This is a genomic window from Pseudomonas sp. GW822-FHT03F04 (assembly GCF_058801405.1).
The window spans coordinates 172582-229369 of sequence record NZ_JBXANF010000001.1 but is presented as its reverse complement, the minus strand read 5'-3'; the positions used below and the strand labels follow the sequence as shown (position 1 = coordinate 229369).

The following is a 56788-nucleotide window of genomic DNA, read 5'->3' as shown; positions in this document are numbered from 1 at the left end:
TGGATAACCTCGCCGATGTCATCACCAGCCTTGAGTATTACCTCGAACGCCTGACCGATGACCCGCAGGCGCCGAGCGAGCAACTGCTGGACGTGGCGCAGAAAAGCCTGGCCAGCCTCGGCTACTTTCCTGACGAGCCGCCCAGCGAACAACGGGTGCCGCTGCTCGACGATGTGCTCAGCCCCAGCGAAGCGCTGGTGATGCAGGACCTTCAGGAACTCGATGACCCGGACATCGTGCAGTCGCTGGCCGACGTACTGGCCAGCCCGGTGTCGGCGGTCAACCCGCCAGCGCTGACCACGCCCGGCAGTCTGCTGCCGCCACCGGCCGATGAAGAGCCGGTGGACGACGAGTTGCGTGAGGTGTTCCTCGAAGAGACCGAGGAAGTGCTCGATGTGCTGCGCGAATACCTGCCGCGCTGGACCGCCGATCCGCAGGATCGCACAGCCCTGAGCGAACTGCGCCGGGCCTTTCACACCTTGAAAGGCAGCGGTCGAATGGTCCGTGCACTGGTTCTCGGCGAACTGGCCTGGGCGGTGGAAAACCTGCTCAATCGCGTGCTGGAGCACAGCGTCGAGCCGGGCCCGGCGGTGCAACAATTGCTCGCCGATACGTTGCTGTTGCTGCCGGACCTGATTGCCGAATTCGCCATCAACCACCAGCGTCAGCGCCAGGATGTCGATCAGCTGGCGGCTCGCGCCCACGCCTTGGCCAAGGGCGACACGCCGTTGCCGGCCGAAGACGTGGAAGACGTCGCGGCGCTCGACCCATTGTTGCTGGAGATTTTCCGCAACGAAGCCGAAACCCACCTCGCCAGCCTCAACCGCTTCCTCGATCAGGCCGCCGAACACGTGCCGTTGCAGGCCAGCGATGAATTGCAGCGAGCGCTGCACACCCTCAAGGGCAGCGCGTCGATGGCCGGCGTATTGCCGATCGCCGAACTGGCGGCGCCGCTGGACAAACTGGCCCGGGAATTCAAGGCCCACCAACTGGCGCTGGATCTGGACGAAGTGGAATTGCTGCTGGAAGCCGAGGGCCTGTTCCGCGTCGGTCTGCGTCAGCTCAAGCACGATCCGCTGGCGCCGATTGTCGGTGCCCAGTCGTTGATCAAACGCACCGAAACCCTGCTGAGTGAGCGGCTGGAATCGATCCTCAATGCGCCGAGCAGCAGCTTGCGGGTCAAGCGTGATCCGCAACTGATCAACAACTTCCTGGCCCAGGGCATGGACATCCTGCTCGACGCCGAAAACCTCTTGCAACGCTGGCAGCAGCACCCCGGCGAACGCCAGGAACTCAGCGCGTTGCTGGATGAGCTGACGACCCTCGGCGAGGGCGCGCACCTGGCGGATCTGCTGCCGGTGGATGTGTTGTGCGAAGCCTTGCTCGACCTGTATGGCGCGGTGGAAGAAAGCAGCCTGGCGGTCAGCGAGCGGTTCTTCCTTGAGGCGCAACACGCTCACGAAGCGCTGATCAACATGCTCGACGAACTGGCCGCCGGCCAGGAAATCACCCCGCAACCGCAGCGTATTCGAGCGCTGCACGAACTGCTCGACGAAAGCCTCGACCCGTCGGCCATGGGCCTGATTCGCAGCGACGGCAGTCGTACCCTGAGCATTTCGGAGCTGGGCAGCGCCACTGCCGAACTGCAAAAAAGCACCACCGGGATCGCCCCGGATGACGAGATCGTCGAGATCTTCCTCGAAGAGGCGGTGGACATCCTCGACAGCGCCGGGCAAGCCTTGCAGCGCTGGTTGAACGACCCGGAAAACGGCGCGCCGCTGTCGTCGCTGCAACGGGATCTGCACACTCTCAAGGGCGGTGCGCGAATGGCCGAGGTCGAGGCCGTCGGTGATCTTGCCCAGGAACTGGAGAGCCTTTACGAAGGCCTGGTGGATCGCCGCTACAACCATAGCGATGCCTTGGGCCGGCTGTTGCTGCAAAGCCATGACCGCCTGGCGTTGTACCTCGATCAACTGCATGACCATCAGCCGTTGAAACCGGCGCAGGAGCTGATCGACGCGATTCGCCAGTTCCGTCAGGGGCAGGCCGGCAGTCCCGAGACACCGCCCGCCGTCGCCAGCCATGACGGCCCGGGGCACGATCCGGAATTGCTGGAAATCTTCCTCGAAGAAGGTTTCGACATCATCGAAAACTCCGGCGCCGCGCTGCTGCGCTGGCAGGCCGAGCCCGGCAATCGCCAGGAAGTGGAAACCCTGCTGCGCGATCTGCACACCCTCAAGGGCGGCGCGCGGATGGTGGAAATCGGCCCCATCGGCGACCTCGCCCATGAGCTGGAATACCTTTACGAAAGCCTGTCCTCCGGCACCCTGCAGGGCAGCGCCGAACTGTTTGCCCTGTTGCAGCGCGGCCATGACCGGTTGGCACAGATGCTCGACGCGGTGCGCGCCGGCCAGCCGTGCCCGCCAGCGGATCGACTGATCAGCGCGATCCAGAATTTCAGCCACCCGGTGGCCGCACCAACGCCACCGCTGTTGTTGCCGGCGCCGGTTAAAACCGAAGCCACCGCGCCCGTCCCCGAGGCCGGCGCGGACATGGTCAAGGTCTCCGCCGAACTGCTCGATGACCTGGTTAACCTCGCGGGCGAAACCTCGATTTTCCGTGGGCGTATCGAGCAGCAGGTCAGCGATGCACAGACAGCCCTGAACGAGATGGAAACCACCATCGAGCGCATGCGCGATCAGTTGCGCCGGCTCGACACCGAAACCCAGGGGCGGATTCTCAGCCGTCAGCAAGTGGATGCCGAACGTCTGGGCTACGAAGAATTCGACCCGCTGGAAATGGATCGCCATTCGCAGTTGCAGCAGTTGTCCCGGGCGCTGTTCGAATCCGCCTCCGACCTGCTCGACCTCAAGGAAACCCTCGACCGGCGCACCCACGACGCCGAGAACCTGCTGCAACAGCAAGGCCGGATCAACACCGAATTGCAGGAAGGCCTGATGCGCACGCGCATGGTGCCGTTCGAGCGCATGTTGCCGCGACTCAAACGCATCGTCCGTCAGGTCGCCGAAGAGCTGAACAAGGACGTGGCGTTCACCGTCGGCAACGCCGAAGGCGAGATGGATCGCAACGTCCTCGAACGCATGGCCGCACCGCTGGAGCACATGTTGCGCAACGCCGTCGACCATGGTCTGGAGCCGGCCGACGTGCGACTGGCAGCGGGTAAACCGGCCCAAGGACAGATCAGCCTCGACCTGTCCCGTGAGGGCGGCGACATCGTTTTCGACATCCGCGATGACGGCGCCGGCGTGCCGCTGGACGCGGTGCGACGCAAGGCGATCAAGCGTGGCTTGCTGGCGCCGAACGCGGAAATCAGCGACCGCGAAGTGTTGCAGTTCATCCTTCAGCCGGGCTTCTCCACCGCCGAAAAAATCACCCAGATTTCCGGGCGCGGCGTGGGCATGGACGTGGTGCACGAAGAAGTACGGCAACTGGGCGGCACCATGAGCATCGACTCGGTGCCGGGGCAGGGCGTGCACTTTCGCATTCGCCTGCCGTTCACCGTGTCGGTCAACCGTGCGCTGATGGTGCAGTGCGGTGAGGATCAATATGCGATTCCGCTGAACACCATCGACGGCATCGTTCGCGTGTTGCCGAATGAACTGGATGGGCACTTCCGCCACGATCCGCCGCGCTACGAGTACGGCGGCCAGCGTTATGAACTGTGCTACCTGGGCGAGCTGCTGAAAACCGCGCCACGGCCGAAACTGCTCGGCCAGAGCCTGCCGCTGCCAGTGCTGCTGGTGCAATGCAACGAGCGGCACATCGCGGTGCAGGTCGACGCCATGGCCGGCACCCGCGAGATCGTGGTCAAGAGCCTCGGCCCGCAATTCGCGGCGGTGCAGGGCGTGTCCGGGGCGACGATTCTCGGCGATGGCCGGGTGGTGCTGATCCTCGATCTGCTGGCGCCGATCCGCGCGATGCAGGCGCGGTTGCCGCAGCGTCCGACCGGTCACGAGATTGAAAGCGAGCCGCAGAAGCCGCTGCTGGTGATGGTGGTCGACGACTCGGTCACCGTGCGCAAGGTCACCAGCCGTCTGCTCGAACGCCACGGCATGAACGTGCTGACCGCCAAGGACGGGGTCGACGCAATGTTGCTGCTGGAAGAGCACATGCCGGACCTGATGCTGCTCGACATCGAAATGCCGCGCATGGACGGCTTCGAAGTGGCGACCCAGGTGCGCCACGATGAGCGCCTGCAACACCTGCCGATCATCATGATCACTTCGCGCACCGGGCAGAAACACCGCGACCGCGCCATGGCCATCGGCGTCAACGACTACCTCGGCAAGCCGTACCAGGAATCGGTGCTGCTCGAAAGCATTGCCCTGTGGAGCAAAAAACATGCATGAGCGGCGTCATAACCAGCGCAGCAGCCAGCTCACCGGGCTGCTGCTGCCGCTGGCCGATCGCAACCTGATCCTGCCCAACGTCGCTGTGGCCGAGCTGATCGACTACCAGTCCAGCGCCTTCGACCTCGATACACCGCCGTGGTATCTGGGCCGGGTGACCTGGCGCGAACGGCAGATTCCGCTGCTGAGTTTCGAGTCGGCGTGCGGCAACAAGATCGTCATCGGCGAACGGGCACGGATTGTCATCCTCAACGCCCTGGGCGGATTGCCGACGCTGCGCTTCATTGCCTTGCTGGTGCAGGGGATTCCGCGCTCCTACAAGCTCGACAGCCAGTTGAGCTATGTCGACGTGCCGCTGTGTGCTCTGGAGCAGGCGGCGGTGCAGGTTGGGGAGCAGGTGGCGAAGGTGCCGGATCTGTTGGCGCTGGAGAAGCTGTTGGTAGATGCCGGCTTGGCGTAATCGTTACTCCAGGCGTAACGATCACGCGCCGCGCTTGATTGATGCCCCTCGAACACACTCCTAAGGTAGCTCCACGACAGCGAACCCCGTGGAGTGAGCATGACAACAACAATTTCCCCCGACTCGCGCTGGACGCGGCGGCGCGACGAGAAGCAGCGTCGCCTCGACAAGGTGCGCGGGCTGGCCGACGGTGTGGTGTTGCCCACCGACAGGATCGTCGCGGCGCTTGAGGCGCTGATCCTGCCCGGCGACCGTGTGGTGCTGGAGGGCAACAACCAGAAGCAGGCGGATTTTCTTTCCCGTGCGCTGGCCAAGGCCGATCCCGAGAAGCTGCACGACCTGCACATGATCATGCCCAGCGTTGGCCGCTCCGAGCACCTCGACCTGTTCGAACGCGGCATCGCCCGCAAACTCGATTTCTCCTTTGCCGGTACCCAGAGCCTGCGCATCAGCCAGTTGCTCGAAGACGGCTTGCTGGAAATCGGTGCGATTCACACCTACATCGAACTCTACGCCCGGCTGGTGGTGGACCTGATCCCCAACGTCGTGCTCTCGGCCGGGTTTATGGCCGACCGTGCCGGCAACATCTACACCGGCCCGAGCACCGAAGACACCCCGGCGCTGATCGAACCGGCCGCGTTCAGTGACGGCATCGTCATCGTCCAGGTCAATCAACTGGTGGACGACGTCAGCGAACTGCCTCGCGTTGACATTCCTGCGTCGTGGGTGGATTTCGTGGTGGTGGCGGACAAGCCGTTCTACATCGAGCCGCTGTTCACCCGCGACCCTCGGCACATCAAACCTGTGCATGTACTGATGGCGATGATGGCGATCCGCGGGATCTACGAAAAACACAATGTGCAGTCGCTGAACCACGGCATCGGTTTCAACACCGCGGCCATCGAACTGATCCTGCCGACCTACGGCGAATCCCTCGGCCTCAAGGGCAAGATCTGCCGCAACTGGACGCTCAACCCGCACCCGACGCTGATCCCGGCCATCGAAAGCGGCTGGGTCGAAAGCGTGCATTGTTTCGGCACCGAACTGGGGATGGAAAACTACATCGCCGCGCGGCCGGACGTGTTCTTCACCGGGCGTGACGGTTCGCTGCGTTCCAACCGAATGTTCTGCCAACTGGCCGGGCAATACGCGGTGGACCTGTTCATCGGCGCAACCCTGCAAGTCGATGGCGATGGCCATTCCTCCACCGTGACCCGTGGTCGCCTCGCCGGTTTCGGCGGCGCACCGAACATGGGGCACGACCCACGCGGTCGCCGTCACGGCACTCCAGCCTGGCTCGACATGCGTCATGACGATTCGCAGCAACCGATGCTCGAGCGCGGCAAGAAACTCGTGGTGCAAATGGTCGAGACCTTCCAGGAGGGCGGCAAACCGACCTTCGTCGAAACCCTCGATGCGGTGGAGGTGGCGAAGAAAAGCGGCATGCCGCTGGCGCCGATCATGATCTACGGCGACGACGTCACTCACTTGCTCACCGAAGAGGGCATCGCCTACCTGTACAAGGCGCGCTCGCTGGAAGAGCGTCAGGCGATGATCGCTGCGGTGGCCGGCGTTACCGCCATCGGCCTGCGGCACAACCCGAAAGACACCGAACGCATGCGCCGCGAAGGCCTGATCGCCTTGCCCGAAGACCTTGGCATCCGCCGCACCGACGCCACCCGCGAATTGCTCGCGGCGAAGAGCGTGGCCGATCTGGTCGAGTGGTCCGGCGGCCTCTACAACCCGCCCGCCAAGTTCAGGAGCTGGTAATGCACGCACTCAACCTGCAACCCAAAACCATCACCCTCGCGGAACGGCTGGCGGACCTGGCAGTGGACGCGCTGATCGACGAAGCCGATCTGTCGCCGAAACCGGCGCTGGTCGACCGTCGCGGCAATGGTGCGCATACCGATCTGCACCTGGGATTGATGCACGCTTCGGCGCTGGCGCTGTGGCCGGCGTTCAAGGAAATGGCCGAGGCCTCGCTTGAGTTCGGCGAGATCGGCTTGCCGCTGCGTGAAGCCATCGGCCGTATCGGACGGGAAGGGGAGCAAGCGATGCTCGCCACCACCCACGGCGTGAACACCCATCGCGGGGCGATCTGGGCGTTGGGCCTGCTGGTCACGGCCGCTGCGCTGGATACCAAATCCACCAGCGCCAGCGCCGTCACCCTGCGCGCCGCACGTCTGGCGTTGCTCGATGACCGTTATGCGCCGCGCCCGCTGAGCCACGGCGCCCAAGTCGCCCAACGCTACGGCGCTCGCGGTGCCCGGGAAGAAGCGCAGCTCGGCTTCCCGTCCGTAGTGCAGCGCGGCTTGCCGCAGCTCAAACGCAGCCGCGTCGCCGGCCATGGCGAACAGAACGCCCGGCTTGATGCCTTGCTCGCGATCATGACCGACCTCGCCGACACCTGCGTGCTGTATCGCGCCGGTGAACCGGGCCTGCAGGCCATGCAGCACGGAGCCCAGGCAGTGCTCGACGCCGGTGGCAGCGCCAGCCTCACCGGTCGCCGCCGCCTGCACGAACTGGATCAACAACTCATCGCATTGAATGCCTCGCCCGGTGGCGCCGCCGACTTGTTCGCCGCCACGTTGTTGCTCGACCGGATCGAGTGCGACGGCATCCTTCAGGGAGCGTTTTGATGGAAACCTTATCTTTTGAATTCCCCGCCGGGCAGCCTCCACGTGGTCGGGCGCTGGTCGGATGTGTCGGTTCCGGCGATCTGGAAGTGCTGATCGAACCGGGACTGGCCGGCAAGTTGACGATCAACGTGCAGACCTCGGTCAACGGCGCGCAGCAGCGCTGGCAGCATCTGTTTGCGCGGATGTTCGACGGCACCACACCGCCGGCGATGGCCATCGATATCCACGATTTCGGCGCGACCCCGGGCGTGGTGCGCCTGCGTCTGGAACAAGGCTTCGAGGAGATCGGCCATGACTGATACCTCAGCGCTTCTGCATAAGCATTCATTCGTCGAACTCGGCGCCCGGCAGCGGGCGAAAGCCTTGCTCGACGCCGGTACTTTCCGCGAACTGCTCGACCCGTTTCAACGCGTCATGTCGCCATGGCTGGAACGTCAGGGCGTGGTACCGCAGGCCGATGACGGTGTGGTGATCGCCAAGGGCAGCCTCGACGGTTTGCCGGTGGTGATCGCGGCGATTGAAGGCGCGTTTCAGGGCGGCAGCCTCGGTGAAGTCGGCGGCGCCAAAATCGCCGGCGCACTGGAACTGGCTGCCGAGGACAACCGCAAAGGGATCCCGACCCGCGCCATTCTGCTGCTGGAGACCGGTGGCGTGCGCTTGCAGGAAGCCAACCTCGGCCTGGCCGCGATTGCCGATATCCACGCGGCGATTGTCGATCTGCAGCAGTACCAACCCGTGGTCGGCGTGGTGGCCGGCAGCGTCGGTTGCTTTGGCGGGATGTCGATTGCCGCCGCGCTGTGCAGCTATTTGCTGGTGACCCAGGAAGCACGCCTCGGCCTGAACGGTCCGCAGGTGATCGAGCAGGAAGCCGGGATCGAGGAATACGACTCCCGCGACCGGCCCTTCATCTGGAGCCTGACCGGTGGCGAGCAACGTTTCGCCAGTGGCCTGGTGGATCGCTACGTCGCCGATGACGTGGCGCAGATCCGCCAGCAGGTCGGCGAGTTGCTGCAACAAGGCCTGCCGGCGCAACCGCGCAGCCAGCAGGCCGAATGGTTCCTGCAACGTCTGGCGAGCCTGGACACTGACAAGCAAATCGAGCCTTCGGTGGTTCGCGATCTGTATCAAGGAGAGCGCTCATGAGTGGCTATTCCGTGCGCGGTTTGAACTGGTTCAACGCCTTGAGCGCTGGCGCGAATGTGGTTGAAGGTTTGCCGCCATCGTTGAAGGTCGCCGACGGCCCACTTGGGCGCTTTATCGCGGTGGTCGCCGATCCGGAAAACCGTTTCCCTCGCGCTCGCAACGGTGAAGTCGGGTTGCTCGAAGGTTGGGGCCTTGCCAAAGCAGTGGATGACGCGATCACCGCTGACCGCGACAAAGCGCAAAAGCGTCCCTTGATCGCCATCGTCGATGTGCCGAGCCAGGCCTACGGTCGTCGCGAAGAAGCTCTCGGCATTCATCAGGCTCTGGCCGGTGCGGCGGACGCTTACGCCCGCGCTCGTCTGGCCGGGCATCCGGTGATTGCATTGTTGGTAGGCAAGGCCATGTCGGGGGCATTTCTGGCTCACGGTTATCAGGCCAATCGCTTGATCGCCCTGCGTGATCCGGGGGTGATGGTGCATGCGATGGGCAAGGCTTCGGCGGCGCGGGTGACCTTGCGCAGCGTCGAAGAACTGGAAGCTCTGGCCTCCAGCGTGCCGCCGATGGCCTATGACATCGACAGCTACGCCAGCCTCGGCTTGCTCTGGGAAACCCTGTCGGTGCAGCAGATCGAACAGCCGACGGCGGAGGATCTGGCGCGGGTCGGCGAATGCCTGAAGCAAGCCATCGGCGATGTTGCCGCGACTGACTTGAGCAATCGTCTCGGCGCGAAAAATCGCGAAGCCTCCAGCCGCGTACGTGAATTGCTGAGGGCGCAGTGGTGAACAGCGTTCTCGCCCACGACCTGCTGTGGGGCATGACGCCGGCGCAGTTGCCGGCGGATGCGCCGCAGTGGGCGATTGATTCGCTGGCTGCCGGGCAACCGGTGGTGGTGCGGCGGGCGTTGAGTGCTGAGGGATTCGTGGCGGTGGGTGTACGCGGTGTGTTGCGCGAGCAGCGGTTGGCGGCGTTCATGGCCATCGATGCGATTGCTTGTCGGGTCAGCCCGGAAGCCCTTTGTCATGTCGAGAGCGAGCGTGATCTACCGGTCATGCAAGCGCTCCGGCAACTGCGGCCGGTGCTTGATGATTGCGGTTGGATCTGGGGCGTCAGTGGCAGTGCCGGGTTTGAGCTTGCGAGCGGCTTTGCGGCAATGCACGAGGCCAGCGATCTCGACTTGATCCTGCGAGCGCCGCAACTGATGACCCGTAATCAGGCGCGCAAACTGGTGGCGCTTTTCGATCAGGCAGCCTGCCGGGTCGACCTGCAATTGCAGACACCATTCGGTGCCGTCGCGCTGCGCGAGTGGGCCGGGAATGCTGCGCGGGTGCTGCTGAAAAATGCCCATGAAGCCTGTCTGGTCAGCGACCCATGGAACCCGCAGGAGCAGGCAGCGTGAGCAGTCTGCTGGTGTTTCCCGGTCAGGGCGCGCAGCAGCCCGGCATGCTCCAGCGTTTGCCTCGGGAAACACTGATCGAGGCCAGTGATGGGCTCGGTGAAGATGTCTTGCGGCTGGATTCCAGCGAAGCGTTGCGCAGCACCCGGGCGGTTCAGCTCTGTCTGCTGATCGCCGGAGTCGCAGCCTCGCGGCAGCTATTACAGGACGGACTCACCGCAGATTACGTGGCCGGCCTGTCCATCGGTGCCTACCCGGCAGCCGTGGTTGCCGGAGCGTTGAGCTTCAGCGATGCGTTGCATCTGGTCAGCCTGCGGGGTGAGTTGATGCAGCAGGCTTATCCACAGGGCTTCGGCATGACCGCGATCATCGGTCTGCAATTGTCCACAGTCGAAATGTTGCTCTCGCAGGTGCACAGCGCAGAAACACCGGTGTACCTGGCCAACATCAACGCCGATAACCAGGTGGTGATTGCCGGCAGTGACAAGGCGATGCAAGTGGTCGCCGAGTTGGCGCGCAGTCGTGGTGCCGGGCTGGCAAAACGTCTGGCGGTCAGCGTGCCGTCGCACTGCCCGTTGCTGGATGAGCCTGCGCAAACCCTCGCCGAGGCGTTCGCCAGGGTTGAACTGAAAACACCGAAAATCGCTTACCTGAGCGGCAGTCGCGCAAGGCCTGTGACCAAGGTAGAAGCGCTGCGCGACGACCTCGCCTTCAACATGTGCCGCGTGGTGGACTGGCGCGGCACCGTGCAAAGCGCTTACGAGCGCGGCGTACGTTTACAGATCCAACTGCCGCCCGGTGCGGTGCTGACCGGGCTGGCGCGCCGGGTGTTCGAACAGGGGACTGTCACTGCCTTCGACAGTGCCCGGCTCGACACCTTGCAGGCGCTGTTGCGAGAGGAGGAGGGCCGCCGACTCTAGACCGCCGCGACTCAGGCTTCGAACAACAAAAACAACATTCGACGATGCACTTTGAGGACTACAACAATGATTATTTACGGTGTGGCGCTGCTGGCGATCTGTACGCTGGCAGGGGTGATCATGGGTGACCTGCTTGGCGTGCTGCTGGGGGTCAAATCCAACGTCGGCGGGGTCGGCATCGCCATGATCCTGTTGATCTGCGCGCGGTTGTGGATGCAGAAACGCGGCGGCATGACCAAGGATTGCGAGATGGGCGTCGGCTTCTGGGGCGCCATGTACATTCCTGTGGTGGTGGCGATGGCCGCGCAACAGAACGTCGTCACCGCCCTGCACGGCGGCCCGGTGGCGGTGCTGGCGGCAATCGGTTCGGTGGTGGTCTGTGGCTGCACGATTGCGCTGATCAGCCGTACCCACAAGGGCGAACCGTTGCCCGACGAGCCGGCGGAAGTCTCCCCGGTCGGCACGCCCGTAGGAGGTCGCTGATATGTGGGATCTCATTGAAAAAGGTCTGGAGCACAACGGTCTGGTCACCGCGTTCGCCTTCGTCGGCGTGATCATGTGGATCTCGGTGATTCTCTCCAAACGCCTGACGTTCGGGCGGATTCACGGCTCGGCGATTGCCATCGTCATCGGCCTGGTGCTGGCCTGGGTTGGCGGCACCATGACCGGTGGGCAGAAAGGACTGGCGGATCTTTCGCTGTTCTCCGGCATTGGCTTGATGGGCGGCGCGATGCTGCGGGATTTCGCCATCGTTGCCACGGCTTTCGAGGTGCAGGCGACTGAGGCGAAGAAGGCCGGGTTGATTGGTGTGATCGCGCTGCTGCTGGGCACGATCCTGCCGTTCATAGTCGGCGCGTGCATGGCCTGGGCGTTCGGTTACCGCGATGCGGTAAGCATGACCACCATCGGCGCGGGTGCGGTGACTTATATCGTCGGGCCTGTGACCGGCGCAGCGATTGGCGCGACCTCGGATGTGATGGCGTTGTCGATTGCCACCGGGTTGATCAAGGCGATTCTGGTGATGGTCGGCACGCCGGTGGCGGCGCGCTGGATGGGCCTGGATAACCCGCGTTCGGCGATGGTGTTCGGCGGGTTGGCCGGGACCGTGAGTGGCGTGACGGCCGGGTTGGCGGCGACGGATCGGCGGCTGGTGCCTTATGGGGCGTTGACGGCTACGTTTCACACCGGGCTTGGGTGCCTGCTTGGGCCATCGCTGTTGTTCTTCATCGTGCGTGGAATTGTTGGCTAGGTTCTGAAGATTGCTCCCACGCAGAGCGTGGGAGCAATCATTGGGTGGTCTGGCGATTGGCATACATCCGACACTCCGCCAGCAACGCCAGCAGATTCGGATCCCGCTCCTTGGCCTTCAGGAACACCACGCCAATGTGCTGTTGCAACCGATACTTTTCCTGCAACGGAATCAGCTTCACCCGGTTCTCGTACACCGCCGCAATCCTCCCCGGCAGCAATGCATAACCGACCCCGGAGCTGACCATGCTCAGCAGGGTGAAGATGTCATTGACCTGCATCGCCACCTTCGGCTCGAACCCCGCCTGGCGGAACACCCGAATACCGTCCTGATGGGTGGCAAAGCCTTGGGTGAGGGTGATAAAGGTTTCGTCGCGCACCTCCGCCAGATCCACTTCGCTGCGTTGGGCGAAGCGGGAATCGGCCGGCGTGGCGAGAAAGATGTCGTCGGAAAACAGTGGAATCTGCTCGCAGTCCGGGTCGTTGACGCTGTCGTCCAGCGACACCAGGATCGCATCGACTTCCATGTTTTTCAGCTTGTAGAGCAGGTCGATGTTCGAGCCGAGGATCAGGTCGATGTTGAGTTCGCTGCGGCGGATCTTCAGGCCCATGATCAGCTGCGGCACGGTCTTCACCGTCAGCGAATACAGCGAGCCGAGCTTGAAGCGTTCAGCCGAGAACCCGGCGGCTTCGCGGGTCAGGCGCACGCTTTCGACCACGTCCTGAATCAGCTTCTGCGCCCGCTCTTCGAGTACATAGGCGCTCTCCAGCGGCGTCAGGTTGCGTCCTTCGTGCTTGAACAACGGGCAGCGCAGGGCGCTTTCCAGCGAATGGATCGCGCGGTGCACGCTGACGTTGCTGGTCTGCAACTCGGCGGCGGCGCGGGCGAGGTTGCCGGTGCGCATGAAGGCGAGGAACACCTCGAGTTTCTTCAGGGTCAATTCTTCGTCGATCAGCATGGCGCGGACTCTTCTTGGTATCGGTCGATTGTGCCCAAATATCAGGACAGGCGCAGGCCCGCGTTGAACGGAAACATTGCGCTTTTACGCTCAAGGCCCGAGCCTTGCGCGCTGCGGTAATGAAATCGAGGTGTGCGACACATGTATCACGGAGAAAAACTGAACGCCTGGACGCATCTGGTCGGGGCGATAGCGGCGTTTATCGGGGGCGTCTGGATGCTGGTGATTGCCAGCCTCGACGGCAGCCCGTGGAAGATCGTCAGCGTGGCGATTTACGCTTTCACTTTGCTGGTGCTCTACAGCGCATCCACCGTGTACCACAGCGTGCGCGGGCGCAAGAAAGCGATCATGAAGAAGGTCGATCACTTTTCGATCTACCTGCTGATCGCCGGCAGTTACACGCCGTTCTGCCTGGTGACCCTGCGCGGGCCGTGGGGCTGGACGCTGTTCGGGATTGTCTGGGGACTGGCGCTGATCGGCATCCTGCAAGAGATCAAGCCGCGCTCGGAGGCGCGGATCCTGTCGATCGTGATCTACGCGGTGATGGGCTGGATCGTGCTGGTGGCGGTCAAGCCGCTGATCGCGGCGCTGGGGACGGCGGGGTTTGCCTGGCTGGCGTCGGGCGGCGTGTTGTACACCGTCGGGATCATCTTCTTTGCCCTTGATCACCGGTTGCGGCATGCCCACGGGATCTGGCATCTGTTTGTGATCGCCGGGAGCCTGCTGCATTTTGTGGCGATTCTGTTTTACGTTCTGTAATCGCTCCCACAGGTTTAGAAATCACCCCACAGTTGCTGCGCCACCGCCAGCGCCACAACCGGCGCGGTCTCGGTGCGCAGCACGCGCGGGCCGAGGCGGGCGGCGTGGAAGCCGTTGCCTTTGGCCTGCTCGACTTCGGCGTCGGACAAGCCGCCTTCAGGGCCGATCAGGAACGCCAGGGTCGATGGCTTGGCGTGGCTGACCAAGGGTTCGGCCACCGGGTGCAGAACCAGTTTCAGTTCGGCTTCGGTCTGTTTCAACCAGTCGGCCAGCAACACCGGCGGATGAATCACCGGCACCCGCGAACGACCGCATTGCTCGCAAGCGCTGATCGCTACCTGACGCCAGTGCAGCAGGCGTTTGTCGGCGCGTTCATCCTTGAGGCGGACTTCGCAGCGTTCGCTGAAAATCGGGGTGATTTCGTTGACGCCCAGTTCGGTGGCTTTCTGGATCGCCCAGTCCATCCGCTCGCCTCGGGACAGGCCCTGGCCGAGGTGGATTTGCAACGGCGACTCGACCTGGCCGGCGAACTGCTCGTCGATCCTGACCGTCACGCGCTTCTTGCCGACTTCCAGCAGTGCACCGCGAAACTCGTGGCCGGAACCGTCGAACATCTGCACCGCATCGCCCTCGGCCATGCGCAGCACGCGGCTGATGTAATGCGCCTGGGCTTCCGGCAGTTCGTGGTCGCCAATGCTGAGCGGGGCGTCGATAAAGAAGCGGGACAGTCTCATGGTGGTTCTCTAGAAAATTGGATCAGGATCGCTGTTGTGGCGAGTGACGCTTAGCCCGGATCGCGGAAACCGGGATGGAAATCCTTCGGCACCGCCACGCTGACACTGTCACGGGTGGCGATGTCGATGCCTTCGCTGGCGACTTCGGCGAGGAAGTCGATCTGCTCCGGGGTGATCACGTACGGCGGCAGGAAATACACCACGCTGCCCAGCGGACGCAGCAACGCGCCACGCTCCAGCGCATGCTGGAACACCTTCAGGCCGCGACGTTCCTGCCACGGATAGGCTTCTTTCGTGGCCTTGTCCTTGACCATCTCGATGGCCAGCACCATGCCGGTCTGGCGGACTTCGGAAACGTTCGGGTGATCCACCAGATGCGCCGTGGACGACGCCATCCGTTGAGCCAGCGCCCGATTGTTCTCGATCACGTTGTCCTGTTCAAAGATATCCAGCGTCGCCAGCGCCGCCGCACAGGCCAGCGGGTTGCCGGTGTAGCTGTGCGAATGCAGGAAGGCGCGCAGGCTCGGGTAATCGTCGTAGAACGCGCTGTACACCTCGTTGGTGGTCAGGCACGCCGCCAATGGCAGATAACCGCCGGTCAGGGCTTTCGACAGGCACAGGAAGTCCGGGCGGATGCCGGCCTGTTCGCAGGCGAACATCGTTCCGGTACGGCCGAAACCGACAGCGATTTCATCGTGGATCAGGTGCACACCGTAACGGTCGCAGGCCTCGCGCAGCAGCTTGAGATAGACCGGGTGATACATGCGCATGCCGCCGGCGCCCTGGATCAGCGGCTCGACGATCACCGCAGCGACGCTGTCATGATTTTCCGCCAGGGTCTGTTCCATGGCCGCGAACATGTTGCGCGAATGCTCTTCCCAGCTCATGCCCTGGGGGCGCAGGTAGCAATCGGGGCTCGGCACCTTGATGGTGTCCATCAGCAGCGCTTTGTAGGTTTCGGTGAACAGCGGCACGTCGCCGACCGCCATCGCCGCCATGGTTTCGCCGTGGTAGCTGTTGGTCAGGGTGACGAAGCGCTTCTTGTTCGACTGGCCGCGGTTGAGCCAGTAGTGAAAGCTCATTTTCAGTGCGACTTCGATGCAGGACGAGCCGTTATCGGCGTAGAACACCCGGTTCAGGCCCTCTGGCGTCATTTTCACCAGGCGCTCGGACAGCTCGATCACCGGCTGATGGCTGAAACCGGCCAGAATCACGTGTTCCAGCTGATCGACCTGATCCTTGATGCGCTGGTTGATGCGCGGGTTGGCGTGACCGAACACGTTGACCCACCAGGAACTGACGGCATCCAGATAGCGCTTGCCTTCGAAATCTTCCAGCCAGACGCCTTCACCGCGCTTGATCGGGATCAGCGGCAGCTGTTCGTGGTCTTTCATCTGGGTGCAGGGATGCCACAACACCGCGAGATCGCGTTGCATCCACTGGTTGTTCAGGCCCATGTTCAGTCTCCTCGAGGCGGCTCGCGTCAGGCGCGGGCAAACAATCGCGCAAGCCTATGCAATGCGTCGCGTCGGGACAACCCATTGTGTCGATTGAGCTACTTTGTATGGGCCGATAGACGTTGCTGGCGGCGTTTTGATGGCTGACGTATTCTTCGCGGTTCTTTGGGTCGTCTGACCCGCAAAACTGCTTTTTCCTACGTGTTTTTCCGGAGTTCGCTGAATGTCTGTCGGTTGGCTGCGCGCCTGTGCGCTTGTGGTGTTGGGGCTGTTTAGCGTTACGGCGCTGGCCAAGGATAAAACCGCGATCGTGATCGGCGGCGGCCTGTCGGGCCTGACTGCGGCTTACGAACTGCAGAACAAGGGCTGGCAGGTGACGCTGCTGGAAGCCAAGCCGAGCCTGGGCGGTCGCTCGGGCATGGCCACCAGCGAGTGGATCGGCAACGACAAGGCTCAGCCGGTGCTTAACAAATACGTGTCGACCTTCAAGCTGAGCACCACGCCGGCCCCTGAATTCGTGCGGACCCCGGGTTACCTGATCGACGGCGAGTATTTCTCCGCCGCCGACCTGGCCACCAAGCAACCGGCCACCGCCCAGGCGCTGAAGGCCTACGAGAAGACCCGCGACGATCTGGCGCGTTCGATTGACGATCCGCAGAACCCGGCCGCGACCAACACCCTGCACGCCCTGGACCAGATCAACGTGTCGAGCTGGCTCGACAAGCAGAACCTGCCAGCCACCGCGCGTCAGCTGATCAACCAGGATATCCGCACCCACTACGACGAACCTTCGCGCCTGTCGCTGCTGTATTTCGCGCAGCAGAGCCGGGTTTATCGCGGCGTGTCCGACCGTGACCTGCGCGCTTCGCGTCTGGTCGGTGGCAGCCCGGTGCTGGCCCAGGCCTTCGTCAAGCAGCTGAAAACCATCAAGACCGATTCGCCGGTGTCCGCCATCACCCAGGACAAGGACGGCGTGACCGTCAAGGTCGGCAGCGTTGGCTATTCGGCGGATTACGTCGTATTGGCCGTGCCACTGCGCGCGCTTAACAAGATCCAGCTGACCCCGGCGCTGGACGCCCAGCACCTGGCTGCGATCAAGGGCACCAACTACGGCTGGCGCGACCAGATCATGCTGAAATTCAAGACGCCAGTGTGGGAAAGCAAGGCGCGGATGTCCGGCGAGATCTACAGCAACACCGGTCTGGGCATGTTGTGGATCGAGCCGGCCCTGAAGGGCGGCGCGAACGTGGTGATCAACCTGTCCGGCGACAACGCCCGTGTGATGCAGGCCTTCGGCGACAAGCAGATGGTCGATCAGGTGCTGATCCGTCTGCACACGTTTTATCCACAGGCCCGTGGCTCGTTCACCGGTTATGAAATCCGTCGCTACAGCACCGACCCGTCGACTGGCGGCTCCTACCTGGCCTTCGGTCCAGGCCAGATCAGCAAATTCTGGCGCCTGTGGGAACGTCCGCTGCAACGCGTAGCGTTTGCCGGCGAACACACCGACACCTTGTACCCGGGCACCCTGGAAGGCGCACTGCGCACCGGTCAGCGTGCGGCCAGTCAGGTTGAAGACCTGGCGGCGGGCAAATCCTTCGAACCGATCAAGGTCGGCCCGGCAGCGGCCACCGCAGCAGCGGCGGCAGGCGCAGCGGGTGCGGCCACGGCGGCGAAGAAAGGCAACTTCTTCACCAACCTGTTCGGCGGTTCGGACGACGACAAGAAACCGGAGCCAGTGAAAGCGCCAGAGCCGGCACCTGCTCCAGCCGCTCCAGCGCCTGCACCGACCCCGGCTCCTGCGCCAGCTCCGGTGGAAGCACCGAAGCCAGCAGCCCCGGCGAAAGCCGAGCCGGCCAAGAAAGCGGCAGCCAAGCCAGCAGCGAAGAAACCTGCGGCGAAGGCCGAGGCGAAAAAAGCCCCGGCCAAACCTGCAGCGAAAAAGGCTGAGCCGGCGAAGAAGCCAGCCGCCAAACCGGCTCCGGCGGCAGCGACCGATACCAAGGCGCAGTAACCGTCAGGCATAAAAAAACGCGGCTCAAGGGCCGCGTTTTTTATATCTGAATCTTGGGCAGGTTTTTTACAGAGCATCACAGTCCTACATGCATCGGCGATGTATCGGATGCTTCCCACAGAAATACAGGAAAGAAGCGATTGAGGGCGCCTCAGCTTGATTCTATGTTCTTCAATAAATTTGGAGGGCGATATGCAAGCAGTAGTTCTGATTGTTATGTTGGTCGCACTGTCCGGCTGTGTGGATGGTCGATTGGTACTTAAAGGTCATGATTCCGAGTTGGCCCATAAGTGTCGGATAGATCCCTATAAGCCTGATTGTCTCGATCCGCCGCCGTTGTTCAAAAGCTCTTGAAGTCGGGAATTTGGCTGTGATTAGAGACACCTCTCAGGAAAACGTCCACTCATAAACGTCTATCCCGTCCGGCAGCTTTCTCAGCTACCTTGGTTTTGGCTTCTGGATACGGCCGGGGATGAAGCCAAAGCGCGCCCAGCGCAGGCTTCCTGTGCGCTGGTCGTATATCACCAGATTCCCATCGTTCTGTATCACCAGGCAGGTGTTGTACCAAAGTGATTTGTTAGTGCTGTGGGTACTTTCAGCAATCCATATTCGCTTTCTGGAAGCGTCATAAAGGAAACCGTTATTACTGATTACAAACTGTAGGGGCTGATGCATTCTTTTCTGATGCAAGGTCAAACTGTGGGGTTGATGTGCATCTGCAATCCAGACTACAGCCTCTCCATCCTGAATTATCAAATTCCCATCTGCCTGCAATATCAGTCGGAATCGCCCGTTCTCGGATATCAGGAATTGCCCCGCTGACATCGTTTGGTTCGGCGGCAATACTGATGAGCCACTTGCTTGGAATGGGGTGTAACGAATAGCCATGTGTTTCACCTTTTATGTGAGATGTTGAACACTCATTCAATCAAGTTGAAATACACAATTGGCTATACATATTGCTTGGCTGAAACATTTTTTTCCTTGTAATCGATCCCTCAAGGAGAGCGTCTTCCTGCTGAAGAAACCCCCTATGCTCCTGACAGGATTTGCGCAACCTGCGCCTGACATCACGACACAAAATCGTCTTTAATCCTTCCTTAACCCACGACTTTCAGACTCTTGATCGTATTTCTCGATATTTCAAAGCGAAATTTTCCGCTTTAATTCGATAGATAACTCGCTAGTCTTGGTTCGCAGTTCTCACAGGATTTGGGCAATGCAGCTACGTAACTCTTCTTCGCGCTACGGTTGGGTCAGCATCTTCATGCACTGGGGTGTGGCGCTGGCGGTCTTCGGGCTGTTTGCGCTCGGTCTGTGGATGGTGGGGCTGGATTACTACAGCACCTGGCGCAAAGACGCGCCGGATCTGCACAAGAGCATCGGTCTGGTGCTGCTGGCTGTGATGGTGTTGCGGGTGCTGTGGCGTTTTGTCAGCCCTCCGCCGCCAACGCTGCAGAGCTACAGCCGCATGACCCGCATCGGCGCCAAGTTCGGCCATGGGTTCCTCTACCTTGCGCTGTTCGCCGTGATGCTTGCCGGTTACCTGATTTCCACCGCAGACGGTGTCGGGATCCCGGTGTTTGGCCTGTTTGAAGTTCCTGCACTGGTTTCCGGACTACCGGACCAGGCAGATACCGCTGGGGTGATTCATCTGTACCTGGCGTGGGCGCTGGTAATTTTTTCCGGCCTTCATGCGTTGGCAGCATTGAAGCACCACTTTATCGATCGTGATGCGACCCTTACCCGAATGCTCGGTCGCAAAGCCTGACGTTCAACCTCGACTCAAAGGAAAAGAAAGCATGTTGAAAAAGACTCTGGCCGCTCTGGCAATCGGTTCTGCCGTGCTGTCCGCCAACGTAATGGCCGCTGACTACACCGTCGACAAAGAAGGTCAGCACGCCTTCGTCGACTTCAAGATCAGCCACCTGGGCTACAGTTTCATCACCGGTACCTTCAAGGACATCAGCGGCAAGTTCAGCTTCGATGCTGCCAAGCCTGAAGACAGCAAGATCGAGTTCGACGTGAAGACCGCCAGCGTGTTCACCAACCACGCCGAGCGCGACAAGCACATCGCCAGCAAAGACTTCCTGGACGTGGGCAAATTTGCTGACGCCAAGTTCGTCTCCACCAGCGTCAAATCCACCGGCAAGAACGCCGCAGGCAAAGACACTGCTGACGTGACCGGCGACCTGACCCTGCACGGCGTGACCAAGCCGATCGTGGTCAAGGCCACGTTCCTGGGTGAAGGCAAGGATCCATGGGGCGGCTACCGTGCCGGCTTTGAAGGTACCACCAGCATCAAGCGCTCTGATTTCGGCAAGATGATGGATCTGGGTCCACAGTCCGACAACGTCGACCTGTACATCTCGTTCGAAGGTGTCAAAGCGAAGTAATTTTCGCCAGACATACAAAAACGCCCCCGGTCTTGCGACCGGGGGCGTTTTTTATTGCCTTGTTGAAACTCAGCGATTGCGAGTCAGCAAGGCCGGTTTTTCACCGCGTGGACGGCTTGGCAGTTGATCGAGCTGTTCCGGAGTCGGGAAGCGGTCGGCTTTCGATTCCTTGTGCATGATCTTCGGGCCGCTGCTGCGCGGGTTCTGCACGGCCGGCTCGGCACGTTGCTGATCGTCACGGGCCGGGCGGCGGTTGCGCGGGTTTTCGTCGCGACGACCCTGGCCGTCACGCGGCGCACCGTTACGCGGGCCGCTGCGTTTGGCCGGTGGGGTGCCGGTGCTCGAACCGTTGCTGTTGCGCGGACCGTTCTGGCGACCTTGTGGCTGGCCACCGGTGCGCGGCGCGCCCGAACCTGCGCCTTGCGCCGGAGCGCCTGGACGACGACCACGGCCGCCGGCCGGAGCCTGCTTCGGCACGTAGTCAACGCGGTTACCGAAGTTATCCACATCGTCGTCGAGGAATTCGTCCGGAGCACGGTCAGCAGCGGCGCGTGGCGGTTGGCTCGGCTGACGCTGTTCGCGGGCCGGGGTGCCTTCGCGCGGCTTCTGTTGACGGGCTGGACGCTCGCCACGCTCACCGCGTTCGCCGGCAGGTTTTTCCTTGCCCTTGTCTTTGCCTTTGTCTTTACGACCGCCACCACCACCGCCGCCATTCGGGCCGTCGCCGCGTGGGCCACGGGCATTGCGCGGGTTGCGCATGTCCGGACGCTCGCGCACTTCAGGCTTCTCGGCCTCGATGGTGCTGGCATCGAAGCCCATCAGGTCGCCGTCGGCGATTTTCTGCTTGGTCATGCGTTCGATGCTTTTCAGCAGTTTTTCTTCGTCCGGCGCAACCAGCGAGATCGCCTCGCCCGAACGACCGGCACGGCCGGTACGGCCGATGCGGTGCACGTAGTCTTCATCGACGTTCGGCAGTTCGAAGTTGACCACGTGCGGCAACTGGTCGATGTCCAGGCCACGGGCGGCGATATCGGTCGCTACCAGGATGCGCACTTCGCCGGCCTTGAAGTCGGCCAGGGCTTTGGTGCGGGCGTTCTGGCTCTTGTTACCGTGGATCGCCACAGCCGGCAGGCCGTGTTTGTCCAGGTACTCGGCCAGACGGTTGGCGCCGTGCTTGGTACGGGTGAACACCAGCACCTGTTCCCAGGCGCCAGCGGTGATCAGGTGAGCCAGCAGCGCACGCTTGTGGCTGGCTGGCAGACGGAATACGCGTTGTTCGATGCGCTCGACCGTGGTGTTCGGCGGCGTCACTTCGATGCGTTCCGGGTTGTGCAGCAGCTTGCCGGCGAGATCAGTGATGTCTTTGGAGAAGGTCGCCGAGAACAGCAGGTTCTGGCGCTTGGCCGGCAGACGCGCGAGGACTTTCTTCACGTCATGGACGAAGCCCATGTCGAGCATGCGGTCGGCTTCGTCCAGCACGAGGATTTCAACGTGGGACAGATCGACGCTGCCCTGGCCGCACAGGTCGAGCAGACGACCTGGGCAGGCAACCAGTACGTCCACACCACGGGACATGGCCTGAACCTGCGGGTTCATGCCGACGCCGCCGAAGATGCAGGCGCTGACGAATTTCAGGTCACGGGCGTAGATCTTGAAGCTGTCGTGAACCTGGGCCGCGAGTTCGCGGGTCGGGGTCAGCACCAGGACGCGCGGTTGGCGCGGGCCGTGACGCTGGGATTTGTCCGGGTGACCGTTAGGGAACAGCCGCTCCAGGATCGGAAGGGCGAAGCCGCCGGTTTTACCGGTACCTGTCTGTGCCGCAACCATCAGGTCGCGACCTTGCAACACGGCGGGAATGGCCCGCTGTTGCACCGGAGTAGGCTCGGTATAGCCCGCGTCTTCGATAGCGCGGACCAAAGCCTCGGAGAGACCGAGGGAAGCAAAGGACATGAGTAATCCTGTTTTAGTTAGGGCTTGGCCCAATGGGAGTCTTGCCTGGCGCGAATGGCGTTTAAGAGGACGCAATCCCGTCCGGTCCTGCTGCGGTTCCGAAGGCACGTCCGGAGCGCTCGCGCGGGCTGAAAAGCTGCGCTGTAGCGGGTCGGGAGGCCTGTTACGGTTCCGGGCGTCCGGGCGTGAGCCTGGCGGGAACGCCGGAGTATAACAGAGCAATCACTGCGCGCCGCTTTCCTGCTGCTCAACGGTTTTGCCGCTGGCGGTGGCGCTGCCCAGTGGCGCTGTCATGGCCGGGGTCGCGCCGTAGCGTGCGCTGAGCTCGGCATAGGCCGGTTCACGCTTGAAACGCTTGAGTTCGGCGCCGAAGCGCTGCACCAGCAAATCCATCCCTGCGTTGCGCCGAACGGCCAGGAACTGGCTCTGACGGCTGATGACCGTGGGGTTTTCAGTGATCTGGTTGCGGATATTCAGTTCATCGAGCAAGTGTTGGCCCACGCGTCGGTCGGTGATCAGCAGGTCGATCCGCCCGCGCACCAGTTTGCCGAAGTTGGCTTCGTGGGTCGGGGCCGGTTCCCGGGTGAACAGGGTCGACTCGCTGAAGTCCGGGCTGTACAGATAACCCGGCGAGGTGCCGATGGTCAGGCCCTTGAGGTCTTCAAGGCTGCGAAAGGGATGCGGTCGTTCGTTGGCGTAGAACATCACGAATTCGACGTCCGACAGCGGTTCGCTCGGGTAGAGCAGGGTGGCGTCGCGTTCGGCGCTGTGAAAAATGTCCAGTGCGCCGTCGGCCTGGCCGGTTTCGAGCATCGACAGGCAGCGTTTCCACGGCAGGAACTGCCATTCGACTTCGATGCCCAGGCGTTTGAACACGATGGCGGTGGTTTCGTAGTCCAGCCCGAGGTTCTTGCCGTTCTCTTCGTAAACGTACGGGGCCCACGGTTCGGTGACGATACGCAGCTTCTCGCCCCGAGCTGCAAAGCTCAGGCAAGCAAAAACCAGCACGGCGAATAACTGCGTGATCAAAGGCATGACTTGAGATTACGACGAGAAACGCCAAAGAGCCAGAAACTGGCAGCAGAAGCTCTGTTTCGGGCCTTAAAAGCAAAAGATCGCAGTTGCGACAGCGCTATAAAAGCTGTCGAAAGTTGCGATCTTTTGTTGTGGCATGAAGCGTTCAGCTTGCGGCGTACAGCGGTCTCAGCGTGGCAACTTCAGGTTGTTCCAGATCGCCAGGCTAGGTTCGGCCTGGTTCATGGAATAGAAGTGCAGACCAGGTGCGCCGCCCTGCAGCAGGCGTTCGCACATTTCGGTGACGACCTGTTCGCCGAAGCGCTGAATGCTTTGGCTGTCATCGCCATAGGCTTCCAGTTGCTTGCGGATCCAGCGCGGGATTTCCGCACCGCAGGCATCGGAGAAACGCGCGAGCTTGCTGTAGTTGGTGATCGGCATGATCCCCGGTACGACTGGAATGTCTACGCCCAGCGCCTGCAAACGATCGACGAAGTAGAAGTAGCTGTCGGCGTTGAAGAAGTACTGGGTGATCGCGCTGTCGGCGCCGGCACGGGCCTTGCGCACGAAATTGGCGAGATCGTCTTCGTAATTGCGCGCTTGCGGATGCATCTCCGGGTAAGCGGCAACTTCGATGTGGAAATGATTGCCGGTTTCTTCACGAATGAATTCAACCAGTTCATTGGCGTGACGCAGCTCGCCGCTGGTCATGCCCATGCCGGACGGCAGGTCACCGCGCAGGGCGACGATGCGCTTGATGCCAGCAGCCTTGTACTCGTTCAGCAGGCCGCGCAGGTCGTCCTTGCTGTCGCCGACGCACGACAGGTGCGGGGCGGCGGGGATTTTGACTTCGCTTTCCAGCTGCAACACGGTGTTCAGCGTGCGGTCACGGGTCGAGCCGCCCGCGCCGTAGGTGCAGGAAAAGAAGTCAGGGTTGTAGGTGGCCAGCTGACGGGCAGTGGCGAGCAGTTTTTCATGCCCAGCATCGGTCTTGGTCGGGAAGAACTCGAAGCTGTAGCGACGGTCTTGGGACATGGAGGGGACCTCCAGCTACAAGCTGCAAGCTTCAAGCTGCAAGAGCAGCGGAGGTGCGCTGGTCTCTTGTGCCTGAAGCTTGCGGCCTGACACTGTTTTGACAAATAGGGGCAGAGCTTTCGGGCTTCGCGCGGCAAGCTCGGCTTGTGGCCTTGCTTGCCGCTTGAAGCTTGAAGCTCCAGCTGCTCTTACTTAGTAGCGGTAAGCGTGCGGCTTGAACGGGCCTTCGACGGTCACGCCGATGTAGTCAGCCTGTTGCTTGGTCAGTTGGGTGACCACGCCGCCGAAGCCGCGAACCATTTCCAGGGCCACTTCTTCGTCGAGTTTCTTCGGCAGTACTTCAACGGTCAGGCGCTCGGCTTTCTGGGCTGGCGACAGGTCGGCGTACTTCTGGCCGAACAGGAAGATCTGGGCCAGAACCTGGTTGGCGAACGAACCGTCCATGATGCGGCTCGGGTGACCGGTGGCGTTGCCCAGGTTCACCAGACGGCCTTCGGCCAGCAGGATCAGGTAGTCGTCGTTCTGAGCGTCGAAAGCGCCCGGGCCGGTACGGTGGATCTTGTGTACCTGTGGCTTCACTTCTTCCCATGCCCAGTTCTTGCGCATGAAAGCGGTGTCGATTTCGTTGTCGAAGTGACCGATGTTGCAGACAACGGCGCGCTTCTTCAGGGCTTTGAGCATGTTTGCGTCGCAAACGTTGACGTTACCGGTGGTGGTCACGATCAGGTCGATCTTGCCCAGCAGCGCTTTGTCGATGCTGGCTTCGGTGCCGTCGTTGATACCGTCGATGAACGGCGAAACCAGTTCGAAACCGTCCATGCAGGCTTGCATGGCGCAGATCGGGTCGACTTCGGATACTTTGACGATCATGCCTTCCTGACGCAGGGACTGGGCCGAGCCCTTGCCCACGTCACCGTAGCCGATGACCAGCGCTTGCTTGCCGGACAGCAGGTGGTCAGTACCACGCTTGATGGCGTCGTTCAGGCTGTGACGGCAGCCGTACTTGTTGTCGTTCTTGGACTTGGTCACCGAGTCGTTGACGTTGATGGCCGGGATGCGCAGTTCGCCCTTGGCCAGCATGTCCAGCAGACGGTGTACGCCGGTGGTGGTTTCTTCGGTCACGCCGTGAACGCGGTCCAGAACCTGTGGGTACTTGTCGTGCAGCAGCTGAGTCAGGTCGCCGCCGTCGTCGAGGATCATGTTGGCGTCCCATGGCTGGCCATCTTTCAGGATGGTCTGCTCCAGGCACCACTCGTACTCTTCTTCAGTCTCGCCTTTCCAGGCGAAAACCGGGATGCCGGCAGCGGCGATGGAAGCAGCGGCCTGATCCTGAGTCGAGAAGATGTTGCAGGACGACCAGCGCACTTCGGCACCCAGGGCAACCAGGGTTTCGATCAGCACGGCGGTCTGAATGGTCATGTGGATGCAGCCGAGGATTTTTGCGCCCTTGAGCGGCTGCTCGGAAGCGTACTTGCGGCGCAGACCCATCAGGGCCGGCATTTCCGACTCGGCGATGATGGTTTCGCGACGGCCCCAGGCAGCCAGGGACATGTCGGCAACTTTGTAATCGTTAAAATCTGCAGGCGTGATAACAGCGCTCATGAGAGCCTCCATTCGTAATGTATGCGAATGGGCGCCGTTGTGCGTTTAGTGTCCGGCCTGAGCCAGTCAACGCCCCATCCGAGCCTGACAGGTTGAACCTGCTGCAGCGCCCCTCGGACAGGTGGCGGGAAAACGGTATCAAGTGAACGTTACCGTTTTGAAACGGGGGCGATTATAGCCGTCTAGACTGATCTTCCAAAGGGTTTCTGTCGGCCAAATGAAGATCGCCAATCGCGACCATAGTAGAAGCCTCATGGAGCATGACCGATCAGTCTGCCAAGATGGCGCCCATCTTTCGGCAAACGCTCAGGAGTGAACATGAATTTCCACACCCGCAAATGGGTAAAACCCGAAGACCTCAACCCCAACGGCACCCTGTTCGGCGGCAGCCTGCTGCGCTGGATCGACGAAGAAGCCGCGATCTACGCCATCGTTCAACTGGGCAACCAGCGTGTGGTGACCAAGTACATTTCCGAGATCAACTTCGTCAGCGCCTCGCGCCAGGGCGACATCATCGAGCTGGGCATCACCGCCACCGAGTTCGGCCGCACCTCGATCACCCTGACCTGTGAAGTGCGCAACAAGATCACCCGCAAGAGCATCCTGACGGTCGAGAAGATGGTCTTCGTCAACCTCGGTGAAGACGGCCTGCCAGCTCCGCACGGGCGGACCGAAATCAAATACGTCAAAGACCAGTTCAAGGATGAAACGCCTGTTACCGAGTAATCGGCGCGTTCTGTAGAACGGAAGCCGAATGGCGCGTGTCGTAGTTTTATGACCCCGCCACCGGTTTCCCGCCATGACCACGCCAACAGACGGCAAGACCCCCGACCTCTCGGCCAAGGAACAGCACGAAGTCGAGAAAAACCAGCCGCCCCGGGCGGCGGTCCTGCATGAAATCATCCGTACACAGGGCGACCAGGAACTGGAGCGCAGCATTGCCGCGCTGTGGTGGTCGGCGCTGGCGGCGGGGCTGACCATGGGCCTGTCGCTGATGGGCATGGGCCTGCTCAATTCCCGGTTGCCCGAGGGTGACGAATTCAAGGTGATCGCCAGCTTCGGCTACTGCGCAGGTTTTCTGGCGGTGATCCTGGCTCGCCAGCAACTGTTCACCGAAAACACCCTGACCGCTGTGCTGCCGGTCATGACCAAACCGACGATCCGAAACTTCGGCCGACTGATCCGACTCTGGACAGTCGTACTGTTCGGCAATCTGTGCGGCACGATTCTGGTGGCGTACGTGATGCTCGAACTGCCGATCTTCGACAGCAAGACCGACGCAGCCTTCCTCGAAATCGGCCGCAAGGTCATGGAAAACCACGCCAGCCAGATGTTCGCCAAGGGCATTGTTTCCGGCTGGATGATCGCCACCATGGTCTGGATGATCCCGTCCATGGAGAGCGCGAAGATGTGGATCATCATCCTCATCACCTACCTGATGGCGCTGGGCGACTTCACCCACATCGTGGTCGGTTCGGCGGAAGTGTCGTATCTGGTGTTTGCCGGCGAGTTGCCGTGGAGTGATTTCTGGGCGGTATTTGCCGGACCGACATTGGCGGGGAATATCATCGGCGGCAGTTTCATCTTCGCCCTGATCAGCCATGCGCAGATCCGCAGCGAAAGTGGAAAACCGAAGGAGTCTGCGGACCAGGCCGAAAAGCCCGATCCGCAGCCGATCAAGAAATGATCAGTGGTGAGCGGGCTCGGCAGCCGTTACCGGCTCGTCGCGAGTCGCGTGCTTGACCAGTTTGCCGATGGTCAGGCCCTGCAACAGAATCGACGACAGCACCACGATGTAGGTGATGCTCAGCAGCAGATCGCGTTCCGGGCCCAGCGGCAGGGCCAAGGCCAACGCCACCGAAACACCGCCGCGCAAACCGCCCCAGGTCAGGATCCGGATGGTGCCGCGCGGCACTGTGCGCCAGCGGCGCAACAGGACAATGGCCGGGGCCACGGTGAGCAGGCGCGACAGCAGAATTGCCAGTGCCAGCAGGCTCGCCGCCGCCACGTGCAGCCAGTTGAACGGCAGCAGCAACAGTTCCATGCCGATCAGCGCGAACAGCAGGGCGTTGAGCATGTCGTCGAGCAACTCCCAGAAACCGTCCAGGTATTTGCGCGTCATGTCGTTCATCGCCAGATTGCGACCGAGGTTGCCGATGATCAGACCGGCGACCACCATCGCAATCGGCGCCGAGACGTGCAGCTCGGTGGCCATCGCCGAACCGCCGATCACCAGTGCCAGGGTCAGCATGACTTCGATCTGGTGCTGCTCGATGCTCTTGATCATCAGGTACACCAGATAACCGATCAGCCCGCCGAACAGCACGCCACCAACGGCTTCATGGACGAACAGCATGGCCGTGGCGCCGACGGTCGGGGTTTCGCCCAGTTGCGCGATGCCCAGCAGCACGGTGAACACCACCACGGCGGTGCCGTCGTTGAACAGGGATTCGCCGACGATGGTGGTCTTCAACGGTTTCGAGGCATTGGCGGTACGCAACACGCCGAGCACCGCGATCGGGTCGGTCGGGGAAATCAGTGCGCCGAACAACAGGCAGTAGAGGAAGCTCACGTGCCAGCCGAACAGGGCAAAAATGTAGTAGGCGAGGCTGCCGATCACGGCGGTGGCGATCAGTACACCGAAGGTCGCCAGCAGGCCGATGGGCCAGCGGTAGCTGCGCAGGTCGTTCAGGTTGACGTGCAAGGCGCCGGCGAACAGCAGGAACGACAGCATCCAGTTCATCAGCAGATCACCGAAGTCGATCTGGCCGATCAGTTGCTGTACGCGCTCTTCGAGGCCGGGGTAGCCGAGCAGGCTCAGGCCTTGCAGCAACAGGGAAAACATCAGTGCGGTAACCATCACGCCGATGGTCGGAGGCAAACCGATGAAGCGGAAATTCACAAAAGTGAGGAGGGTGGTGAGGCAGATGAAAGCGGCGACGAGTTCAAGCATCCGGGGTCCTTTGGATGGGGGTGAAAAGACAGCGCGCCCGTTCGTGGACGCAAGGGTTGGATGGGCAGATGCCGGGTGGGGGCACAATTGTGTCGCCCAGACAGGATTTTTTGAGATTTGTCTGTGCGCAACCGGTGGCGACGGGGGCGCTTGACGTATAAACAGCGCCTGACACATCGCGAATCAAAGACCTGATCAAATGGCTCAGGTTCAAAAACAAGAATGAAGGAGTGACACGTGCTGGCGACAGCTCTGGTGTTGGTGGCGGCGCTGTTGCACGCAGCGTGGAATACCCTGATCAAATTCAGCGCCGAACGGCTGCTGGTGGTGGCCTGCATGGACACCGTGGCGCTGTTGTTCGTCGCGCTGGCATTTCCTTTCATCAGCCTGCCGCCGCAGGAAATCTGGCCGTGGATTCTGGCGTCGGCGGCGTTCGAGCTGCTTTATCGCTACCTGTTGATCCAGGCCTATCGTGTCGGCGACCTGGGGCTGGTCTATCCGTTAATGCGTGGACTGTCGCCGCTGGTGGTACTGGCGCTGACCCTGATCTTCGCCAGCGAAGTGCTGACCACGCAGCAGATCTTCGGGATCATGCTGATCCCGCTGGGCATGGCCTGCCTGCTCTGGCAGGGCGGCGGCGGGAAACACTTGCCATGGTCGATGTTGCCGGTGGTGGCGCTGATCGGGTTGTGCATCGGCTGCTACACCTACATCGATGGTCAGGCCTTGCGGCGCTGGTCGCATCCACTGGATTACCTGGTCTGGGTCACGCTGCTCAGCGCGTGGCCGTTCCCGCTGCTGGCTTGGGTGGCCAAGCGGCCGGCGTTCATGCTGTTCTGGCGCGAACAATGGAAGCTGGGACTGGCGGTCGGGTTCTGCGTGTTGTTCAGCTACGCTCTGGTGCTGTGGGCGATGCAACTGGGGTCGATTGCCGAAGCGGCTGCGTTGCGTGAAATCAGCGTGATTCTGGTGGTGCTGTTCGGCATGCGCTACCTGAAAGAACCTTTCGGTCGGCCACGGCTCTTAGCCTGTGGGCTGGTGCTGATCGGCATGCTGGTGATGAAGTTCTGACCCGCCAACTCTAAAAACTGAAGAAGGACGGCGTTATGACGGTGGCTCTGTGGTGCGTTTTGATTGCGATCTTTCTGCCCTATGTGTGCACGGGCGTGGCCAAAGCTGTCGGTGGTTATCGGCTCAGCGACAATCACGATCCTCGGGATTTTCTCGAAAGCCTGAACGGTCTGGCCCGACGGGCCCATGCAGCGCAACTGAACAGTTTTGAAGTGACGCCGGCCTTTGCGGCGGCGGTGATCGTCGCGCATCTGGTGGGCACGGCGGAACTGGTGACGGTGAATGTACTGGCGGTGCTGTTCATCACCAGTCGTCTGCTCTACATCATTTGCTATCTGGCGGACTGGGCGATTCTGCGGTCGCTGGTGTGGTTTGTCGGGATGGGGCTGATCGCCAGTTTCTTCTTCGTTTCGGTCTGACGCTGAACAGATCGCAGGCTGACGAGGCCTGCGATCTTTTGCGTTGCGCTTACAGTTTGTCGGCCACCTGCGGCACTTGCGGCAGCGCCGCGCCTTTTGGCCAGAGCATCCAGATCTGCCCCTGCTGCTTCATGTCACCGGCCAGTTGCCCGGCGGCATCACCGGTGCCCCAAAACAGGTCTGCACGAACTTCGCCGGCAATCGCGCCGCCGGTGTCCTGCGCGGCTACCGGGCGTACCAGTGCCGTGCCGTCAGGGCGAGTGGTCGACAGCCACAGCAGGCTGCCCAGCGGGATCACCTTGCGATCCACCGCCGCGCTGTAACCGGCGGTCAGCGGCACATTCAACGAGCCGCGCGGGCCTTCGTTGCTGTCCGGGTTGCGGGTGAAGAACACATAACTCGGGTTGCTGCCGAGCAATTCCGGAATACGCGACGGATTGGCCTTGGCCCAGTTGCTGATCGCGCCCATGGTCACGTCTTCTTTCTTCAGCTCACCCTGTTCCACCAGCCAGCGGCCGATTGGTCGATACGGATGACCGTTCTGGTCGGCGTAGGCGATGCGCAGTTGCCGGCCGTCATCGGTCTGAATCCGCCCCGAACCCTGGATCTGCAGGAATTGCAGGTTCATCGGATCGGTCAGCCACGCCACCACCGGTGCCTTGACGCCTTTGGTCTCGATGGTCGCGGCGTCGTCGTAAGGCTTGAGCACGCGACCTTCGAGGCGTCCGCGCAGACGTTTGCCTTTCAGCTCAGGGTAAATGCTGTCCAGGGACACGATGATCATGTCTTCAGGCACGCCGTACACCGGCACGTTGGCGGTTGCGGTTTGCGTCAGGCTGCCGGGGTAGACCGGTTCGTAATAACCGGTGATCAGGCCGTTGGGATTGTCGTGCTCGGCGCGCAGCCCGAAGACGTCGAGGTGCTGCTTGAGGAAGCTGCGGATGTCGCCGGCGCTTTGCGGCACATTGGCGGCCGCCGCGCAGGTGGCGCCCCAGATCGGGTCAGCCTTGAGCCGGGTGCAGGCGCTGCGCCACGAACCGAAACCGGCCACCAGATCGTTGTCGGACACTGCGGGCAGCGCTTCCCAGGTGGCGCTGGAGTAAGTGGCCAGTGCGTGGGTTTTCGGCTTGGCACTGTCGCCCCCGGTGCAGCCGGCGAGGATGGCCAGCAGCGGCAGGGTTGCGATGAGTGGGTGACGCCAGGCCTTGAAACGGCTGTTCATGGAGAATTTCCTGTGTCGGTTGCAGGCGTGCTCCATGCGCGCCAGCAACCCGTATTATTAATAGGGCTATTGGTGTTTGGCGGTGACGCGAGGATACTGGCCGCCGAATTCCGTGACCTGAAGCCACCATGACTCTTAAAAGACTTTCTGTTGTATTGCTGGCCTGTCTGACCTTGTCCGCCTGCGGCGGTGTCGATCCGAATTCCCCGCTGGGCCAGCGCAAGGCGATCTTCAAGCAGATGCTCAAGACCGGCGAAGACCTGGGCGGCATGCTGCGCGGGCGCATTGCCTTCGACGGGCCGAAATTCACGGAAGGCGCGGTCAAGCTCGATGCGCTGTCCCATGAGCCGTGGAAACACTTTCCGCAGGTGCGCGAAGAAGATCACACCAGCGCCAAGGACGATGTCTGGCTGAGACAGGCACGTTTCCAGGACATGGCCCGCACCCTTGAGGCGGCCACCGGTGAACTGGTGATCGCCAGCCAGGTTCAACCGTACAAGGCCAGCAATTTGGGGCCGGCGGTGCAGAAGGTTGAAGATGCCTGCAGTGCCTGCCATAAAGAGTTTCGCGACCATTGATGTTCAAGGGATCACAGCCTCTGGCTGTGATCCCTGGCTTTGTTACTTGTCGAGCTCGTCCAGCGCGTCCTGCAATTCCTTGCGCGACTCGGCGAGCTTGTTCTTGCGCTTGTCGATCTTCTCCGGATCGCCTTTCTTCATGGCCTTGTCGAGGTCAGCCTGACGCTTGCTGACTTCGTGCTTGGCGTCGAGCACCTTGTTTTCACGTTCCTTTTTCAGGCCGGCGTCGGTGCAGTGTTCGGTGACTTCGCGCAGGGCGGTTTCGAGGCCGGCCTGCTGGTCGGCGTTGCCGCGGGATTTGGCCTGTTCGATCTGATTGATGATGCCTTGCTTCTTGGCAGCACAACCGGTCAGGCCCGGGGCGTCTTCGCCAGCCATCGCGGGGGCGGCCATTACGCCGCAAAGAGTCAGCAGGGCGAGCGGTGCGAGAAATTTCATAAAAGCTCCATGTGCAAAGGCAATCGGGTCGTGAAAGCACTGCGCTCTTGGAGCGCCTCGGCGACCGTTGGGTTCCCGGCGTACCGGGATGCATGTTCAGAAACCGTCGATTCCGGCGGCACGTAAGGTTTCACTCAGGACCAGCACCTGCGGGTCGCGGAAAAAAGCGCTCAATTGCGCTGCGCGACCGGGGCCGATTCCGGGCTCTGCCTGCCATTGTTCGGTATTTCGTTGTGCCAGCGCTTGCCATGAGTCAGCCAAAGAAGCCTGGCCGGTCGGCGGCAGCCCGAGGGCTTTGAGCCATTGGGTGAACGGCCGTTGGCGAGCGCTGTGAAAACTGTGCGACAGGCGAGCGCTGCTGCGTTCGCCGAGGCCGGCAATCTTAGCAAGCTCTGGCCCGTCGAGGGTCAACCAATCCAGCAGGCTGTTCAGGCGGCCTGTTTCCAGAAGTTTCTCCCACGTACCGCGCCCGACATGGGGCAGTGCCAGCCCTTGCTTGCCGCCAAGCCAGGTCAGGCGCGCGAGGAACTGACTCTCGCATCCGGGCGTTGGTTGCCAGCAGCTTAGCGCGTGAAAGTCGCTGGCGAGTGGAGCGTTCAGCTCGACGCGCTCTGTGCTGCGCAGCACAACGCTGTCGAGTCGCGGAATCGTCAGCCCGGCCAGGCTGATCGCCACTTGATCGCCGGGACGAATGTCCAGTTCCTGCCAGCGCTTGAGTGAACTGACGCTGACGCGTCTGATCTGGCGGTCATCGAGCATGACCGGCGCCAGTTCCAGCACGGGGGTGATGCGCCCGGTACGGCCGATCTTGAAATCGACCTTGCGTACATTGGCCAGTGCCTGGGCGAACGGGTACTTCCAGGCCACGGCCCAGAAAGGCGAGCGCGCCTGCCAACGTTCGGCTGCAGGGCGCAGACTTTGGCGCAAGACGATGCCATCACTGGCGAAGGGCAGCGGTGAGCGATACCAGTGATCACGCCACTTTTGCGCCTCGGCAAGATCACCAACGGGATGGCTGTAAGGTTCAGTCGTGGCGAAGCCCAGTGATGCCAGTCCCGTGATTCGCTCTGTGAGGCTGCTTGGGCCCAGCGGCCAGTCCCAGACAAAAAGCCCGATGCCTGCTGCCTGTTCGGCACTCAAGTCCTTGCGTCCCATCAGGCCGGCGACTGTCGCGCGGGCGTTGGCGCTGCCGGCTCGGGCCTGGATATGGTCGTTCAGTCGCCAATAGAGTTCACCCTGCACTGACAGATCTCGCGGTTGTGTCAGTTGCCGGGGAATGGCGTTGATCTTGTGCGCCGATGCAGTCCAGTCCTGCCCGCGAATTCCGTCGCCGCGACTGATCGCCTGCTGCAAACGCCCGGCGCGATAGACCAGCGTGACGGCTACGCCGTCGATCTTGGGTTGTGCCCAGACGTCCTTGCGGTCGCGCAGCCAGGCTTCGATGTCCGCTGCGTCGTGAAGTTTGTCGAGGCCGGTATGGACGATCGGGTGCGCGACCGGCCCAGACGCCGTCCTTAACGGCTTGGGCGGTGGAGGAAGTTTGAAACACTGACGCCATTCGCCTAGTCGGGTGTGGGACTGGTCGTAGAGTTCGTCGGTGATCAGTGATCGGCCTTCCCGATGATAGGCGTCGTCCCACTGATCGACCTGCTGTTGCAGGGCGGCGATTTCGGTTTGTGCCCGGCCTGCTGGCCAGGCGGGGCAATCGTCAGCGACAGCATTGAGGTGGAGGGAAAACAGCAGGAAAAAGAAAAACAGGCGCAGTGTGGCAAGCATCGTGAGCGTCCTTGCTCAGAGAGATACCTAAAGGCTAGCCGGGATTTTCAAGCGGGTCGGTCGGCTGTTTTGCCGGTTGTTTCGCGGCCATGAAAAAGCCCCGCACGGCGCGAACCGTGCGGGGCTTCTTGTACCGCCAGGGAAGTCTTACAGACCGGCAGCAGAACGCAGAGCGTCGGCGCGGTCGGTTTTTTCCCAGGTGAACGTGGTGAAGGTGTCTTCGCCAACGGTCTTGGTCTGCGGAGCGCGGCCGAAGTGGCCGTAGGCTGCGGTTTCCTGGTACATCGGGTGCAGCAGGTCGAGCATGGTGGTGATTGCGTATGGACGCAGGTCGAACACTTCGCGGACCAGTTTGATGATCTTGTCATCGCTGATCTTGCCGGTACCGAAGGTGTTCAGCGAGATCGAAGTAGGCTGGGCCACACCGATCGCGTAGGAAACCTGAATCTCGCAACGCTCGGCCAGGCCGGCGGCCACGATGTTCTTGGCAACATAACGGCCAGCGTAGGCGGCCGAACGGTCAACCTTCGATGGATCCTTGCCGGAGAATGCGCCGCCGCCGTGACGGGCCATGCCGCCGTAGCTGTCGACGATGATCTTGCGACCGGTCAGACCGCAGTCACCTACCGGGCCGCCAATGATGAACTGGCCGGTCGGGTTGATGTGGAACTGGGTGTCCTTGCTCAGCAGTTCGGCAGGCAGCACGTGCTTGACGATCAGCTCCATCACGCCTTCGCGCAGGTCTTTGTACGACACTTCAGGGTTGTGCTGGGTCGACAGAACAACAGCGTCGATACCCACAACCTTGCCGCCTTCGTAACGGCAAGTCACTTGCGACTTGGCGTCCGGGCGCAGCCACGGCAGCAGACCCGATTTGCGGGCTTCGGCCTGGCGCTGAACCAACTGGTGCGAGAAGGTGATCGGTGCTGGCATCAGCACGTCGGTTTCGTTGCTGGCGTAGCCGAACATCAGGCCCTGGTCGCCGGCGCCCTGATCTTCAGGCTTGGCACGGTCAACACCCTGGTTGATGTCAGGGGACTGCTTGCCGATGATGTTCATCACGCCGCAGGTCGCGCCGTCGAAGCCGACGTCGGAGCTGTTGTAGCCGATGTCGAGAATCACGTTACGCACGATCTCTTCCAGATCGACCCAGGCGCTGGTGGTCACTTCACCGGCAACGATGGCCACGCCAGTCTTGACCAGGGTTTCCACGGCAACGCGTGCGTGTTTGTCCTGGGTGATGATGGCGTCCAGCACCGCATCGGAAATCTGGTCGGCGATTTTGTCCGGATGCCCTTCGGACACGGACTCGGAGGTGAAGAGGGAGTATTCGCTCATCTCGATGTTTTCCTGAATTTACCGATGGTGAGTGTCGCCAGCCGGTCGCTGAAAATGGCGGACCTGAATCTGGAAACCATTACGTAAGCCTACATAGAGGCTGTCCCCGGGAACGAGTCCCGCAGCGGTGGCCCAACGGGCCAGATCGTCCTGTTCAAACCCCAACCACAGATCACCGCAGGCCTCCCTGGCCCAACTCTGGTTGTGGCTACATAACTCTGTCACGAGCAGGCTACCGCCCGGTTGCAGCAGGCTGGCCATGTGCTTGAGCGCTTCGGCCGGCGCGGCGAAATGGTGCAACACCATGTTCAACACCACGCAATCGGCCTGAAGGCTCACGCCATTCAATGCATCGGCCAATTGCAGGCTGACGTTAGCCAGCTTTTCACGTTCACATACCTGGCGGGCCAGTTCGAGCATCGCCGCGCTGTTGTCCAGTGCGGTTACGGTGCCGAAACGACGGGCCAGTTCCGGCAGGAAAGCACCATCACCGGGGCCGACTTCGATGGCCGAGGCTGCACCATCGAAATTCAGTTTGTCGAGCAGGGCCAGCACGCTTTCACGGTACTGCGGCAGGCCGGCAATCAAATCCTGCTGGGCGCGGAATTTCTCTGCGACCCGTGCGAAAAAATCCTGGCTGTTGGCAGCACGCTGCCCGTGTACCTGTGCGATCCGCGTTTCCACGTCGGCCGGCAGCGCCAGATTGTCGACTTCTTCTAACAACGCCGCGTGCAACTTGCCGCCCAGCAACTCGGTGTGGGGCAGGGCGCGGCGATAGAAAACCGCATTGCCTTCACGGCGAGTCGCCACCAGATCCGCCTGTGCCAACACTTTAAGGTGATGGCTCATGCCGGACTGGCCGATATCGAAGATCTGCGCCAGTTCCAGAACGCCGAACGAATCGTTGGCCAGGGCGCGCAATACATTCAGCCGCAGCGGATCGCCGCCGGCCTTGCACAGGGCCGCCAGCTCGTCGCAATCGTCATGGCGAATGGAAGGCACGCGTAAGTTCATAGGGCCAGCAGTCTAGAGACGGCCGGAAAACACCGCAAGGTCAATATCAAAAAGTTTTGATATTGCTCGATGGATGGCGCTTTTAATTGCACTTCTCACTGACCGGTTAACTCTACAGACGAACAGCGGAAAGGTTTCACCAGCCGAAACCGATGTTATCCATGGGAAAAACGCTTCCGGATGACTATCTGTCATTGCCCCGAGGCGCTCGGGTGAGGGAAAATGCCCTCCTTTTTTCCGTTTCAATCTATTCAAACCCAGGAGATCAGCGATGCCTAGCCGTCGTGAGCGTGCCAACGCCATTCGTGCCCTCAGCATGGATGCCGTGCAAAAAGCCAACAGCGGCCATCCCGGTGCCCCTATGGGTATGGCAGATATCGCCGAAGTGCTTTGGCGCGACTACCTCAAGCACAACCCGAGCAATCCATCGTTCGCTGACCGTGACCGCTTCGTGCTGTCCAACGGCCACGGCTCGATGTTGATCTACTCGCTGCTGCACCTGACCGGTTACGACCTGTCGATCGACGACCTGAAACAGTTCCGTCAATTGCACAGCCGCACCCCGGGCCACCCGGAATTCGGTTACACCCCGGGCGTTGAAACCACCACCGGCCCGCTGGGTCAGGGTCTGGCCAACGCCGTGGGCTTCGCCCTGGCTGAAAAGGTACTGGGCGCGCAATTCAACCGTCCTGGCCACAACATCGTCGACCACCACACCTACGTGTTCCTGGGTGATGGCTGCATGATGGAAGGCATTTCCCACGAAGTCGCTTCCCTGGCCGGTACGCTGGGCCTGGGCAAGCTGATCGCCTTCTACGATGACAACGGCATCTCCATCGACGGCGAAGTCGAAGGCTGGTTCACCGATGACACGCCGAAGCGTTTCGAAGCCTACAACTGGCAGGTGATCCGCAACGTCGACGGTCACGATCCGGAAGAGATCAAGACCGCCATCGACACCGCGCGCAAGAGCCCGCTGCCGACCCTGATCTGCTGCAAGACCACCATCGGTTTCGGTTCGCCGAACAAGCAGGGCAAGGAAGATTGCCACGGCGCCCCGCTGGGTGACGCGGAAATCGCCCTGACCCGTCAGGCGCTGAACTGGAACCACGGTCCGTTCGAAATCCCGGCCGACATCTACGCCGAGTGGGATGCCAAGGAAAAGGGCCGCGCCGTCGAGTCCGAGTGGGACCAGCGTTTCGCTGCCTACTCCGCCGCGTTCCCGACCGAAGCCAACGAACTGATCCGTCGTCTGAGCGGCGAGCTGCCGGCTGATTTCTCCGAGAAGGCTTCGGCCTACATCGCTGAAGTCGCGGCCAAGGGCGAAACCATCGCCAGCCGTAAAGCCAGCCAGAATGCCCTGAACGCGTTCGGCCCGCTGCTGCCGGAAGTGCTGGGCGGTTCGGCTGACCTGGCCGGTTCCAACCTGACTCTGTGGAAAGGCTGCAAAGGCGTCAGCGCCGAAGACGCCAGCGGCAACTACATGTACTACGGCGTGCGCGAATTCGGCATGACCGCGATCATGAACGGCGTTGCCCTGCACGGCGGCCTGGTGCCTTACGGCGCGACCTTCCTGATGTTCATGGAATACGCCCGCAACGCGGTGCGCATGTCCGCACTGATGAAGCAGCGTGTGATCCACGTCTACACCCACGACTCCATCGGTCTGGGCGAAGACGGCCCGACGCACCAGCCGATCGAGCAACTGACCAGCCTGCGCAGCACGCCGAACCTCGACACCTGGCGTCCAGCCGATGCCGTTGAATCGGCCGTGGCCTGGAAAAACGCCCTGGAGCGCAAGGACGGCCCGTCGGCGCTGATCTTCTCGCGCCAGAACCTGCAGCACCAAACCCGTGATGCCGGCCAGATCGCCGACATCAGCCGTGGTGGCTACGTGCTGAAGGACTGCGCAGGCGAGCCTGAGCTGATCCTGATCGCCACCGGTTCGGAAGTCGGCCTGGCCGTTCAGGCCTTCGACAAACTGACCGAGCAGGGCCGCAAGGTGCGTGTTGTTTCGATGCCTTGCACCAGCCTGTTCGACGCTCAGGACGCCAGCTACAAGCAATCGGTCCTGCCGTTGCAGGTTGGCGCGCGTATCGCGATCGAAGCGGCCCACGCCGACTTCTGGTTCAAGTACGTGGGTCTGGAAGGTCGCGTGATCGGCATGACCACCTACGGCGAATCGGCTCCGGCTCCGGCCCTGTTCGAAGAGTTCGGCTTCACCCTGGAAAACATCCTGGGTCAGGCTGAAGAGCTGCTGGAAGACTAAGCAGTACGAATGCGGTGGCCCTGGCCATCGCGTTCCCCTGTAGGCGCTGCCGAAGGCTGCGTTCTTTTGATCTTGATCTTAAAAACAGGATCAAAAGAACGCAGCCTTCGGCAGCTCCTGCATAGGGTTGTGTTGTTAGCGAATACTATCGAGAACCCCATGCCTCAACCGCGTCCCTACAAAGTTGCACTCAACGGCTACGGCCGGATTGGTCGTTGCGTCTTGCGTGCGTTGTTCGAGCGAGGCGAGAAGGCCGGGTTTGAAATTGTCGCGATCAACGATCTGGCCGACATGGCCAGCATCGAATACCTGACACGCTTCGACTCCACCCACGGCCGGTTTCCCGGTGAAGTGAAGGTCGACGGCGATTGTCTGCATATCAATGGCAACTGCGTGAAGGTCCTGCGCAGTGCCACCCCCGAAGGCATCGATTGGGCGTCGCTTGGCGTCGATCTGGTGCTCGAATGCTCCGGCGCCTACCACACCCGCGAAGACGGCCAGCGTTTCCTCGACGCCGGCGCGCCACGGGTGCTGTTTTCGCAGCCGATGGCCAGCGAGGCGGATGTCGACGCCACCATCGTCTACGGCGTCAATCAGGATTGTCTGACCGGTGACGAGCTGCTGGTGTCCAACGCCTCCTGCACCACCAACTGCGGCGTGCCGCTGTTGCGTCTGCTGGATCAGGCGGTCGGCCTGGATTACGTGTCGATCACCACGATTCACTCGGCGATGAACGATCAGCCGGTGATCGACGCCTATCACCACGAAGACCTGCGCCGCACCCGTTCGGCGTTCCAGTCGGTGATCCCGGTGTCCACTGGTCTGGCGCGCGGTATCGAGCGTCTGCTGCCGGAACTTGCCGGGCGAATTCAGGCCAAAGCCGTACGCGTGCCGACGGTCAACGTGTCCTGCCTCGACATCACGATGCAGACCGCGAGCGACACCGACGCCGGCGAGGTCAACCGGATCCTGCGCGACGCCGCCACCAGCGGCCCGCTCAAAGGTCTGCTGGCCTACACCGAGCTTCCCCATGCTAGCTGTGATTTCAACCATGACCCACATTCGGCCATCGTCGATGCCAGTCAGACCCGCGTTTCCGGCCCACGGCTGGTGAACATCCTGGCCTGGTTCGACAACGAATGGGGTTTTGCCAACCGAATGCTGGATGTTGCAGAACACTATCTGCAAACAGCGACTTCAAAAAAACCGTAGGAAGTGCGACCCATGACCGTGTTGAAGATGTCCGACCTCGATCTGCAAGGTAAGCGCGTATTGATCCGCGAAGACCTCAACGTCCCAGTCAAGGACGGTGTTGTCACCAGCGATGCGCGTATCCTGGCTTCGCTGCCGACCATCAAGCTGGCCCTGGAAAAAGGCGCGGCCGTGATGGTCTGCTCGCACCTGGGTCGTCCGACCGAAGGCGAGTTCTCCGCCGAGAACAGCCTCAAGCCCGTCGCCGACTACCTGAGCAAGGCCCTGGGCCGCGAAGTGCCGCTGGTGGCCGACTACCTGGGCGGCGTTGACGTCAAGGCCGGCGACATCGTGCTGTTCGAAAACGTGCGCTTCAACAAGGGCGAGAAAAAGAACGCCGACGAACTGGCCCAGCAATACGCCGCCCTGTGCGACGTGTTCGTGATGGACGCTTTCGGCACCGCTCACCGCGCCGAAGGCTCGACCCACGGCGTTGCCAAGTTCGCCAAAGTCGCCGCTGCCGGCCCGCTGCTGGCCGCTGAACTCGACGCACTGGGCAAAGCCCTGGGCGCCCCGGCCAAACCAATGGCGGCCATCGTTGCCGGTTCCAAGGTGTCGACCAAACTCGACGTGCTGAACAGCCTGAGCCAGATCTGCGATCAACTGATCGTCGGCGGCGGCATCGCCAACACCTTCCTCGCTGCGGCCGGTCACCCGGTCGGCAAGTCGCTGTACGAGCCGGACTTGCTGGACACCGCTCGCGCCATCGCCGCCAAGGTCAGTGTGCCGCTGCCGGTTGACGTTGTGGTTGCCAAGGAATTCGCTGAAAGCGCCGAAGCGACTGTGAAGCTGATCGCTGACGTTGCTGCCGACGACATGATCCTCGACATCGGTCCGCAGACCGCCGCCAACTTCGCCGAACTGCTGAAGTCGTCGAAAACCATCCTGTGGAACGGCCCGGTCGGCGTGTTCGAATTCGACCAGTTCGGCAACGGCACCAAAGTGCTGGCCCAGGCCATCGCCGACAGCGCGGCGTTCTCGATTGCCGGTGGTGGCGACACCCTGGCGGCCATCGATAAATATGGCGTGGCGGAAAAGATCTCCTACATTTCCACCGGCGGTGGCGCGTTCCTCGAATTCGTCGAAGGCAAGGTGCTGCCGGCCGTTGAAGTCCTGGAAAGCCGGGCCAAGGCCTGAGGCCGCCCGTTTGGCCAGGCAAAGGAGTGTTCAGATGGTCAAGTCGTTAGCGCTGTTGTTGCTGACCGGTACATTGGCAGCCTGCGGGAGTAACCCGAAGGCTGCGCCGGAACCGGCACCCGGCGAGGCACAGAAAGGCTGCTACCAGGCCGACTGGCAGGCCGAAACCAACCCGGTGCTGAACAAGCGCTCGGGTCCGGAAGGCCTGGACAAATACGAGACGCAAACCCCGGCCAAGGAACATGGTTGTCCTTGACCGGTCTGACTCTTTAACTCAGGGCCGGCGGCGTGTGCTGCCGGTCGAGGAACACGGATGAAAGGCTTGATCGCCGTTGCGGCATTGGGATTGTTGGGTGGTTGCGCGCAGTGGAACCCGTTCCAGTCATCCGCCCCTGTGGATAACTGGACCACCTGGACCTGCGACAGCCAGGCCAAGGTGCTGTGGCGCTACACCGACGCCGGCCAGAAGGCAGTCGATGTGCGACTGGGCGGCGGCGATCAGGTCTATCGCCTGAAAGAAGAGCCGGGCGCCTCGGGCGCGCTGTACAGCGACGACATGCTGGCGTTTCACATCAAAGGTAATGAAGGCCTGGTCTACTGGGTCGCTACCAATGATCTGATCGGCCGGGGCTGCAAAGCCGAATAAAACAGAATTTGCTGCACCGAATCACCGGGCCGGGGCCGACCCCCGATCCGCAATCACTTGAATAGCCGCCGCCGCTCCGGCAGGCTGGCACGATTAACGACCCAAACCGGGAGAGACACACACAATGGCACTTATCAGCATGCGCCAGATGCTGGACCACGCAGCCGAATTCGGCTACGGCGTTCCAGCCTTCAACGTCAACAACCTTGAGCAGATGCGCGCCATCATGGAAGCCGCTGACAAGACTGACTCCCCGGTGATCGTTCAGGCTTCGGCCGGCGCTCGCAAATACGCTGGCGCGCCGTTCCTGCGTCACCTGATCCTGGCCGCGATCGAAGAATTTCCGCACATCCCGGTCTGCATGCACCAGGACCACGGCACCAGCCCTGACGTCTGCCAGCGCTCCATTCAACTGGGCTTCAGCTCGGTAATGATGGATGGCTCCCTCGGCGAAGACGGCAAGACCCCGACCGACTACGAATACAACGTCCGCGTTACTCAACAAACCGTCGCCATGGCTCACGCCTGCGGCGTTTCGGTTGAAGGCGAGCTGGGCTGCCTGGGTTCGCTGGAAACCGGCATGGCCGGTGAAGAAGACGGCATCGGCGCCGAAGGCGTTCTGGATCACAGCCAGATGCTGACTGACCCGGAAGAAGCCGCTGACTTCGTCAAGAAGACTCAGGTCGACGCCCTGGCTATCGCCATCGGCACCAGCCACGGCGCCTACAAGTTCACCAAGCCACCTACCGGTGACGTGCTGGCGATCGACCGCATCAAGGAAATCCACAAACGCATCCCGAACACCCACCTGGTGATGCACGGTTCCTCGTCGGTGCCACAAGAGTGGCTGGCGATCATCAACCAGTACGGCGGCGACATCAAAGAAACCTACGGCGTACCGGTTGAAGAAATCGTCGAAGGCATCAAGCACGGCGTGCGCAAGGTCAACATCGACACCGACCTGCGTCTGGCATCCACCGGCGCCATGCGTCGCCTGATGGCCACCAACCCGAGCGAGTTCGACCCGCGTAAATTCTTCGGCGAAACCGTGAAGGCAATGCGCGATGTATGTATCGCTCGTTACGAAGCTTTTGGCACTGCCGGCAACGCTTCGAAGATCAAGCCGATCTCGCTGGAAAGCATGTATCAGCGTTATCTGAAGGGTGAGTTGAACGCCAAGGTCAATTGAGACTGGGTGTTTAGCTGATTGAATGAAAAATCCGCCGAGAGGCGGATTTTTTTTGAGCCGGAATTTTGCAGTGCTATTTGATACAAGCTTGGAGCTGAAATTTTTATCTGAATTTGCAAAGTTTGAGTAACGAACAATTGCGAATAGTTATAAAGGACTGTGAAATCTTACAGGTGTATATCCTGCGCGTGCTCGATAGATTGTAGGAGTGGCTGAGAGCCAAAATAAAATTAAGTAGGGGGGCTGAAATTGATCATTACTCAAATTTCACCGAATACACCATTGTCGCCTCCCGGCGTATTGATGATGGTCGCTTTCGACTTTAGTGCTTATCCCTTGCCAAGGATGAGAAGTGTAGCGCCTAAAATAACTCAGAATGCGGGGCCTGTTGGTCAGCAATACTTTCAAGTCGAGTATCTCTTGCCAGATTGCACTAGGGTTGGTGATGTGTTGGAGTTCTATTTGGTGGATGTCAACATTCCTTTTCCTGTCCTTGTTCTGACATATACACTCGATGATTATTCTATCTTCTGGTCTTTGCGGCGGCAGCAAGGAGTATTCATTAGAGGTGAAATAAGTGTGAATGTATTGCTCGCTCGTGGTATCACGCCGGGGACGTATGATTTAGAAGCCGTTCAATATGGTGGAGCAACTCCAACGCCACCTTCTCCGTTTCCACAGATTACGGTGCTTCCAATTCGAAATACTGCCGTGAGTTTTCTCAATACTTATGTGATCACCTGAGTGTACGAGAGCGGTAAAAATTGTACTTCGGGATTATGTATTCTAGGGCTCGCAGGAGACCCGTCGGAAGACGGGTCTATTTAGAGTTCCTTTGGTCGGGCAGTCGCGCCTAGCTCGGTTCGACGTGATCTAGCGCCTGGTTAACCGCCAGCTCCGCAACCATCACTACTTGAGCAATGCCCAGCGCGGTTTTGCGGTGGGATGGCGACAGGATCGCGGCGAAGTTGTGGAGCATTTCTGTGGCGGAGCCGAGGGTTTCGCTGGCGTTGGCCAGCAGGGACTCGGTGTTGTAGGCGGGGTTGGCGAAGTACATGCGGTCGGGTTCGTTGACCGTGGCCATGATGCGGGCGCCGGGGCAGAGGTAGTGGTCGAGGGCGCGTTCGGCGGCTTCGTTGAGTTTTTTGGGGTCGAGGGAATCGTAGGGGGAGGCCAGATCTGTTTCTGGCGGATGAGGCGTTGATTTAATCATTTGCTCGAAACCTGATTTGGAGTGCCCCCGCTCTGGCTACTAATCAAAGTGGAGGCAACTGTACGCAGGTTAGTAGACCGGGGTTTCGAGCAAGCCGGCGCACCCGAGGGTGCCCTGCGCACAGTCGCCATCGAGCACAGGTATTGAAATACCTGACTGACAGATGCTTGTGCACCAAGCTTGAAACCACAGGCTACTAAACCCGATCACTGCGAATCAGTGACCCGAATCAAGTTACCGACGGCCCTCCAGGCGCACAAGCCGGCGGATTCTGGCGTACCGGTAGGCAGCGACGCAAGCCGTTGTAGGCTTCGGGACGTTACGCGGACTGCCTTTAAACAGAAGCCTTAAACGGTCACGCGGCTGCTATTTATCGTGATCGATATCCAGCTTGCTGAACGTGACCTGCCCACCCTCGCTGGTGTAACCGGTGTTGTCCTGCACATACACACCCGCCTTGAAATACAGCGGCTTGTTGCGCCACGTGGCGCTGATCTGCGAGTCCCACTGATACCCGGCCGCACTCACGCCCAGCGCGCCACCTGGACTCAGGTGAATCAGGTAATTGAACTCGCGATCCAGTTTGATTCCGGTCGCCAGGGTAATCACCCGGCCTTCGTCATCATCAGGGTGCATCCGCACTTTGATCACCAGGTTGCCGGACTCAAGCTTGGTCTTGTACTGATACTCAAGCTTCACCAGCGGTTTCTGACTTTCATACGCATGAATCTGGCCGATGACGATCTTGCCCGAGCTGGGCACCTTGTTGACCGAGAGGGTCGCGCGCAGCAGGTTGTCGGCGTCCGGGTAGTACCAGTTGCGCAATGTTCCGTTGCTGTAGGTTTCGCGCAGTTCGGTGCGCGGGTAGATGGCGTTTTCGGTTTTCGAGCCGGTCACCGGGGACCAGAAGAACAGGGTGCCGGTGTCGGAATGGAAGTACTGATCCTTGAAGCCGTTCACCAGTTTGGAGGTTTCGACGGTGTAGGGCGGGCTGCCAACGGGAACGCTGAGGTTCCAGGTTGCGAGGTCGATCATGTCGGTTCTTCCACTCTATTTTTCCTGCACGCGCGTGCCAGAAGCTCTAGCTCGCGGTTCTTGGGGGCGGCCTTTATAAGCGTAGAGGGATTTTTTGTTAACGGCCGTCTGGCGGATGATTGGCGTCAACATCCTGTCGAAATGCCATCTTTCCCGGTTTTCGGGGGCTCCAGCGATGACCGTTAGTCGGCTTCTTACCGGTTTGGTTAAATGATGGCCTGATGACAGCTACTGCTTTTTCGGATCCAGGACTAGAGTGAAGGCTCAGTAACTGTACGGTTTTCACGAGAAACCGGCCGCGTCCCGATTGGATGTCCCGACAAGAGAAGCAGCATGGAATGCGCGCAACCCACGCCAGGTGAAGGCAGCTCAGTCCTTTTGATCGTTGATGACTACCCTGAAAATCTGATCAGCATGCGCGCGTTGTTGCAGCGCCAGGACTGGCAGGTGATGACCGCGGCTTCCGGTTTCGAAGCCCTCAGCCTGTTGCTTGAACACGACATCGACCTGGTGCTGCTGGATGTGCAGATGCCGGGCATGGACGGTTTCGAGGTCGCGCGTCTGATGCGTGGCAGCCAGCGAACGCGGCTGACGCCAATCATTTTCCTCACCGCCAACGAGCAGTCCCAGGACGCCGTGATCAAGGGCTATGCCAGTGGCGCGGTGGATTACTTGTTCAAACCCTTCGATCCACAGATTCTCAAACCGAAAGTCCAGGCGTTGCTGGAGCACCAGCGCAATCGCCGGGCGTTGCAGCGCTTGAGTCAGGATCTGGAGTCGGCGCGGGCCTTCAATGCGTCGGTGCTGGATAACGCGGCCGAAGGGATTTTGGTGCTGGCCGAGGATGGTTTGATCCGCTTCGCCAACCCGGCGATTTCGCGGTTGCTGAATGCCCCGGTGAAGGAGTTGGAGGGGCAGGAGTTTCTCGATTACTTGCAGAAACCGCACATTCCGCTGTGGGCCGATTCCGAGTTTTATGCCAGTTACAAACGTGGCGAGACGCTGCGATTACACGATGCGTTGCTGCGTACCGCACCGGGTCAGCAGGTGCCGGTGGCACTCTCCTGCGCGCCGTTGCCGAGCGAGCAACACGCGATGGTGGTGACGGTGCTGGACATGTCGGTGGTGCGCCATCTGCATCAGCAGTTGGAATTTCAGGCAGTCACCGATCCGTTGACCGGACTGCTTAATCGTCGCGGTTTCTACCAGACGGTTGAGAACCTGCTGCTGCGCGGCGAGCGCACGGACAGCAGTTGGGTGTTGATGTACCTCGATCTCGACGGCTTCAAACGGGTCAATGACTCCCTCGGCCATGATGCCGGGGATCGGGTGCTGCGCTGGGTCTCCGAGCAACTGAAAGCCTGCCTGCGACCGTTCGACATTCTGGCGCGGATGGGCGGTGACGAGTTCACCGCGCTGCTGGATCTGGAATTCCCCGAACAGGCAGCAAAGATCGCCGAGAAGCTCATCGAACGAGTGTCGATCTGTCAGCAGATCGAAGGCATGGACATCGCCCTCGGCGCCAGCATCGGCATCGCGACGTACCCGGATTGCGGCAACAACCTCGACGGTTTGATGCGCGCCTCGGACATTGCCATGTACGAAGCCAAGCGCGCCGGGCGTCAGCAATATCGCTTCTACGATCATGAAATGAACGGCCGCGCGCGCTCACGGCTGATGCTGGAAGAGAGCGTGCGCAACGCCATCGAGAACCGTGATTTCAATCTGGTGTATCAGCCGCAGGTGGCGATCGGTGACGGCAGGATTCGCGGTTTCGAGGCGTTGCTGCGCTGGCAGCATCCGAGCGTCGGCGACGTGCCGCCGGGGTTGTTCCTGCCGTTGCTGGAGGAGGCGACGCTGATCAGCCGGCTCGGCAGTTGGATCTATCATCGCGGCGCCGGGCAGCGTAAGGCCTGGGAGTCCGAGTTTTCCAAGGATCTGGTGCTCGGCGTGAGTCTGAGCAATACCCAGTTCGGTTTGCCGAATCTGGTAACCGAATTGCGCCAGGTGCTGGAGCGCCATGGTTTGCAGCCGCATCAGATGGAAGTGGAAGTCACCGAGGAGGCGCTGACGGTCAATCCCGATGAAACGCGCAAACAGCTGCGGTTGCTGCGCAATCTCGGGGTGCGGGTGGCGCTGGATGATTTCGGTTCCGGGTCCTGTTCGTTGTCGCATCTGCGCGACCTGGAACTGGATACCCTCAAACTCGATCGCCACCTGATCGCCCGATTGCCGGACTCATCGCGGGACGCTTCGCTGGTGCGCAGCGTCATCGAGCTGTGCAAGGAATACGGCTTGCTGGTGATTGCCGAAGGCGTGGAAACCGTCGAGCAATACCAATGGCTGCAAGCCCATGGTTGCGAGTACGTGCAAGGGTTCCTGGTGGCGCGGCCGTTGGTCGCCGAGGACGCCACGCGCTTTGCCGAGCCGTTCGACTGGAGCGCGTTGGCCAGTTGAATTCGTTACACTGGCGGCCTTTTCATGACCCGTGCCGCCCCATGACTGCGTTGAAATACCTCCAGGCCTATCCCGCGCAATTGCAGGATCAGGTGCGCCAATTGATTGCCGAAGATCGCCTCGGTGATTACCTGAGCCAACGCTATCCGGGCCGCCACGATGTGCAGAGCGACAAGGCGTTGTACGGCTACGCGCTCGATTTGAAACAGGAATTCCTGCGCAACGCCCCGGCCATCGACAAGGTGCTGTTCGACAACCGCCTCGACCTGACCCACCGCGCCCTCGGTCTGCACACCACGGTCTCTCGAGTGCAGGGCGGCAAGCTCAAGGCCAAGAAAGAGATTCGCATCGCCTCGCTGTTCAAGGAGGCCGCGCCGGAGTTTCTGAAGATGATCGTGGTGCACGAGCTGGCGCACTTCAAGGAATCGGATCACAACAAGGCGTTCTACAAATTGTGTGATCACATGCTGCCGGGCTATCACCAGATCGAGTTCGACCTGCGGGTCTATCTGACCTGGCGAGACATGCAATAAAAAATCAAACAGCGGAGTGCATGCATGGACGTGAGCAAGACCAAGAGCAGTTTCTACCGGCGCTTGTACGTGGCGTACCTGATCGACAGCGGCCTGGCCAGCAGCGTGCCGGCGCTGACCGAAGTCACCGGCATGCCCCGGCGCACGGCGCAGGACACCATCGCGGCGCTGGCGGATCTGGATATCGTCTGCGAATTCGAACAGGAAGAGGGCGCGCGCAATCATGCGGGGCGCTATCGGATTCGCGAGTGGGGGGCGATTGATCGGGGGTGGATCGAGCGGAATTTGCGGCAGATCAAGGCTGTTCTCGAGTATCCCTGACCAATGCAGTTCCTTCGCGGGCAAGCCCGCGAAGGGGGAATCTCAAGACCTGCGCATGCCAATGTGTGGAATGTCATCCTCAAGATATTCCTCACCCGCCACCACAAACCCGTACCGCCCGTAATACCCCTGCAAATGCGCCTGGGCCGACAGATAGATCGGCACCTCGGGCCAGCGCTTCTCGGCCTGTTTCAGCGCCTGCTCCATCATTTCATGCCCTAGCCCTTTGCCACGTCCGGCCGGTGCCGTCAGTACGCGGCCGATCACCACGTCGCCGCCCTGGGATTCCGGGTCCAGCAGGCGCAGGTACGCCACCAGTTGATCACCGTCCCAGCCCATCAAGTGGCAGGTATCGCCATCCAGATCCTGACCGTCCGGGTCCAGGTAGGCGCAGCGCTGTTCGACCACGAACACTTCCGAGCGCAATTTCAAAATGGCGTACAGCTGCTCCAGTCCCAGATCGCTGTGATGTTTGCAGATCCACTCGATTGTCATCTTCCGATTCCTTGAACAACGTCGCCCGATACTAAGCGCACCGTCGAAATATGTCTGTATGGCGCAATAATCTGTGACGAAGGCCAAAATGCCATCATTCCTTTCTCGCGCCGCCGACTTCTTTGTGTAATCTGCAGAGAAGCGCTGTGCAACGGCTTCAATGAGCTAATGTTAGGGCCTGGGATTCGCCGGTACGGGGCCTTGGGGTTTTGACTGAAAACACGCCGGGCGGCCCGCCCGCTAAGGATTTTCAAGCATGCCGCGATTGCATCGAGCTATTGCTTTGATCGGATTGCTGTTGCTGGGTCAAAGCGCTGCAGCGGAGAAATTGCGTCTGGTCTTCGACGTCTGGCCGCCGTTTACCGATGACACGCTGGTCAACGGTGGACTGGCCACGGACATTGTCAGCACGGCTCTGGCCCGGGCAGGTTATGCCAGCGATTACGAACAGGTGCCGTGGGCGCGGGCGCTGCTCGGGGTTGGCGAGGGGCGTTACGACGTGCTGGTCAACGCCTGGTACAACGACGAGCGCACGAAGCTGGGGCAGTTTTCCGACGAATACCTGCTCAACCGTGTGCGTTTTCTCAAGCGCAAAGACACGCCCATCGAATACAACAACTTGCAGGAACTGCACACCTATCCGATTGCGGTGGTGCGCGGCTACGCCTATTCCGCGCCGTTCGATGCCGACACTGCGTTGCAGAAAGTCCCTGTACATAACTTCGCGATGGCTGTGCGCATGCTGGCAGCGGATCGGGTCAAGCTGACCCTGGAAGACGAATTCGTCGCCCGCTATTACCTGGCCCGTGAATCACCGAAAGTGCGCAACGCCGTGGAGTTCCTGCCCAAGCCGTTGAGCGAGAACAGCCTGCACATTCTGGTCAGCCTGAAGAACCCGGAGCACGAACAGATCGTGGCCGGGTTCGACAAGGCGATTGCGGCGATGAAGGCCGACGGCAGCTATGACAAGTTGCTCAGGCAGCATGGCATGTGAGGCGGCTCAAGCCTCGCCGGTGTCCTTGATCAAGTGCGCCGCCAGCGTCCGCAACGGGCCCAGCTGGCGGCAGATCAGCGCCAGTTGCGTCTGCACCAGTCGCTGGCCTTCATCGATCTCGTCAGCCATTTGCTCTAGCTCATTGGCCAGCGCCTCTTCTTCATCGCTCTGAATCGCAATCGGCTGTTTGCTGGCCAGTCCCTGGGCAATTTCATCGATGCTGGTGGCCAGTTTCACCCCGGCGCCATCGATCAGATGCTCACGCACCTCGGCCGGCAGCTGGGTTTCCCGGTGCGCACCAAGGCCTGACAGATAACTGAGCAGGGTGTGCGACAGCACCAGGAAGCGGAAGCCAACGTCGGCCTCTTTCCGGAAATGCCCCGGCTCCATCAGCATGTTTGCCAGTGTGGTCGACAGCGCCGCGTCGGCGTTGTGCGCGTTGCGGCGGGCGAGGCGGTAAGCGAGGTCGTCGCTCTTGCCGGCGGCGTATTGCTGCATGATCTGGCGCAGGTAGATGCTGTTGCAGGTCAGGGTGTTGGCCAGCACTTTGTTCAGGCGCCGACCCTGCCAGTCCGGCAGGAACAGGATCACCGTCAGGCCTGCGATCAGACTGCCGAGCAAGGTATCGAGCAGGCGCGGCACAAACAGCCCGTAACCGTCACCGACCTGGTTGAAGCAGAACAGCACCATGATCGTGATCGCGGCGGTCGCCACGGTGTAGCGGGTGGTGCGGTTGGTAAAGAACACCACACCGGCGGCGATGGCGAAGCACGACTGCACCAGCGGGCTCGGGAACAGATCGAACAGCGCCCAGGCGATGGTCAGGCCGATGGCGGTGCCGAGAATCCGCTGGCCGAGTTTGCGCCGGGTGGCGCCGTAGTTCGGCTGGCAGACGAACAGCGTGGTGAGGATGATCCAGTAGCCTTGCGACGGGTGAATCAGATGCACCATGCCGTAACCGATGCTCAACGCCAGCGGCAGGCGCAGGGCGTGGCGGAACAGCAATGACGTCGGTGTCAGTTGGGTGCGCAGGCGAACCAGTACGTCCTTGAAGTTACGCGGCGAGCGGTCGAGCAGGCTGCTGTCGGTGGCATCGGCCAGCGCATCCGGATTGCTCGCGTCGCTGAGCAGACGGTCGAGCGTGCCGAGGTTGGCCGCCAGTGCCCGCAACGAACGCAACAGCCCGCGCCAGGCCGGGTTGCTCTGGATACGCAGATGCTCGAGGGAGGCGTGCAGGTCGCTCAGGGCTTCGGCGAATGTCGCGTCGTAGATGAACGGCTGGCGCATCTGGATCGATTCGGCCAGCGCCCGGCACGCCTTGCCTTGCTGGCGCAGCAGACGCTGGCAGCGGAACAGCACGTCGCTGTGGAAAAACGCTTCGGCCAGCGCGTTGTAGGGATAGTGCGAAGAACTGGCGCGTTCGTGAATGTCCTGGGCAAGGAAGTACAGCTTCAGGTAACGGCTGACTTTCGAGCCGGGGCGACCGTTGCCGACCCGATGCAGGATGATTTCCTTGGCGCTGTTCAGTGCCGCAACGACGCGGCCGTTTTGTTGAGCCAGTTCCAGCCGCCGCGCTTCGACGTCCATCTGACGGATCGGCTCGAACAGCGAGGATTTCAGCTTCAGGTAATAACCCAGTTCACGGAACAGCCGCGCCAGACTCTGCTGCACCGGCTGGTTGGAAAACATCGCCTGCCACAGCACCGACAGCAAGCCGTACCACGCGGCGCCGGCCACCAGCAGCATCGGCTCGTGCCAGAAATCTGTGACTGCGCCGCCGCGCTGGTCGACGCCGATCATGGTGTAGACGGAAAGAATCAGGGTCGCCGAAGCGATCGCGCCATATCGCTCACCGAGCGCCCCGAGCATGGTCAGGCCGAAACTGGCCAGTGCCAGAGCGATGACGAACACGATGGGGTAGGGGAACAGCAATTCCACCGACAGCGCCGCGACGCTGAAACACACCAGCGTCACCGCCAGTGCGTTGAGGCGGCCCTGCCAACTGTCGTCGGTCTCGGCCAGGGCGCTGGCGATGATCCCGAGGAACAGCGGGATCAGCAGCCCCATTTCATCCTGATACCAGCACAGCGCCATGCTGCCGGTCAGGGCGATGAACACCCGTACGCTGTAGCTGAATTTATCCAGCGCCCACAGGCGCCGCAAAGACTGACGAAACGAGGTCGAGGACATGAAGTGCGAAGGCCTTCCGAGGCGATGCCGCTAAATTGAGCCAGTAATGACGCCGACGCAATGGCGCCGATCACATCTGACAGCAAAAAGTGTTCCGCCCGGCCTTCGAATCAGACGTATTGCGCCGCCGCGTAACCCGATGCCCAGGCCCACTGGAAGTTGAAACCGCCCAGATGCCCGGTGACATCCAGCACTTCGCCAACAAAATAGAGGCCCGGGCTTTTCAGCGATTCCATGGTCTTGGACGAGACTTCGCGGGTGTCGACGCCACCGAGGGTGACTTCGGCGGTGCGGTAGCCTTCGGTGCCGGCCGGGACGACTTTCCAGCTGCCGAGCTTCTCGGCGATGTCCGCGAGTTCGGCGTGGGTGTACTGCTTCATCGGTTTGGAGACGAACCAGTTGTCCGCCAGCAGGTTGGCCATCTTCTTGGTGAAGATTTCACCGAGCAGGGTTTTCAGTTCGCTGTTCGGGCGTTCGGCGGTTTGCTGTTGCAGCCAGCTCGCCGCGTCGTGATCGGGCAGCAGGTTGATCTCGACGGTGTCACCGGATTCCCAGAACGAGGAAATCTGCAGAATCGCCGGGCCGCTGAGGCCGCGGTGAGTGAACAGGATGTTCTCGCGAAAGCTCTGGTCGTTGCAGCTGACCAGGCAATCCACCGAGGTGCCGGACAGTTCGGTGCACAAATCCTTGAGCTGATCGGTGATGGTGAACGGCACCAGCCCGGCGCGGGTCGGCAGCAGGTCGTGGCCGAATTGCTTGGCGACCTGATAACCGAAACCGGTGGCACCCAACGTCGGGATCGACAGGCCGCCGGTGGCGATCACCAGCGACTGGCACTGGATCTGCCCGAGGGTGGTGTCGAGCAAGTAACCGCCCTCGACTTTCTCGATGGTCTGGATCGAGGTGTCCAGGTGCAGGTTGACGCCGACCTGATCGCACTCGTCCAGCAGCATGCCGAGGATGTCGCTGGATTTGTTATCGCAGAACAACTGGCCGAGCTTTTTCTCGTGATACGGCACGCCGTGTTTGGCGACCATGCCGATGAAATCCCACTGGGTGTAGCGGGCCAGCGCGGATTTGCAGAAGTGCGAATTCTGCGAGAGGAAATTGCTCGGCTCGGTATACATGTTGGTGAAGTTGCAGCGCCCACCGCCGGACATCAGGATTTTCTTGCCGGCCTTGTTCGCGTGGTCGAGCAGCAGCACCTGACGCCCGCGCCCGGCGGCGGTCAGTGCACACATCAACCCTGCGGCGCCAGCGCCAATGATCACGACTTCGGTAGAGCGCAAAACGGTGTCCTCACACAATGATCGTTCCCACGCTCTGCGTGGGAATGCCGCCATGGACGCTCTGCGTCCGCTTTTAAATCGTGACGCGGAGCGTCACAGGATGCATTCCCGCGCGGACGGTTCGACGCCTCGACGCGGTAACGATCAGGTCAGAGGACGCGTACGCGCAGCGAACGACCCTTGATCTTGCCGTTGTTCAAACGCTGCAGCGCCTGCATGACCACGGTGCGCTCAACCGCCACATAGGACTGGAAGTCGAAGATCGCGATCTTGCCAACCTGAGCGCCAGGGATGCCGGCATCGCCGGTCAGTGCGCCAAGAATGTCGCCCGGGCGCACCTTGTCTTTACGGCCGCCACCGATGCACAGCGTGCTCATCGGCGGTTGCAGCGGGGCACCACCCTGGGATTTCAGGTTGTCCACCTGATCCCAGTTCAGCGGGGTTTTCTGCAGTTGTTCGATGGCTTGTGCGCGGTGCGCTTCGGAGGGCGCCACCAGGCTGACCGCGATGCCTTTCTCACCGGCACGACCGGTACGGCCGACGCGGTGAATGTGGATTTCCGAATCGCGGGCCAGTTCGACGTTGATCACCATGTCCAGTGCATCGATGTCCAGGCCGCGGGCGGCGACGTCCGTGGCAACCAGTACCGAAGTGCTGCGGTTGGCGAACATTGCCAATACCTGATCGCGGTCACGCTGTTCCAGATCGCCGTGCAGGCCGACGGCGGAAATGCCTTTGGAAGTCAGGTGATCGACGGTTTCCTGCACTTGCTGCTTGGTGAAGCAGAATGCCACGGTGGAAGCTGGACGGAAGTGGTGCAGGACCTTGGTCACCGCGCTCATGCGCTCTTCCGGGGAAATTTCGTAGAAGCGTTGTTCGATCTGCGTGTCGTCGTGGAACGCTTCGGCTTTCACCGTTTGCGGATCACGCATGAACTTCGACGCCAGTTGCTTGATGCCCACCGGGTAGGTCGCGGAGAACAGCAGGGTCTGACGACGGGCCGGGGTCTGCTCGATGATGTCTTCGATGGCGTCGTAGAAACCCATGTCGAGCATGCGGTCGGCTTCGTCGAGGATCAGTGTGTTGAGGCCGTCGAGGACCAGCGAACCCTTGCGCAGGTGCTGCTGGATGCGGCCCGGGGTGCCGACGATGATGTGCGCGCCGTGCTCCAGCGAGCCGATCTGCGGGCCGAACGACACGCCGCCGCACAGGGTCAGGACCTTGATGTTGTCTTCGGCGCGGGCCAGACGACGGATTTCCTTGGCGACCTGGTCGGCCAGTTCGCGAGTCGGGCAAATCACCAGCGCCTGGCAGCCGAAGTAGCGCGGATTGATCGGGTTCAGCAGGCCGATGCCGAACGCGGCGGTCTTGCCGCTGCCGGTCTTGGCCTGGGCGATCAGGTCCATCCCCTTGAGGATCACCGGCAAGCTCTGCGCCTGGATCGGCGTCATCTGGGCATAACCGAGCGATTCGAGGTTAGCCAGCATGGCGGCGGACAGCGGCAAAGTATTAAAAGCGGTGGCGATGGTGGTCACGGGACTGGCCTGCAAAACAAAATGTCGCGCAGTGTACCAGTCCAGTGGCCATTAGCCCGTAGTTTCCGGACGAGAAGTCGCCGAGCGAAGGCCAGGCAAGGCGAAAACAGGCGAGAAAGCGGAGTTGGCTTTAGCCAATGAGCATTTCGAGCCTGTTTTCAACGCAGCATGGTCGAGCGTAGGCACTTATCGTCCGGAAACTAAGACTCGATGTGCTGTTCCGGACCTCTGACACGCCGTCCGTCATTCTTGGAAAGCTGCGAGAAGATGGTTGCGGCCAGCATCGCCATGATCCCAACGGTCACGAACGTGAGCTGAAACGCGCCCAACACGGTCTCAACACCGTCGTTACCGATCTCCGCCGTAAAGCCGCCGAGCAGCGCACCGGCGCACGCCACACCGAGGCTCAGCGACAACTGCGCCACCACCGACAGCAGGCTGTTGCCGCTGCTGGCGCTGGCGTCGTCGAGGTCGATCAGGGTCACGGTGTTCATCGCGGTGAATTGCAGCGAGTTGATCGCCCCGAGAATCGCCAGCAGGCACAGCAGCAGCCAGTACGGCGTCTGCTCGCTGACCAGGCCCATGCTCGCCAGCATGATCCCCAGAAACAGTGTGTTGCCGGTCAGCACGATGCGATAGCCGAGGCGTTCGATCAGCGGCCGCGCGCCCCACTTGGCGACCATCGCGGCAGCCGCCAGCGGTAGCATGCTCATCCCGGCCTGGGACGGCGAATAACCCAGCGCCACTTGCAGCAGCAACGGCACCAGAAACGGCAGGGCGCCGCTGCCCAGGCGAGCGAACAGGTTGCCGAGGATGCCGACCGCGAAGGTGCGGGTCTTGAACAGCGATGGCGCGAACAGCGGATTGTCGATGTGCCCGGCGCGCAGCCAGTACGCCGCCAGACACGCCATGCCGCCGAACAGCAACAGCATCACCCGCAGGTGCGGCAGGTGCAGTTCGCCAAGACCTTCCATGGCGATGGTGATCAGCACCATCGCCGCGCCGAACAGCAGGAAACCCAGGCTATCGAAACGTGTACGTTCGGTGCCGCGCAGGTCGGGGATGAACTTCCACACCGCGTAGCAACCGATGACACCGACCGGCAGGTTGATCAAAAAGATCCAGTGCCACGTCAGGTATTGCACCATCCAGCCGCCCATGGTCGGGCCGATCAGCGGGCCGAGCAGGCCGGGAATTGTGATGAAGCCCATGATCCGCACCAGTTCCGAACGCGGGTAGGCGCGCAGCACCACCAGCCGTCCGACCGGCAACATCAGTGCGCCGCCGAGGCCCTGAATCACCCGGGCACCGATCAGCATGCTCAGGCTG

52 protein-coding genes and 1 riboswitch (2 of these 53 running past the window's edge) are annotated in these 56788 nt (G+C 61.3%); of the genes, 31 read left to right on the top strand and 21 right to left on the bottom strand.

Annotated features, from left to right (window positions below; genetic code table 11):
- The 11 genes from AC1RMX_RS01005 to madM all read left to right on the top strand — a co-directional run.
- Positions 1 to 4370, top strand: the 3' portion of a protein-coding gene (locus tag AC1RMX_RS01005) for an Hpt domain-containing protein (RefSeq protein ID WP_493070114.1). 1546 nt of this gene lie to the left of the window's left edge; only the last 4370 of its 5916 coding nucleotides appear in the window; the start codon falls outside the window, past its left edge; it ends in the stop codon at positions 4368 to 4370.
- Complete coding sequence (locus AC1RMX_RS01000) at positions 4363 to 4830, top strand: chemotaxis protein CheW (protein ID WP_096817632.1); 468 nt, start codon at positions 4363 to 4365, stop codon at positions 4828 to 4830. The genes AC1RMX_RS01005 and AC1RMX_RS01000 overlap by 8 nt, the downstream gene beginning before the upstream one ends.
- Before the next feature lie 99 nt (positions 4831 to 4929).
- The gene (mdcA, locus tag AC1RMX_RS00995) at positions 4930 to 6600 is read left to right on the top strand and encodes a malonate decarboxylase subunit alpha (RefSeq protein ID WP_096817634.1); all 1671 of its coding nucleotides are present in this window, start codon (positions 4930 to 4932) and stop codon (positions 6598 to 6600) included.
- Complete coding sequence (locus AC1RMX_RS00990) at positions 6600 to 7472, top strand: triphosphoribosyl-dephospho-CoA synthase (RefSeq protein ID WP_493070112.1); 873 nt, start codon at positions 6600 to 6602, stop codon at positions 7470 to 7472. The genes mdcA and AC1RMX_RS00990 overlap by 1 nt, the downstream gene beginning before the upstream one ends.
- On the top strand, positions 7472 to 7771 hold the full coding sequence (locus tag AC1RMX_RS00985; protein WP_003229075.1) for a malonate decarboxylase subunit delta: 300 nt from the start codon (positions 7472 to 7474) through the stop codon (positions 7769 to 7771). Before AC1RMX_RS00990 ends, AC1RMX_RS00985 begins: the two co-directional genes overlap by 1 nt.
- The gene (locus AC1RMX_RS00980; protein ID WP_192559202.1) at positions 7764 to 8615 is read left to right on the top strand and encodes a biotin-independent malonate decarboxylase subunit beta; all 852 of its coding nucleotides are present in this window, start codon (positions 7764 to 7766) and stop codon (positions 8613 to 8615) included. Before AC1RMX_RS00985 ends, AC1RMX_RS00980 begins: the two co-directional genes overlap by 8 nt.
- Positions 8612 to 9397, top strand: a complete 786-nt coding sequence (gene mdcE, locus AC1RMX_RS00975) for a biotin-independent malonate decarboxylase subunit gamma (RefSeq protein WP_493070109.1) — start codon at positions 8612 to 8614, stop codon at positions 9395 to 9397. The genes AC1RMX_RS00980 and mdcE overlap by 4 nt, the downstream gene beginning before the upstream one ends.
- The gene (locus AC1RMX_RS00970; protein WP_096817640.1) at positions 9391 to 10011 is read left to right on the top strand and encodes a malonate decarboxylase holo-ACP synthase; all 621 of its coding nucleotides are present in this window, start codon (positions 9391 to 9393) and stop codon (positions 10009 to 10011) included. The genes mdcE and AC1RMX_RS00970 overlap by 7 nt, the downstream gene beginning before the upstream one ends.
- A complete protein-coding gene (mdcH, locus tag AC1RMX_RS00965; protein ID WP_493070107.1) occupies positions 10008 to 10928 on the top strand; it encodes a malonate decarboxylase subunit epsilon in 921 nt (306 codons plus the stop codon). The genes AC1RMX_RS00970 and mdcH overlap by 4 nt, the downstream gene beginning before the upstream one ends.
- A 66-nt stretch (positions 10929 to 10994) precedes the next feature.
- Positions 10995 to 11411 carry a malonate transporter subunit MadL gene (gene madL, locus AC1RMX_RS00960; RefSeq protein ID WP_085709094.1) on the top strand — a complete coding sequence of 139 codons (417 nt, stop codon included), beginning with the start codon at positions 10995 to 10997 and terminating at the stop codon, positions 11409 to 11411.
- Between the two features lies 1 nt (position 11412).
- On the top strand, positions 11413 to 12177 hold the full coding sequence (gene madM, locus AC1RMX_RS00955; RefSeq protein WP_493070105.1) for a malonate transporter subunit MadM: 765 nt from the start codon (positions 11413 to 11415) through the stop codon (positions 12175 to 12177).
- Between the two features lie 37 nt (positions 12178 to 12214).
- Here madM and AC1RMX_RS00950 read toward each other — a convergent pair whose 3' ends face one another.
- Positions 12215 to 13135 carry a LysR family transcriptional regulator gene (locus AC1RMX_RS00950; RefSeq protein ID WP_096817646.1) on the bottom strand — a complete coding sequence of 307 codons (921 nt, stop codon included), beginning with the start codon at positions 13133 to 13135 and terminating at the stop codon, positions 12215 to 12217.
- 141 nt (positions 13136 to 13276) lie between these two features.
- Between AC1RMX_RS00950 and trhA the strand changes: the two genes are divergently transcribed.
- Positions 13277 to 13894 carry a PAQR family membrane homeostasis protein TrhA gene (gene trhA / locus AC1RMX_RS00945; protein ID WP_039757573.1) on the top strand — a complete coding sequence of 206 codons (618 nt, stop codon included), beginning with the start codon at positions 13277 to 13279 and terminating at the stop codon, positions 13892 to 13894.
- A 14-nt stretch (positions 13895 to 13908) separates the two neighbouring features.
- Here trhA and AC1RMX_RS00940 read toward each other — a convergent pair whose 3' ends face one another.
- Entirely contained in the window at positions 13909 to 14628 is a 720-nt protein-coding gene (locus AC1RMX_RS00940; protein WP_493070102.1) for a 16S rRNA (uracil(1498)-N(3))-methyltransferase, read from the bottom strand.
- A 50-nt stretch (positions 14629 to 14678) separates the two neighbouring features.
- Complete coding sequence (locus AC1RMX_RS00935) at positions 14679 to 16085, bottom strand: adenosylmethionine--8-amino-7-oxononanoate transaminase (protein ID WP_493070100.1); 1407 nt, start codon at positions 16083 to 16085, stop codon at positions 14679 to 14681.
- Between the two features lie 223 nt (positions 16086 to 16308).
- Between AC1RMX_RS00935 and AC1RMX_RS00930 the strand changes: the two genes are divergently transcribed.
- A complete protein-coding gene (locus AC1RMX_RS00930; protein WP_493070098.1) occupies positions 16309 to 18099 on the top strand; it encodes a flavin monoamine oxidase family protein in 1791 nt (596 codons plus the stop codon).
- A gap of 438 nt (positions 18100 to 18537) precedes the next feature.
- On the opposite strand, the gene AC1RMX_RS00925 is transcribed toward AC1RMX_RS00930, so the two are convergent.
- Entirely contained in the window at positions 18538 to 18987 is a 450-nt protein-coding gene (locus tag AC1RMX_RS00925) for a hypothetical protein (RefSeq protein WP_493070096.1), read from the bottom strand.
- A 331-nt stretch (positions 18988 to 19318) separates the two neighbouring features.
- Between AC1RMX_RS00925 and AC1RMX_RS00920 the strand changes: the two genes are divergently transcribed.
- A complete protein-coding gene (locus AC1RMX_RS00920; RefSeq protein WP_096817655.1) occupies positions 19319 to 19870 on the top strand; it encodes a cytochrome b in 552 nt (183 codons plus the stop codon).
- Between the two features lie 31 nt (positions 19871 to 19901).
- Positions 19902 to 20495 carry a YceI family protein gene (locus AC1RMX_RS00915; RefSeq protein ID WP_096817658.1) on the top strand — a complete coding sequence of 198 codons (594 nt, stop codon included), beginning with the start codon at positions 19902 to 19904 and terminating at the stop codon, positions 20493 to 20495.
- Between the two features lie 69 nt (positions 20496 to 20564).
- Here AC1RMX_RS00915 and rhlE2 read toward each other — a convergent pair whose 3' ends face one another.
- The 4 genes from rhlE2 to ahcY all read right to left on the bottom strand — a co-directional run bounded on the left by rhlE2 (position 20565) and on the right by ahcY (position 26096).
- The gene (gene rhlE2, locus AC1RMX_RS00910; protein ID WP_096817662.1) at positions 20565 to 22445 is read right to left on the bottom strand and encodes an RNA helicase RhlE2; all 1881 of its coding nucleotides are present in this window, start codon (positions 22443 to 22445) and stop codon (positions 20565 to 20567) included.
- A 222-nt stretch (positions 22446 to 22667) separates the two neighbouring features.
- Positions 22668 to 23480 carry a substrate-binding periplasmic protein gene (locus AC1RMX_RS00905; protein WP_096817664.1) on the bottom strand — a complete coding sequence of 271 codons (813 nt, stop codon included), beginning with the start codon at positions 23478 to 23480 and terminating at the stop codon, positions 22668 to 22670.
- Between the two features lie 168 nt (positions 23481 to 23648).
- Positions 23649 to 24494, bottom strand: coding sequence for a methylenetetrahydrofolate reductase [NAD(P)H] (gene metF / locus AC1RMX_RS00900; protein WP_007959683.1), 846 nt, complete (start codon positions 24492 to 24494; stop codon positions 23649 to 23651).
- A 192-nt stretch (positions 24495 to 24686) separates the two neighbouring features.
- The gene (ahcY, locus tag AC1RMX_RS00895; protein WP_127800358.1) at positions 24687 to 26096 is read right to left on the bottom strand and encodes an adenosylhomocysteinase; all 1410 of its coding nucleotides are present in this window, start codon (positions 26094 to 26096) and stop codon (positions 24687 to 24689) included.
- Between the two features lie 22 nt (positions 26097 to 26118).
- Positions 26119 to 26217, bottom strand: a riboswitch (S-adenosyl-L-homocysteine riboswitch).
- Between the two features lie 197 nt (positions 26218 to 26414).
- Between ahcY and AC1RMX_RS00890 the strand changes: the two genes are divergently transcribed.
- Positions 26415 to 26822, top strand: coding sequence for an acyl-CoA thioesterase (locus tag AC1RMX_RS00890; RefSeq protein ID WP_007959686.1), 408 nt, complete (start codon positions 26415 to 26417; stop codon positions 26820 to 26822).
- A gap of 73 nt (positions 26823 to 26895) precedes the next feature.
- The gene (locus AC1RMX_RS00885; protein ID WP_493070093.1) at positions 26896 to 27783 is read left to right on the top strand and encodes a formate/nitrite transporter family protein; all 888 of its coding nucleotides are present in this window, start codon (positions 26896 to 26898) and stop codon (positions 27781 to 27783) included.
- Here the strand turns inward: AC1RMX_RS00885 and AC1RMX_RS00880 are convergent, their stop codons facing one another.
- Complete coding sequence (locus AC1RMX_RS00880) at positions 27784 to 29049, bottom strand: cation:proton antiporter (protein WP_096817683.1); 1266 nt, start codon at positions 29047 to 29049, stop codon at positions 27784 to 27786.
- A gap of 237 nt (positions 29050 to 29286) precedes the next feature.
- Between AC1RMX_RS00880 and AC1RMX_RS00875 the strand changes: the two genes are divergently transcribed.
- Positions 29287 to 30120 carry an EamA family transporter gene (locus tag AC1RMX_RS00875; RefSeq protein ID WP_493070091.1) on the top strand — a complete coding sequence of 278 codons (834 nt, stop codon included), beginning with the start codon at positions 29287 to 29289 and terminating at the stop codon, positions 30118 to 30120.
- A gap of 35 nt (positions 30121 to 30155) precedes the next feature.
- On the top strand, positions 30156 to 30539 hold the full coding sequence (locus tag AC1RMX_RS00870) for an MAPEG family protein (protein WP_102619717.1): 384 nt from the start codon (positions 30156 to 30158) through the stop codon (positions 30537 to 30539).
- Between the two features lie 49 nt (positions 30540 to 30588).
- Here AC1RMX_RS00870 and mltA read toward each other — a convergent pair whose 3' ends face one another.
- A complete protein-coding gene (gene mltA / locus AC1RMX_RS00865) occupies positions 30589 to 31761 on the bottom strand; it encodes a murein transglycosylase A (protein ID WP_493070089.1) in 1173 nt (390 codons plus the stop codon).
- Between the two features lie 128 nt (positions 31762 to 31889).
- On the opposite strand from mltA, the gene AC1RMX_RS00860 reads away from it, so the two are divergent.
- Positions 31890 to 32339, top strand: coding sequence for a c-type cytochrome (locus AC1RMX_RS00860; RefSeq protein WP_493070087.1), 450 nt, complete (start codon positions 31890 to 31892; stop codon positions 32337 to 32339).
- 42 nt (positions 32340 to 32381) lie between these two features.
- Here AC1RMX_RS00860 and AC1RMX_RS00855 read toward each other — a convergent pair whose 3' ends face one another.
- The 4 genes from AC1RMX_RS00855 to AC1RMX_RS00840 form a co-directional block, all read right to left on the bottom strand.
- Positions 32382 to 32777: a DUF1090 domain-containing protein gene (locus AC1RMX_RS00855; protein WP_102619720.1), complete on the bottom strand. Its 396-nt coding sequence runs from the start codon at positions 32775 to 32777 to the stop codon at positions 32382 to 32384.
- Between the two features lie 96 nt (positions 32778 to 32873).
- Positions 32874 to 34553 carry an NAD-dependent DNA ligase LigB gene (gene ligB, locus AC1RMX_RS00850; RefSeq protein ID WP_493070085.1) on the bottom strand — a complete coding sequence of 560 codons (1680 nt, stop codon included), beginning with the start codon at positions 34551 to 34553 and terminating at the stop codon, positions 32874 to 32876.
- A 147-nt stretch (positions 34554 to 34700) separates the two neighbouring features.
- On the bottom strand, positions 34701 to 35891 hold the full coding sequence (gene metK, locus AC1RMX_RS00845) for a methionine adenosyltransferase (protein WP_096817710.1): 1191 nt from the start codon (positions 35889 to 35891) through the stop codon (positions 34701 to 34703).
- A gap of 18 nt (positions 35892 to 35909) precedes the next feature.
- A complete protein-coding gene (locus AC1RMX_RS00840; protein WP_096817712.1) occupies positions 35910 to 36905 on the bottom strand; it encodes an ArsR/SmtB family transcription factor in 996 nt (331 codons plus the stop codon).
- Between the two features lie 271 nt (positions 36906 to 37176).
- Here AC1RMX_RS00840 and tkt point away from each other — a divergent pair, with 271 nt between their 5' ends.
- The 7 genes from tkt (at position 37177) to AC1RMX_RS00805 (ending at position 44141) form a co-directional block, all read left to right on the top strand.
- On the top strand, positions 37177 to 39174 hold the full coding sequence (gene tkt / locus AC1RMX_RS00835; protein ID WP_102619723.1) for a transketolase: 1998 nt from the start codon (positions 37177 to 37179) through the stop codon (positions 39172 to 39174).
- A 159-nt stretch (positions 39175 to 39333) separates the two neighbouring features.
- Entirely contained in the window at positions 39334 to 40386 is a 1053-nt protein-coding gene (gene epd / locus AC1RMX_RS00830; RefSeq protein ID WP_096817715.1) for an erythrose-4-phosphate dehydrogenase, read from the top strand.
- 12 nt (positions 40387 to 40398) lie between these two features.
- Complete coding sequence (locus AC1RMX_RS00825) at positions 40399 to 41562, top strand: phosphoglycerate kinase (RefSeq protein WP_102619725.1); 1164 nt, start codon at positions 40399 to 40401, stop codon at positions 41560 to 41562.
- A gap of 34 nt (positions 41563 to 41596) precedes the next feature.
- Positions 41597 to 41818, top strand: coding sequence for a hypothetical protein (locus tag AC1RMX_RS00820; RefSeq protein ID WP_085688661.1), 222 nt, complete (start codon positions 41597 to 41599; stop codon positions 41816 to 41818).
- A gap of 57 nt (positions 41819 to 41875) precedes the next feature.
- Complete coding sequence (locus AC1RMX_RS00815; RefSeq protein WP_114886030.1) at positions 41876 to 42208, top strand: MliC family protein; 333 nt, start codon at positions 41876 to 41878, stop codon at positions 42206 to 42208.
- Positions 42209 to 42332: 124 nt separating this feature from the next.
- On the top strand, positions 42333 to 43397 hold the full coding sequence (fba, locus tag AC1RMX_RS00810; protein ID WP_007959708.1) for a class II fructose-bisphosphate aldolase: 1065 nt from the start codon (positions 42333 to 42335) through the stop codon (positions 43395 to 43397).
- Positions 43398 to 43646: 249 nt separating this feature from the next.
- Positions 43647 to 44141 (top strand): hypothetical protein, encoded by a 495-nt coding sequence (locus tag AC1RMX_RS00805; protein WP_493070081.1) that lies wholly within the window; start codon positions 43647 to 43649, stop codon positions 44139 to 44141.
- A 109-nt stretch (positions 44142 to 44250) separates the two neighbouring features.
- On the opposite strand, the gene AC1RMX_RS00800 is transcribed toward AC1RMX_RS00805, so the two are convergent.
- Positions 44251 to 44610, bottom strand: a complete 360-nt coding sequence (locus AC1RMX_RS00800) for a DUF6124 family protein (RefSeq protein WP_493070079.1) — start codon at positions 44608 to 44610, stop codon at positions 44251 to 44253.
- A 366-nt stretch (positions 44611 to 44976) separates the two neighbouring features.
- Positions 44977 to 45645, bottom strand: coding sequence for a polysaccharide lyase family 7 protein (locus tag AC1RMX_RS00795; RefSeq protein ID WP_102619730.1), 669 nt, complete (start codon positions 45643 to 45645; stop codon positions 44977 to 44979).
- A gap of 333 nt (positions 45646 to 45978) precedes the next feature.
- Here AC1RMX_RS00795 and AC1RMX_RS00790 point away from each other — a divergent pair, with 333 nt between their 5' ends.
- Genes AC1RMX_RS00790 through AC1RMX_RS00780 form a run of 3 tightly spaced genes read left to right on the top strand, consistent with a single transcriptional unit; the run spans position 45979 to position 48956 of the window.
- The gene (locus AC1RMX_RS00790; RefSeq protein ID WP_096817724.1) at positions 45979 to 48102 is read left to right on the top strand and encodes a putative bifunctional diguanylate cyclase/phosphodiesterase; all 2124 of its coding nucleotides are present in this window, start codon (positions 45979 to 45981) and stop codon (positions 48100 to 48102) included.
- Between the two features lie 41 nt (positions 48103 to 48143).
- The gene (locus AC1RMX_RS00785) at positions 48144 to 48635 is read left to right on the top strand and encodes a YgjP-like metallopeptidase domain-containing protein (RefSeq protein WP_493065709.1); all 492 of its coding nucleotides are present in this window, start codon (positions 48144 to 48146) and stop codon (positions 48633 to 48635) included.
- A 24-nt stretch (positions 48636 to 48659) separates the two neighbouring features.
- Positions 48660 to 48956: a winged helix-turn-helix domain-containing protein gene (locus AC1RMX_RS00780; RefSeq protein WP_007894945.1), complete on the top strand. Its 297-nt coding sequence runs from the start codon at positions 48660 to 48662 to the stop codon at positions 48954 to 48956.
- 42 nt (positions 48957 to 48998) lie between these two features.
- Here the strand turns inward: AC1RMX_RS00780 and AC1RMX_RS00775 are convergent, their stop codons facing one another.
- Positions 48999 to 49451 (bottom strand): GNAT family N-acetyltransferase, encoded by a 453-nt coding sequence (locus AC1RMX_RS00775; RefSeq protein ID WP_493070076.1) that lies wholly within the window; start codon positions 49449 to 49451, stop codon positions 48999 to 49001.
- A gap of 256 nt (positions 49452 to 49707) precedes the next feature.
- Here AC1RMX_RS00775 and AC1RMX_RS00770 point away from each other — a divergent pair, with 256 nt between their 5' ends.
- Complete coding sequence (locus tag AC1RMX_RS00770; protein WP_102619732.1) at positions 49708 to 50445, top strand: substrate-binding periplasmic protein; 738 nt, start codon at positions 49708 to 49710, stop codon at positions 50443 to 50445.
- Positions 50446 to 50451: 6 nt separating this feature from the next.
- Here AC1RMX_RS00770 and yccS read toward each other — a convergent pair whose 3' ends face one another.
- The 4 genes from yccS to mdtD all read right to left on the bottom strand — a co-directional run.
- Positions 50452 to 52635, bottom strand: coding sequence for a YccS family putative transporter (yccS, locus tag AC1RMX_RS00765; RefSeq protein ID WP_493070073.1), 2184 nt, complete (start codon positions 52633 to 52635; stop codon positions 50452 to 50454).
- A gap of 110 nt (positions 52636 to 52745) precedes the next feature.
- The gene (locus tag AC1RMX_RS00760) at positions 52746 to 53924 is read right to left on the bottom strand and encodes a BaiN/RdsA family NAD(P)/FAD-dependent oxidoreductase (protein WP_096817733.1); all 1179 of its coding nucleotides are present in this window, start codon (positions 53922 to 53924) and stop codon (positions 52746 to 52748) included.
- Between the two features lie 149 nt (positions 53925 to 54073).
- Positions 54074 to 55459: an ATP-dependent RNA helicase DbpA gene (gene dbpA, locus AC1RMX_RS00755; protein WP_096817735.1), complete on the bottom strand. Its 1386-nt coding sequence runs from the start codon at positions 55457 to 55459 to the stop codon at positions 54074 to 54076.
- A gap of 200 nt (positions 55460 to 55659) precedes the next feature.
- Positions 55660 to 56788, bottom strand: the 3' portion of a protein-coding gene (gene mdtD, locus AC1RMX_RS00750) for a multidrug transporter subunit MdtD (protein ID WP_493070070.1). Its footprint extends 299 nt past the window's final position; 1129 of the gene's 1428 nt are visible here — the last part of the coding sequence; the start codon falls outside the window, past its right edge — the gene reads right to left on this strand; the stop codon is at positions 55660 to 55662.

Coding starts and splice junctions, on each gene's coding strand:
- AC1RMX_RS00775 (WP_493070076.1), bottom strand. CDS start 49,451: ATGACAATCGAGTGGATCTGCAAACATCACAGCGATCTGGGACTGGAG.
- rhlE2 (WP_096817662.1), bottom strand. CDS start 22,445: ATGTCCTTTGCTTCCCTCGGTCTCTCCGAGGCTTTGGTCCGCGCTATC.
- AC1RMX_RS00815 (WP_114886030.1), top strand. CDS start 41,876: ATGAAAGGCTTGATCGCCGTTGCGGCATTGGGATTGTTGGGTGGTTGC.
- tkt (WP_102619723.1), top strand. CDS start 37,177: ATGCCTAGCCGTCGTGAGCGTGCCAACGCCATTCGTGCCCTCAGCATG.
- ahcY (WP_127800358.1), bottom strand. CDS start 26,096: ATGAGCGCTGTTATCACGCCTGCAGATTTTAACGATTACAAAGTTGCC.
- fba (WP_007959708.1), top strand. CDS start 42,333: ATGGCACTTATCAGCATGCGCCAGATGCTGGACCACGCAGCCGAATTC.
- AC1RMX_RS00855 (WP_102619720.1), bottom strand. CDS start 32,777: ATGAAATTTCTCGCACCGCTCGCCCTGCTGACTCTTTGCGGCGTAATG.
- AC1RMX_RS00915 (WP_096817658.1), top strand. CDS start 19,902: ATGTTGAAAAAGACTCTGGCCGCTCTGGCAATCGGTTCTGCCGTGCTG.
- AC1RMX_RS00905 (WP_096817664.1), bottom strand. CDS start 23,480: ATGCCTTTGATCACGCAGTTATTCGCCGTGCTGGTTTTTGCTTGCCTG.
- AC1RMX_RS00980 (WP_192559202.1), top strand. CDS start 7,764: ATGACTGATACCTCAGCGCTTCTGCATAAGCATTCATTCGTCGAACTC.
- AC1RMX_RS00795 (WP_102619730.1), bottom strand. CDS start 45,645: ATGATCGACCTCGCAACCTGGAACCTCAGCGTTCCCGTTGGCAGCCCG.
- AC1RMX_RS00860 (WP_493070087.1), top strand. CDS start 31,890: ATGACTCTTAAAAGACTTTCTGTTGTATTGCTGGCCTGTCTGACCTTG.
- AC1RMX_RS00930 (WP_493070098.1), top strand. CDS start 16,309: ATGTCTGTCGGTTGGCTGCGCGCCTGTGCGCTTGTGGTGTTGGGGCTG.
- AC1RMX_RS00785 (WP_493065709.1), top strand. CDS start 48,144: ATGACTGCGTTGAAATACCTCCAGGCCTATCCCGCGCAATTGCAGGAT.
- mdcE (WP_493070109.1), top strand. CDS start 8,612: ATGAGTGGCTATTCCGTGCGCGGTTTGAACTGGTTCAACGCCTTGAGC.
- AC1RMX_RS00800 (WP_493070079.1), bottom strand. CDS start 44,610: ATGATTAAATCAACGCCTCATCCGCCAGAAACAGATCTGGCCTCCCCC.
- yccS (WP_493070073.1), bottom strand. CDS start 52,635: ATGTCCTCGACCTCGTTTCGTCAGTCTTTGCGGCGCCTGTGGGCGCTG.
- AC1RMX_RS00985 (WP_003229075.1), top strand. CDS start 7,472: ATGGAAACCTTATCTTTTGAATTCCCCGCCGGGCAGCCTCCACGTGGT.
- mltA (WP_493070089.1), bottom strand. CDS start 31,761: ATGAACAGCCGTTTCAAGGCCTGGCGTCACCCACTCATCGCAACCCTG.
- AC1RMX_RS00935 (WP_493070100.1), bottom strand. CDS start 16,085: ATGGGCCTGAACAACCAGTGGATGCAACGCGATCTCGCGGTGTTGTGG.
- madL (WP_085709094.1), top strand. CDS start 10,995: ATGATTATTTACGGTGTGGCGCTGCTGGCGATCTGTACGCTGGCAGGG.
- AC1RMX_RS00870 (WP_102619717.1), top strand. CDS start 30,156: ATGACGGTGGCTCTGTGGTGCGTTTTGATTGCGATCTTTCTGCCCTAT.
- madM (WP_493070105.1), top strand. CDS start 11,413: ATGTGGGATCTCATTGAAAAAGGTCTGGAGCACAACGGTCTGGTCACC.
- metF (WP_007959683.1), bottom strand. CDS start 24,494: ATGTCCCAAGACCGTCGCTACAGCTTCGAGTTCTTCCCGACCAAGACC.
- AC1RMX_RS00790 (WP_096817724.1), top strand. CDS start 45,979: ATGGAATGCGCGCAACCCACGCCAGGTGAAGGCAGCTCAGTCCTTTTG.
- AC1RMX_RS00820 (WP_085688661.1), top strand. CDS start 41,597: ATGGTCAAGTCGTTAGCGCTGTTGTTGCTGACCGGTACATTGGCAGCC.
- epd (WP_096817715.1), top strand. CDS start 39,334: ATGCCTCAACCGCGTCCCTACAAAGTTGCACTCAACGGCTACGGCCGG.
- AC1RMX_RS00890 (WP_007959686.1), top strand. CDS start 26,415: ATGAATTTCCACACCCGCAAATGGGTAAAACCCGAAGACCTCAACCCC.
- AC1RMX_RS00920 (WP_096817655.1), top strand. CDS start 19,319: ATGCAGCTACGTAACTCTTCTTCGCGCTACGGTTGGGTCAGCATCTTC.
- metK (WP_096817710.1), bottom strand. CDS start 35,891: ATGAGCGAATACTCCCTCTTCACCTCCGAGTCCGTGTCCGAAGGGCAT.
- AC1RMX_RS00840 (WP_096817712.1), bottom strand. CDS start 36,905: ATGAACTTACGCGTGCCTTCCATTCGCCATGACGATTGCGACGAGCTG.
- mdcA (WP_096817634.1), top strand. CDS start 4,930: ATGACAACAACAATTTCCCCCGACTCGCGCTGGACGCGGCGGCGCGAC.
- AC1RMX_RS00940 (WP_493070102.1), bottom strand. CDS start 14,628: ATGAGACTGTCCCGCTTCTTTATCGACGCCCCGCTCAGCATTGGCGAC.
- AC1RMX_RS00950 (WP_096817646.1), bottom strand. CDS start 13,135: ATGCTGATCGACGAAGAATTGACCCTGAAGAAACTCGAGGTGTTCCTC.
- AC1RMX_RS00990 (WP_493070112.1), top strand. CDS start 6,600: ATGCACGCACTCAACCTGCAACCCAAAACCATCACCCTCGCGGAACGG.
- AC1RMX_RS00880 (WP_096817683.1), bottom strand. CDS start 29,049: ATGCTTGAACTCGTCGCCGCTTTCATCTGCCTCACCACCCTCCTCACT.
- AC1RMX_RS00925 (WP_493070096.1), bottom strand. CDS start 18,987: ATGGCTATTCGTTACACCCCATTCCAAGCAAGTGGCTCATCAGTATTG.
- AC1RMX_RS00770 (WP_102619732.1), top strand. CDS start 49,708: ATGCCGCGATTGCATCGAGCTATTGCTTTGATCGGATTGCTGTTGCTG.
- AC1RMX_RS00825 (WP_102619725.1), top strand. CDS start 40,399: ATGACCGTGTTGAAGATGTCCGACCTCGATCTGCAAGGTAAGCGCGTA.
- AC1RMX_RS00780 (WP_007894945.1), top strand. CDS start 48,660: ATGGACGTGAGCAAGACCAAGAGCAGTTTCTACCGGCGCTTGTACGTG.
- AC1RMX_RS00885 (WP_493070093.1), top strand. CDS start 26,896: ATGACCACGCCAACAGACGGCAAGACCCCCGACCTCTCGGCCAAGGAA.
- ligB (WP_493070085.1), bottom strand. CDS start 34,553: ATGCTTGCCACACTGCGCCTGTTTTTCTTTTTCCTGCTGTTTTCCCTC.
- AC1RMX_RS01000 (WP_096817632.1), top strand. CDS start 4,363: ATGCATGAGCGGCGTCATAACCAGCGCAGCAGCCAGCTCACCGGGCTG.
- trhA (WP_039757573.1), top strand. CDS start 13,277: ATGTATCACGGAGAAAAACTGAACGCCTGGACGCATCTGGTCGGGGCG.